The 57,671-nt window shown below is 36.4% G+C and carries 54 protein-coding genes and 3 riboswitches (2 of these 57 cut by a window edge); of the genes, 14 read left to right on the top strand and 40 right to left on the bottom strand.

Going from position 1 to position 57,671, the window contains the following annotated elements; all coding sequences use genetic code 11:
* The 10 genes from RUH74_RS09935 to RUH74_RS09980 form a co-directional block, all read right to left on the bottom strand.
* A protein-coding gene (locus RUH74_RS09935) for a CoA-disulfide reductase (protein WP_313800144.1) crosses the window boundary here: on the bottom strand, positions 1-1,195 show its 5' portion. It extends 137 nt beyond the left edge of the window; only the first 1,195 of its 1,332 coding nucleotides appear in the window; the start codon lies at positions 1,193-1,195; its stop codon lies off the left edge, out of view.
* 109 nt (positions 1,196-1,304) lie between these two features.
* The gene (locus RUH74_RS09940) at positions 1,305-1,589 is read right to left on the bottom strand and encodes a EutN/CcmL family microcompartment protein (protein ID WP_313800145.1); all 285 of its coding nucleotides are present in this window, start codon (positions 1,587-1,589) and stop codon (positions 1,305-1,307) included.
* Positions 1,590-1,604: 15 nt separating this feature from the next.
* A complete protein-coding gene (locus RUH74_RS09945; protein ID WP_313800146.1) occupies positions 1,605-2,270 on the bottom strand; it encodes a phosphate propanoyltransferase in 666 nt (221 codons plus the stop codon).
* A 22-nt stretch (positions 2,271-2,292) separates the two neighbouring features.
* The gene (locus RUH74_RS09950; RefSeq protein ID WP_053476390.1) at positions 2,293-2,568 is read right to left on the bottom strand and encodes a BMC domain-containing protein; all 276 of its coding nucleotides are present in this window, start codon (positions 2,566-2,568) and stop codon (positions 2,293-2,295) included.
* 49 nt (positions 2,569-2,617) lie between these two features.
* Positions 2,618-2,893: a BMC domain-containing protein gene (locus RUH74_RS09955; protein WP_313800147.1), complete on the bottom strand. Its 276-nt coding sequence runs from the start codon at positions 2,891-2,893 to the stop codon at positions 2,618-2,620.
* A 23-nt stretch (positions 2,894-2,916) separates the two neighbouring features.
* Positions 2,917-3,294 carry a BMC domain-containing protein gene (locus RUH74_RS09960; RefSeq protein WP_313800148.1) on the bottom strand — a complete coding sequence of 126 codons (378 nt, stop codon included), beginning with the start codon at positions 3,292-3,294 and terminating at the stop codon, positions 2,917-2,919.
* On the bottom strand, positions 3,291-3,581 hold the full coding sequence (locus RUH74_RS09965) for a BMC domain-containing protein (RefSeq protein WP_313800149.1): 291 nt from the start codon (positions 3,579-3,581) through the stop codon (positions 3,291-3,293). The genes RUH74_RS09960 and RUH74_RS09965 overlap by 4 nt, the downstream gene beginning before the upstream one ends.
* Before the next feature lie 14 nt (positions 3,582-3,595).
* On the bottom strand, positions 3,596-3,916 hold the full coding sequence (locus tag RUH74_RS09970; protein ID WP_396229970.1) for a BMC domain-containing protein: 321 nt from the start codon (positions 3,914-3,916) through the stop codon (positions 3,596-3,598).
* A 9-nt stretch (positions 3,917-3,925) separates the two neighbouring features.
* Complete coding sequence (locus RUH74_RS09975) at positions 3,926-5,500, bottom strand: aldehyde dehydrogenase family protein (protein ID WP_313800151.1); 1,575 nt, start codon at positions 5,498-5,500, stop codon at positions 3,926-3,928.
* Between the two features lie 17 nt (positions 5,501-5,517).
* Positions 5,518-6,306, bottom strand: a complete 789-nt coding sequence (locus RUH74_RS09980) for a class II aldolase/adducin family protein (protein WP_313800152.1) — start codon at positions 6,304-6,306, stop codon at positions 5,518-5,520.
* 340 nt (positions 6,307-6,646) lie between these two features.
* Here RUH74_RS09980 and RUH74_RS09985 point away from each other — a divergent pair, with 340 nt between their 5' ends.
* Positions 6,647-7,408 (top strand): DeoR/GlpR family DNA-binding transcription regulator, encoded by a 762-nt coding sequence (locus RUH74_RS09985; protein WP_313800153.1) that lies wholly within the window; start codon positions 6,647-6,649, stop codon positions 7,406-7,408.
* 55 nt (positions 7,409-7,463) lie between these two features.
* Here RUH74_RS09985 and mtnA read toward each other — a convergent pair whose 3' ends face one another.
* The 7 genes from mtnA to RUH74_RS10020 all read right to left on the bottom strand — a co-directional run bounded on the left by mtnA (position 7,464) and on the right by RUH74_RS10020 (position 16,802).
* Positions 7,464-8,534 carry an S-methyl-5-thioribose-1-phosphate isomerase gene (gene mtnA, locus RUH74_RS09990; protein ID WP_313800154.1) on the bottom strand — a complete coding sequence of 357 codons (1,071 nt, stop codon included), beginning with the start codon at positions 8,532-8,534 and terminating at the stop codon, positions 7,464-7,466.
* Between the two features lies 1 nt (position 8,535).
* The gene (mtnK, locus tag RUH74_RS09995; RefSeq protein ID WP_313800155.1) at positions 8,536-9,774 is read right to left on the bottom strand and encodes an S-methyl-5-thioribose kinase; all 1,239 of its coding nucleotides are present in this window, start codon (positions 9,772-9,774) and stop codon (positions 8,536-8,538) included.
* 16 nt (positions 9,775-9,790) lie between these two features.
* The gene (locus RUH74_RS10000) at positions 9,791-10,792 is read right to left on the bottom strand and encodes an ABC transporter permease (protein WP_313800156.1); all 1,002 of its coding nucleotides are present in this window, start codon (positions 10,790-10,792) and stop codon (positions 9,791-9,793) included.
* Positions 10,793-10,794: 2 nt separating this feature from the next.
* Entirely contained in the window at positions 10,795-12,291 is a 1,497-nt protein-coding gene (locus RUH74_RS10005; protein ID WP_396229979.1) for a sugar ABC transporter ATP-binding protein, read from the bottom strand.
* A 115-nt stretch (positions 12,292-12,406) separates the two neighbouring features.
* On the bottom strand, positions 12,407-13,519 hold the full coding sequence (locus RUH74_RS10010) for a sugar ABC transporter substrate-binding protein (protein ID WP_313800158.1): 1,113 nt from the start codon (positions 13,517-13,519) through the stop codon (positions 12,407-12,409).
* Positions 13,520-13,888: 369 nt separating this feature from the next.
* Complete coding sequence (locus tag RUH74_RS10015; RefSeq protein WP_313800159.1) at positions 13,889-15,013, bottom strand: sugar ABC transporter substrate-binding protein; 1,125 nt, start codon at positions 15,011-15,013, stop codon at positions 13,889-13,891.
* 82 nt (positions 15,014-15,095) lie between these two features.
* On the bottom strand, positions 15,096-16,802 hold the full coding sequence (locus tag RUH74_RS10020) for a methyl-accepting chemotaxis protein (RefSeq protein ID WP_313800160.1): 1,707 nt from the start codon (positions 16,800-16,802) through the stop codon (positions 15,096-15,098).
* 329 nt (positions 16,803-17,131) lie between these two features.
* On the opposite strand from RUH74_RS10020, the gene RUH74_RS10025 reads away from it, so the two are divergent.
* Entirely contained in the window at positions 17,132-17,728 is a 597-nt protein-coding gene (locus RUH74_RS10025) for a biotin transporter BioY (protein ID WP_313800161.1), read from the top strand.
* Between the two features lie 15 nt (positions 17,729-17,743).
* On the top strand, positions 17,744-18,724 hold the full coding sequence (bioB, locus tag RUH74_RS10030) for a biotin synthase BioB (RefSeq protein WP_313800162.1): 981 nt from the start codon (positions 17,744-17,746) through the stop codon (positions 18,722-18,724).
* Between the two features lie 89 nt (positions 18,725-18,813).
* Here the strand turns inward: bioB and RUH74_RS10035 are convergent, their stop codons facing one another.
* The gene (locus tag RUH74_RS10035; protein ID WP_313800163.1) at positions 18,814-20,094 is read right to left on the bottom strand and encodes an acetylornithine deacetylase; all 1,281 of its coding nucleotides are present in this window, start codon (positions 20,092-20,094) and stop codon (positions 18,814-18,816) included.
* Between the two features lie 97 nt (positions 20,095-20,191).
* Positions 20,192-20,292, bottom strand: a riboswitch (TPP riboswitch).
* A gap of 101 nt (positions 20,293-20,393) precedes the next feature.
* Positions 20,394-20,735, bottom strand: a complete 342-nt coding sequence (locus RUH74_RS10040) for a zinc ribbon domain-containing protein YjdM (RefSeq protein ID WP_313800164.1) — start codon at positions 20,733-20,735, stop codon at positions 20,394-20,396.
* 312 nt (positions 20,736-21,047) lie between these two features.
* Between RUH74_RS10040 and RUH74_RS10045 the strand changes: the two genes are divergently transcribed.
* A complete protein-coding gene (locus RUH74_RS10045; protein WP_313800165.1) occupies positions 21,048-21,767 on the top strand; it encodes a toast rack family protein in 720 nt (239 codons plus the stop codon).
* Positions 21,768-21,854: 87 nt separating this feature from the next.
* Entirely contained in the window at positions 21,855-22,157 is a 303-nt protein-coding gene (locus tag RUH74_RS10050) for a DUF5634 family protein (protein ID WP_313800166.1), read from the top strand.
* 96 nt (positions 22,158-22,253) lie between these two features.
* Here RUH74_RS10050 and RUH74_RS10055 read toward each other — a convergent pair whose 3' ends face one another.
* Positions 22,254-22,475, bottom strand: coding sequence for a DUF2187 family protein (locus tag RUH74_RS10055; protein WP_313800167.1), 222 nt, complete (start codon positions 22,473-22,475; stop codon positions 22,254-22,256).
* Between the two features lie 194 nt (positions 22,476-22,669).
* Positions 22,670-22,757: riboswitch (cyclic di-GMP riboswitch) on the top strand.
* 40 nt (positions 22,758-22,797) lie between these two features.
* On the opposite strand from RUH74_RS10055, the gene RUH74_RS10060 reads away from it, so the two are divergent.
* Complete coding sequence (locus tag RUH74_RS10060) at positions 22,798-23,625, top strand: endo alpha-1,4 polygalactosaminidase (protein ID WP_313800168.1); 828 nt, start codon at positions 22,798-22,800, stop codon at positions 23,623-23,625.
* A gap of 65 nt (positions 23,626-23,690) precedes the next feature.
* Here RUH74_RS10060 and RUH74_RS10065 read toward each other — a convergent pair whose 3' ends face one another.
* The 11 genes from RUH74_RS10065 to RUH74_RS10115 all read right to left on the bottom strand — a co-directional run bounded on the left by RUH74_RS10065 (position 23,691) and on the right by RUH74_RS10115 (position 37,222).
* Positions 23,691-24,371, bottom strand: coding sequence for a DUF4956 domain-containing protein (locus tag RUH74_RS10065; RefSeq protein ID WP_313800169.1), 681 nt, complete (start codon positions 24,369-24,371; stop codon positions 23,691-23,693).
* Positions 24,372-24,393: 22 nt separating this feature from the next.
* Positions 24,394-25,095, bottom strand: a complete 702-nt coding sequence (locus tag RUH74_RS10070) for a polyphosphate polymerase domain-containing protein (protein WP_313800170.1) — start codon at positions 25,093-25,095, stop codon at positions 24,394-24,396.
* Between the two features lie 19 nt (positions 25,096-25,114).
* Positions 25,115-26,803 (bottom strand): CotH kinase family protein, encoded by a 1,689-nt coding sequence (locus tag RUH74_RS10075; RefSeq protein ID WP_313800171.1) that lies wholly within the window; start codon positions 26,801-26,803, stop codon positions 25,115-25,117.
* Positions 26,804-26,842: 39 nt separating this feature from the next.
* Complete coding sequence (gene pelG, locus RUH74_RS10080; protein WP_313800172.1) at positions 26,843-28,243, bottom strand: exopolysaccharide Pel transporter PelG; 1,401 nt, start codon at positions 28,241-28,243, stop codon at positions 26,843-26,845.
* Complete coding sequence (pelF, locus tag RUH74_RS10085; RefSeq protein ID WP_313800173.1) at positions 28,231-29,658, bottom strand: GT4 family glycosyltransferase PelF; 1,428 nt, start codon at positions 29,656-29,658, stop codon at positions 28,231-28,233. Before pelF ends, pelG begins: the two co-directional genes overlap by 13 nt.
* Entirely contained in the window at positions 29,659-31,494 is a 1,836-nt protein-coding gene (locus RUH74_RS10090) for a DUF2194 domain-containing protein (RefSeq protein ID WP_313800174.1), read from the bottom strand.
* Positions 31,484-32,371 carry a hypothetical protein gene (locus RUH74_RS10095; RefSeq protein WP_313800175.1) on the bottom strand — a complete coding sequence of 296 codons (888 nt, stop codon included), beginning with the start codon at positions 32,369-32,371 and terminating at the stop codon, positions 31,484-31,486. Before RUH74_RS10095 ends, RUH74_RS10090 begins: the two co-directional genes overlap by 11 nt.
* Positions 32,364-34,553, bottom strand: a complete 2,190-nt coding sequence (locus tag RUH74_RS10100; protein ID WP_313800176.1) for an NAD-dependent epimerase/dehydratase family protein — start codon at positions 34,551-34,553, stop codon at positions 32,364-32,366. The genes RUH74_RS10095 and RUH74_RS10100 overlap by 8 nt, the downstream gene beginning before the upstream one ends.
* A gap of 259 nt (positions 34,554-34,812) precedes the next feature.
* The gene (locus tag RUH74_RS10105; protein WP_313800177.1) at positions 34,813-35,814 is read right to left on the bottom strand and encodes an LLM class flavin-dependent oxidoreductase; all 1,002 of its coding nucleotides are present in this window, start codon (positions 35,812-35,814) and stop codon (positions 34,813-34,815) included.
* A gap of 118 nt (positions 35,815-35,932) precedes the next feature.
* Complete coding sequence (locus tag RUH74_RS10110) at positions 35,933-36,502, bottom strand: TetR-like C-terminal domain-containing protein (protein WP_313800178.1); 570 nt, start codon at positions 36,500-36,502, stop codon at positions 35,933-35,935.
* A 3-nt stretch (positions 36,503-36,505) separates the two neighbouring features.
* A complete protein-coding gene (locus RUH74_RS10115) occupies positions 36,506-37,222 on the bottom strand; it encodes an MBL fold metallo-hydrolase (protein WP_313800179.1) in 717 nt (238 codons plus the stop codon).
* A 224-nt stretch (positions 37,223-37,446) separates the two neighbouring features.
* Here RUH74_RS10115 and RUH74_RS10120 point away from each other — a divergent pair, with 224 nt between their 5' ends.
* The gene (locus RUH74_RS10120; protein ID WP_313800180.1) at positions 37,447-38,217 is read left to right on the top strand and encodes a S1C family serine protease; all 771 of its coding nucleotides are present in this window, start codon (positions 37,447-37,449) and stop codon (positions 38,215-38,217) included.
* Positions 38,218-38,248: 31 nt separating this feature from the next.
* Here RUH74_RS10120 and RUH74_RS10125 read toward each other — a convergent pair whose 3' ends face one another.
* Positions 38,249-39,355, bottom strand: a complete 1,107-nt coding sequence (locus RUH74_RS10125) for an HD-GYP domain-containing protein (protein ID WP_313800181.1) — start codon at positions 39,353-39,355, stop codon at positions 38,249-38,251.
* 265 nt (positions 39,356-39,620) lie between these two features.
* Here RUH74_RS10125 and RUH74_RS10130 point away from each other — a divergent pair, with 265 nt between their 5' ends.
* From RUH74_RS10130 to RUH74_RS10145, 4 genes are all read left to right on the top strand, one after another.
* Positions 39,621-40,088 carry a globin domain-containing protein gene (locus RUH74_RS10130; protein ID WP_313800182.1) on the top strand — a complete coding sequence of 156 codons (468 nt, stop codon included), beginning with the start codon at positions 39,621-39,623 and terminating at the stop codon, positions 40,086-40,088.
* 118 nt (positions 40,089-40,206) lie between these two features.
* Positions 40,207-42,234 carry a bifunctional diguanylate cyclase/phosphodiesterase gene (locus RUH74_RS10135; protein WP_313800183.1) on the top strand — a complete coding sequence of 676 codons (2,028 nt, stop codon included), beginning with the start codon at positions 40,207-40,209 and terminating at the stop codon, positions 42,232-42,234.
* Between the two features lie 65 nt (positions 42,235-42,299).
* On the top strand, positions 42,300-42,524 hold the full coding sequence (locus tag RUH74_RS10140; RefSeq protein ID WP_313800184.1) for a hypothetical protein: 225 nt from the start codon (positions 42,300-42,302) through the stop codon (positions 42,522-42,524).
* An 89-nt stretch (positions 42,525-42,613) separates the two neighbouring features.
* Complete coding sequence (locus RUH74_RS10145; RefSeq protein WP_313800185.1) at positions 42,614-43,528, top strand: nuclease-related domain-containing protein; 915 nt, start codon at positions 42,614-42,616, stop codon at positions 43,526-43,528.
* 408 nt (positions 43,529-43,936) lie between these two features.
* Here the strand turns inward: RUH74_RS10145 and RUH74_RS10150 are convergent, their stop codons facing one another.
* Positions 43,937-44,911 carry a TRM11 family SAM-dependent methyltransferase gene (locus tag RUH74_RS10150; RefSeq protein WP_396229973.1) on the bottom strand — a complete coding sequence of 325 codons (975 nt, stop codon included), beginning with the start codon at positions 44,909-44,911 and terminating at the stop codon, positions 43,937-43,939.
* Between the two features lie 267 nt (positions 44,912-45,178).
* Between RUH74_RS10150 and rluF the strand changes: the two genes are divergently transcribed.
* Positions 45,179-45,886, top strand: coding sequence for a 23S rRNA pseudouridine(2604) synthase RluF (gene rluF, locus RUH74_RS10155; protein WP_396229974.1), 708 nt, complete (start codon positions 45,179-45,181; stop codon positions 45,884-45,886).
* 58 nt (positions 45,887-45,944) lie between these two features.
* Here rluF and RUH74_RS10160 read toward each other — a convergent pair whose 3' ends face one another.
* The 3 genes from RUH74_RS10160 to RUH74_RS10170 form a co-directional block, all read right to left on the bottom strand.
* Positions 45,945-46,763, bottom strand: a complete 819-nt coding sequence (locus RUH74_RS10160; protein ID WP_396229976.1) for a squalene/phytoene synthase family protein — start codon at positions 46,761-46,763, stop codon at positions 45,945-45,947.
* A gap of 114 nt (positions 46,764-46,877) precedes the next feature.
* Positions 46,878-47,636 carry a TerC family protein gene (locus tag RUH74_RS10165; protein ID WP_313800188.1) on the bottom strand — a complete coding sequence of 253 codons (759 nt, stop codon included), beginning with the start codon at positions 47,634-47,636 and terminating at the stop codon, positions 46,878-46,880.
* A gap of 266 nt (positions 47,637-47,902) precedes the next feature.
* The gene (locus RUH74_RS10170; protein ID WP_313800189.1) at positions 47,903-48,445 is read right to left on the bottom strand and encodes an NADPH-dependent FMN reductase; all 543 of its coding nucleotides are present in this window, start codon (positions 48,443-48,445) and stop codon (positions 47,903-47,905) included.
* Positions 48,446-48,631: 186 nt separating this feature from the next.
* Here RUH74_RS10170 and RUH74_RS10175 point away from each other — a divergent pair, with 186 nt between their 5' ends.
* Complete coding sequence (locus RUH74_RS10175; protein WP_313800190.1) at positions 48,632-48,841, top strand: methionine aminopeptidase; 210 nt, start codon at positions 48,632-48,634, stop codon at positions 48,839-48,841.
* A gap of 56 nt (positions 48,842-48,897) precedes the next feature.
* On the opposite strand, the gene RUH74_RS10180 is transcribed toward RUH74_RS10175, so the two are convergent.
* Together RUH74_RS10180 and RUH74_RS10185 are read right to left on the bottom strand one after the other, a co-directional pair.
* Positions 48,898-50,067, bottom strand: a complete 1,170-nt coding sequence (locus RUH74_RS10180; RefSeq protein WP_313800191.1) for a sensor domain-containing diguanylate cyclase — start codon at positions 50,065-50,067, stop codon at positions 48,898-48,900.
* An 81-nt stretch (positions 50,068-50,148) separates the two neighbouring features.
* Positions 50,149-50,233: riboswitch (cyclic di-GMP riboswitch) on the bottom strand.
* A gap of 217 nt (positions 50,234-50,450) precedes the next feature.
* Complete coding sequence (locus RUH74_RS10185) at positions 50,451-51,812, bottom strand: MATE family efflux transporter (protein ID WP_313800192.1); 1,362 nt, start codon at positions 51,810-51,812, stop codon at positions 50,451-50,453.
* A 236-nt stretch (positions 51,813-52,048) separates the two neighbouring features.
* Here RUH74_RS10185 and RUH74_RS10190 point away from each other — a divergent pair, with 236 nt between their 5' ends.
* Positions 52,049-54,088 carry a molybdopterin oxidoreductase family protein gene (locus RUH74_RS10190; RefSeq protein ID WP_313800193.1) on the top strand — a complete coding sequence of 680 codons (2,040 nt, stop codon included), beginning with the start codon at positions 52,049-52,051 and terminating at the stop codon, positions 54,086-54,088.
* Positions 54,089-54,184: 96 nt separating this feature from the next.
* On the opposite strand, the gene RUH74_RS10195 is transcribed toward RUH74_RS10190, so the two are convergent.
* Both RUH74_RS10195 and RUH74_RS10200 read right to left on the bottom strand, forming a co-directional pair.
* Positions 54,185-56,353: a sensor domain-containing protein gene (locus RUH74_RS10195; protein ID WP_313800194.1), complete on the bottom strand. Its 2,169-nt coding sequence runs from the start codon at positions 56,351-56,353 to the stop codon at positions 54,185-54,187.
* A gap of 304 nt (positions 56,354-56,657) precedes the next feature.
* On the bottom strand, positions 56,658-57,671 hold the 3' portion of the coding sequence (locus tag RUH74_RS10200) for a phenylacetate--CoA ligase family protein (protein WP_313800195.1). It continues 168 nt past the right edge of the window; 1,014 of the gene's 1,182 nt are visible here — the last part of the coding sequence; the start codon falls outside the window, past its right edge; its stop codon occupies positions 56,658-56,660.

The following is a 57,671-nucleotide window of genomic DNA, read 5'->3' on the forward strand; positions in this document are numbered from 1 at the left end:
AAACAGCTCCCTTATTCCCAATCGCTTGTGCTCCAAGAATCCTTCTTGATCTCTTTTCACAGATTAGCTTTATCCATATCGGGGTTTGATTTGGGTAGTAACCTGGATGGTCAGCACTTTTCACAAAAACAGTTGTATAATCTATCGCTAATTTCTTTGCTTCTTCTTCTGATAGACCCGTTCTGCCCATTTCTAGGTCACATACTTTGATCGCTGCACTGCCAAGTGTTCCTACATATTTGTTATGCTGGCCAGCTATATTAGAACCAGCGATCCGTCCACATTTATTGGCGTTAGTTCCCAGAGGAATATGTGTATTTTCCTCCATTACTTTATGATAAACCTGTGCACAATCCCCAGCAGAATACACATCTTGAATATTCGTTCTCATCTCTCTATCAATAATGACTGCACCATTTTCGCCTAAAGCGATGCCAGAACCCGCTAAAAACTTTGTTGCTGGCTTAACACCTATAGAAAGGAGGACTAGATCCGCCCGATATGTACCTTTATCTGTTTGTACTGCCTCAACTTGCTGCGAACCAATAAAGGCTTCTACCTTTTCAACGAGATTTAACTCAACCCCGTGGTTAACTAATTCCTCTTCGGCAAGGTCGGTCAATTCCTTATCGAAAGTTTTTAATATCCTGTCTGAAAGCTCAATTACTCTTACTCTTTTCCCCTGTCTAATCATCGCTTCAACTACTTCAATTCCGATATACCCGCCACCGACAATGACTACATCTTGAATCTCCGGCTGTTCTGTAATTTCCTTTAAGCGAATGCCATCTTCTAATGTTTTCAACCCGTATACATTCTTCATCCTGACACCTGGAAATGGCGGGACAATAGGGATTGTTCCAGTAGCAATCATCAGTTTGTCATAAGTATCAATAAAAAGCTTGTTGTTAACAAGATCCTTAATCATCACCTGTTTCTTTTCAGGAACTACCTTAACGACCTCGTGCTGCAGGAAAATCTCCATACCCATTTCCTCAAATTGTTCCTTTGTTCTGGCAATCATTTTTGTATAATCATCATTTTCTCCAGAGACATAGTATGGAAGTCCGCATGCTCCATATGATAAATGTCGGCCTTTTTCATAAACAACAATTTGCGCATCTTTCTGCATTCTTCTAAGTTTAGAGGCAGCAGACATACCAGCTGCTACCCCTCCGATAACTAATAACTTCATAAGCTCGCGTCTCCTAAGGTCAATTTGCACTCTCTACGTTTCCAAAATGAGCGATTTTTTCATCTCTTTGGTCCGTGTAGGCGAATCTAATAACTAGGACCTTGGTTTATTATTCATGTTTACGATCTACTTTACTCATAGGAATAGCCGGTTTCTCATCAATGAGTCCCACAACAAGAGCGTCAATTGGCGTTTCTTTAATTAAGGCATGTTGAGCAGCTTGTCCCCTAGCAACTAAAACAAGTTCTCCTTCTCCGGCTCCAAGTTCATCCGCTGCGACAAAGCAGTCTTCCTTACTGCCAAAGCAAGGCTGAATCACTAAAAGCTTGAATCCTTGCAAGCTATCATATTTTCTTGTAGAAACCACCCTGCTAATTACTTCGCCGATAATCATCCTTGTGAACCTCCATTAATCAGCTATTATTTTTAGCCACTCATTTCCTTTTAAATCAAAAGCATTTGCATCATCTGTATCGATATGCATGTCCAATGCATATCGATTATTCACTCTGATTGTGACCTGCCTCATTACCCCACCCTTAACTCCTTCGACAAGGACAGACACCTTTTGTTTATCCTTCACGCCATATTCGTCCGCATCTTTTGGGGTCATATGGATATGCCGGTCAGCAATAATGCATCCTTCTTGAAGGGAGATGGAACCTATTGGCCCAATTAGCGTAATAGCAGCAGAGTCTGCAATATTCCCAGAATTTCTTACAGGCGGGTTTACGCCTATTTTTCTTGCATCTGTACGTGATATTTCTACTTGGGTATGTTTTCTTAGTGGACCAAGCACCCGAACATTCTCGATTGTTCCTTTTGGTCCTTTTAAAGTTACTTTTTCATTACATGCATATTGTCCAGGCTGGGATATTTCTTTATATTTCGTTAGTTCATATCCTTTGCCAAATAATATCTGAACATGCTCTTGCTGAAGATGAAGATGTCTTGCCGAAATACTAACCGGCACATGAGTTTTACTTTCCCTTTTGATCAGTCGATGACTTTCAAGCTCTTTTACTACTAATCTAGTAATGTTTTCTATCAGCTCAGATTGGTTCGTGTTATTCAACGTTCTTCACCAGCTTACTTTCTTACTTTAAAAACGGAAGTAATTTTTCAACATCTGCATGTGGTCTTGGAATCACATGAACGGCTACGAGTTCGCCTACTCTTTGTGCTGCTTCAGCACCAACTTCAGTAGCTGCTTTAACTGCCCCAACTTCACCTTGTACGATTACAGACACTAATCCAGAACCAATTTTTTCACTGCCGACAATCTCAACATTCGCTGCTTTAAGCATCGCATCCGCCGCTTCAATTGCTGCTGTTAATCCTTTTGTTTCAATGATTCCTAAAGATTTGCTCATTTTAAATCCTCCTAAGGTTCGTTTTTTTTGTTTTCCATTTATTATGATCTTATTTTAAATTTGGAAGTAATTTGGAGACATCCCCATGCGGCCTTGGAATAACATGAACTGCAACAAGTTCTCCCACTCTTCCAGCTGCTTCTGCTCCAACCTCTGTTGCTGCTTTTACAGCACCGACATCACCTTGTATAATAACAGAAACTAACCCTGAACCAATTTTTTCACTGCCAACAATCTCTACATTTGCCGCCTTAAGCATCGCATCTGCAGCCTCAATTGCTGCTGTTAAACCTCTTGTTTCTATAATTCCTAAAGATCCATTCATGTTAAATCCTCCTAAACAATATTTTATTTTTCCTTCTTAGATGTCTTTTTTTTACCTTTTGAATTTTCTGTTTTCACAGACTCCAATTCAGAATCCTCCACTGCCACATTTGGTTGTGAAGAGACTATGTATTTCATAATTTCTGAATGGGGATTAGAAATGACAAGTGCCATTTTCAAAGGGTTATTCACTTTATTTTCTGCTGCTCGCTGAGCTGCTTGAACAGCAACATCCACATCAGAAAAACTTCCGCCAACAATTAAAGTAACCAGTCTTCCACCTAAGTAATTTTCACTAGCAAGCAATTCTACATCTGAAGACTTACACATCTGATCCAATAATTCCATTGCGACAGTAAAATACTGTGTTTCAACTACCCCTAATGCTTCGTAATTTTTCATTCCTTCTCACCCTTTTCTTCGGGATCAAGCAGTCTTTCAAGACCGGGGTAAGGCCTCGCAATTACCTTCATCGCAATTACTTCCCCATGTTGATGAGCTGTTTCCGCCCCAAGCTGCAATGCTTCCTTAACCGAGGCAAGATCTCCCTTGATAATGATCGTAATCATTCCTGAGCCGGTACGCTTCATATCGTGAAGTTCTACAAAAGCTGACTTAACCATTGCATCTATACAAGCTGTAGCAGTGACAAAGCCAATGACTTCGATTAGACCAAAAGATCGATACATTCCCCTGCACCTCTTTATTTGCGTTTTACTTTTCCAATTGTAAGCAGCTTCGCTATTTCTTCCATTGAAGAAGGGATAAGATGAGTGAGAATATCTCCATCACCGATATATTTTCTTGCTTCGTTTTCCGCGACTTCTAGGGCCACTTTTACTGCGGAGATTTCCCCGCTGAATTTCACCTGGACAACTACTGGTATAGAGGCTTGATCACCGTTTTTAGGATTATTTACATCAATACCTTCAATGGTTACATTTGCTGCTTTACAAGCTTTGTCCATTGAAGCAAGTGCGATGCTATAGCCTTGAACCTCTAAAAACCCAACTGCTTTTGACAATATGCTCACCTACCCTATGATTCGGAATCCACCTTCTGCTAATACACATCTTCTTTGTCTTGTAAATGTCTTTGCGGATGTAATTCCTTCACCCGTAGGACCCGCAATTGTCATGGTTGTATGTCCCTCACCACCGAATCCAACACCTGCCAAAGAAGAAGCATTCTTGACAAATATGGTCGTTTCAATTGCTCTGGCAAACTTAGTTAAATGATCTACATTCTTTGAGTGCATAATAGCTGTATGTCTATTGCCATGTTCAGCCAGAAGAGCCATTTCAATTGCTTCATCGAGATTCCTAACTCTGACGATCGGAAAGACTGGCATCATTTGTTCTAGCTGTACAAATGGATGATCAAAATCCACTTCACAAATTAAAAGCTTAGTATCTTCTTCACCAGCTACTCCTAATTGTCTAAGAAAAGAGACTGCATCCTTTCCTACCCATTCCTTCGAAACATGATATTCACGTTTATTATCAAGTGAACATCCACTTGCTTCTTGATGAACATTTTCTTCGAGTGCAAAACTCATTAATTTTGATAGTTGCTGTTGATCAAGCATGTATGCGCCTTCATTTAACATATGGAAAATTAAATCATCTGCTACGGAGTCAATAACAAACAATTCTTTTTCCGCTATACATAAAAGGTTATTATCAAAGGAGGCACCTTCGATAATACTCTTGGCAGCTTGTTTTAGGTCAGCTGTTTCATCCACAATGACTGGTGGATTTCCTGCCCCTGCTCCAATTGCCTTCTTCCCTGACTGTAATAAGGTCTTGACCATTCCAGGTCCGCCAGTACCAACTAGTAATTTGACTTTTGGACTTTCTATGATTCTATTAAGTGTTTCTAAAGTTGGGGCTTTCACCATCGATACAAGGTTTTCTGGACCTCCAGAATCTTTTATTGCTCGATTAATAAGGTTCACTACAAACGCACAGGATGCTTTAGATGAGGGATGAACGTTAAAAACAACTGCATTGCCGGCTGCCAATAAACTTATAGAATTATTAACAATTGTTTCAGTTGGATTCGTTACTGGTGTTACTGCACCTACTAAGCCAAATGGCGCCTGTTCTACAATGGTTAAGCCCTCATCTCCTGAAAATGCAGCTGTCGTTATGTCTTCTGTGCCTGGTGTCTTGCTGGCAACAAGTTCATGCTTTGCAATTTTATCTTCGTAACGACCCAGCTTTGTTTCTTCAAAAACCATCTTGGCTAATTTTTCTTTATTTTCAATAACTGCTTCTCGAATCGCAGCGATTATTTTTTCTCTATCCTTTAGTTGAAACTGCTTTACATAATTCACTTGGGCAATGTAACCTGCTTCAATAGCATCTTCTATACGGTCAAAAACACCATTGTCACCTAATGCACGTACTTGATGTTTTGGTTCTGCCAGATTTTGCTCTTGTGATAATGGCAGAACTCTCTTCATCTGGATTGGTTTCGGTGTTTTCGTATTGTCATTGGAATGAAGTTCTGGATGTCCTGGATTCTGTTCGGAAATAGATTCAATATTTTGCAGAACTGATTGGATAATTTTCTGAATATCCTGCTCCGACATATGTACTCCCATAGTTCCTCCTCCTCATACTATTTCATATAATTGTTTAGGATCTCTTCAGTTACCTTTCGTACAATACTCTCTATCACTGCATCTTTACTGTTTTCTAGCTTAGATTTTTCCATTTCTAATTCACATTGTGGTACACCGCCAGTTTTTATCCCCATTGATTCCCGAATGTTAATTAAATCTGAAATTTGCGAACAGCTTAGTTCGTTCGCTTTATTAATAATATTATTTGAATACATAAGCATTAGCGCATAGTGCTCAAGAGATTCCATTCGGTAATATGCTTGTATTAAATCTGATCCCCAAGTAAGCGCTCCGTGATTGGCTAATAGCACCGCATTATAATCTTTGCAATAAGGTGCAATGGAATCTGGAACTTCTTGTGTCCCCGGAGTTGCGTACGGAGCAACCGGAACCGTTCCTAGAAGTACAACAGCTTCCGGTGATACTGGTTTATCAAGATTAATCCCAGCAATTGCAAACGATGTTGCTACTGGTGGATGAGCATGGACAACCGCATTCACTTCTGGATTTTCATTGTAAACTCTTAAGTGCATTTTTACTTCCGAAGAAGGCTTCATTTTCCCAGATATCACTTTACCTGAAAGGTCCATCTTCACCATCATATCTGGTGTCATAAACCCTTTACTAACCCCTGTAGGAGTAGTCCAAATTGTGTTTGGACCTACCTTAATAGAAATATTCCCATCATTAGCCGCTACAAAATTCTTATTATATATTCTTCTGCCAATCTCACAAATTAGCTTTTTCGCTTCAAAATCAGAATAGTATTTTTGTTTCTCTATCATTAATTACAACTCCTTAATCTTACATACAGTCTATTTCATCATTCCCCTAATCCGTTTAGGTTCGTTTATGAGCTCTTGAAACAGTCATATTTATGTTCTTTTACTACTTATAATTTTCTTACTAATTTGTGGTTTTGTCAAATATTATTTTGGTTTTATAGTTATTTCTTGTTGTATTTTATTGCAGTTTTACAAAAAACCAACTCACACATGTAATAAATGCTTTTTTTCATACATATTCATCTAAAAATAATCCTTTATTTTCTTGGAGTGAATGTATTTAATCCCACATAATATGGTATAATTTTTTCAACAAACAAATAAAATTAAGGAGAAAATCATGCTTCCAATCGCACGTAAGAAAAAAATAAAAGAAATCATTCTTGAAAAAAAGAGCGTGACTGTTGCTGATCTTACAAGCCAGTTTAATGTGACTGAAGAGACGATTCGCAGGGACTTGAAGCAGCTTGAGGAGGAAGGTGTTTTAAACCGAACGTATGGCGGAGCATACATATCTGAAGGCGTTCAAAACGATGTCAATGTTAATTTGAGAGAACATATACATGTGGAAGGAAAAAAGAAAATTGCCGCGAAATGTATTTCTGCTATCAAAAATGGCGACTCGATATTCTTAGATGCTTCCACCACTTCCTTAGTCATTGCTAGCATGCTCGAAGACAAAAAATTAACAGTTGTGACAAATTCCCTCAAAGTGATCAACACGCTTGTTGAAAAACCGAATATTAATATCGTTGTCATTGGAGGAACTTTATCTCCTACTTCGCTATCAAATACAGGAAGAAGCTCAGAATATACGTTAAATCATTACTTCTTTGATACGGCGTTCATTTCGTGCCGCTCAGTTAGTATGCAGCATGGCATTACAGATTCAAACGAGCAACAAGCAGGGATCCGGAAACTAGCTGCTGAACATGCAAATAACGTTTACCTTATTGCTGATTACACAAAATTTGATAAAACATCCTTTGCAAGAATTTGTGATTTTGATAAAATTCATCATGTAGTAGTAGACAAAACACTTTCGTCAGAATGGAAACAATTTTTAAAAGAACAAAACGTTACTCTTCATGAATGTAAGTAAACTAAATAAAAATAATTTAAAAGGGCCGAGGTAATTACCTCAGCCCTTTCACTTTTCACTTATTGTTTTTGAACATTTTTGGAAGAGATTCATTAAATGGCGCATAGGCAATGCCGTTTTCAGTAATGATCCCTGTTATTAAAGAATGATCTGTCACATCAAAACACGGATTATATGTCTTTACATCTTTTGGCGCCATTGGTTTTTTATACCATTTACTCGTAATTTCTTCGGATGGTCTTAATTCGATGTCAATATCGTCGCCAGTTTTACATGCTAAGTCTATCGTGGAGAGCGGCGCACACACATAAAAAGGAATATTATAGTGTTTAGCTAAAATAGCCACCCCAGAAGTTCCAATTTTATTCGCAGTATCTCCATTCTCAGCTACCCGATCACAGCCAACAAGAACTGCTTGGATTTTTCCTTCCTTCATAACGATAGACGACATATTATCACAAATCAACGTCACATCTACTCCTGCTTGCTGCAGTTCCCAAGCAGTTAGGCGTGCACCTTGAAGTAAGGGCCTTGTTTCATCCGCATATACTTTAAAATCATAACCCTTTTCTTGCCCTAAATAAATCGGAGCTAACGCGGTACCATATTTAGCTGTTGCAATTGTCCCCGCGTTACAGTGAGTTAGAATGCCCCATCCCGGCTCCAATAATGAAAGTGCATATTGCCCGATTGATTCGCAAATTTCCTCATCTTCTGCCCGGATTAATTCTGCCTCTTCCTTTAGTGCTGCCTTTACTTCAGCAACTGTTTTTCCTTCCTCTTTTTTAAATCGATCATCCATTCGATTTAACGCCCAGAAAAGGTTAACAGCGGTAGGTCTTGAGGAAGCCAAGTATTCTTTTACCTTAGTAAAGTCACTATAAAGCTCCTCATACGTATTTGCAGTTGACTTCTTCGTACCTAGGTAAACACCATATCCTGCAGCAATCCCAATCGCAGGAGCCCCTCTCACCTTTAACTGATAGATTGCATCCCAAACATCTTCCATTTCCTTCAATTCTAGAAAGACCGTTTCATTCGGTAGTACTGTTTGGTCTAAAAGAATTAATGTACTGTTTTCATCATCCAATTTAACTGATTGTATTACTTCTACTGGATTTCCCATCCTATTCTGCCTCCTTTAGAAGCTGTTCTTCTGCTGATTGAATGACATCAATAAAGTCAGCACCTGTTGTCATATTTTCTCTATTAAGTATAAATGTTTTTCCGATTGTTAAACAAATTTTCTCAGCACGTACACGGGCTTCTCGGTTTGAAATAGACGTAATATCTTTTACATGGGCTAAACCTATAATTCTTCTAATAAGCTCATGCCCAGCAACAGCTGCTGTGTCTCTAATTACCGTGCTTAGATAATAATCTTTGAATCCTGTATATTTCGCAACAGAGTCTTTTACATGAATATCCCATGTTCTTAAAAATTTCTCGTTGAATAAATCGATTACATCCTTGATTGTATTCCCTAGATAATCAAGATAATCTTTTCGTTTTATTTCATCTTCTATTGTAAAGGTTGCATTCGCATATGCAAATATTAAATTAGCTATAACATTTCCGATATCATAGCCTGCCGGTCCATAAAATGCAAACTCCGGATCAAAAACTTTTGTAGAGTCTTCTTTAATAAAAATAGAGCCTGTATGCAAATCTCCGTGGATAAGGGATTGCGCATTTGTCATAAATTCAAATTTTAACTTTGCTGTCTCCAATAACAACGTTTTATCGTTCCATATCGTTTTTTCCACAAACTCCCTTGTTCCTGGAAAGACATCATTACGCGGACAGTCATAAAACGGCTCAGAATAAACAAGATCCTCAGAAATTTCACAAAGCTCTGGGTTAATAAAGCTTTTCACTAATGCCTTCTTTTCCTTATGTTCCATGACGACATCAGAAGTTAATAATAAAGTATTTACTAGAAATGTTGAAATATGTTCTGCAAAAAGCGGAAATTTTTTGTGCTCAATTAATGCCGCCCGCATCATTTCATGATCAGATAAATCTTCCATTACACAGCAATTCATAATTGGATCATATTTATAAACTTCCGGTACATAGCCTGGAGCTAATTTATATTGCAATTGTAAGATTTCACTTTCAATTCTATTCCGATCAGGAGATAATTTAAATTCATCAGAAATACGCGCAACTGGACCAGCTTGCTTAATGATTACAGACTGGTTTGTTTTTGAATCAACTACTTTAAAGACATAGTTTAAGTTCCCATCCCCAATTTCCTTACATTGAAGCTCTGCATCCGCATCAAAGAGATCAAGGTTAGCCTTTGCATAATCGATCGCATCTTCTTCAGTCATCGTAAAATATTCCTTCGTAAAATCCTTCATTATAAATCCCTCCACCTTATTTTTGTCGATAATAAGTCAATGCCAGTGCAAGAGCTAAGACAGTTCCCTTAACAATATCCATGGCATAATACGGTACGGACATCATAACTAATCCATTCGATAAGATACCGATTAAAACGGCTCCAACAAAGGTTCCAAATGCATTTGGCTTTCCAGCACCTAAAACTGATAGACCAATAAATGCTGCAGCTACTGCATCCATTAAATAAGGAGCCCCAGAATTAATCTCTGCTGTCATTACACGGGAGGCAAGAACAATTCCTCCAATTGCCGCGAAGGTTGCAGACAAAAGGTAAGCCAGTACTTTGTATTTATTAACAGGGATACCTGATAGTCTGGCAGCTTCCTTATTTCCACCAATTACGTACATGTAACGGCCATGCTTCGTATAATTCAGGAAAATATGAACAAGAGCGACTACTACAACCATAATGATAATAATCCACGGCACTTGACCAATTTTTGCAAAGAATGGCGGAATCACACCGGTTGAGAAGCTTCCATCAGGCATAATCATGTTTTGTGACACAGTTGCCCCTTTTGTGTATGTAAGCGCAATCCCTTGTATAATAAACATTGTTGCAAGTGTCATTAGCATGTCTGGAATTTTCACTTTAACAATCATAAAAGAGTTAAATGCACCAACTAAGAGCGCCGCTCCAATTGCTGCTAAAATGGCTATGAAAATATTTTGAGAAAACCACACAAACATAGAAACAACAACTGCATTTGAAAGAGATACAGTAGAACCAACAGATAAGTCAAAGCCATCTACTGAAAGAGAAATAGTAATTCCTATAGCTATAATGGTTACAATGGAAATAGACCTTAATATGTTGACTATATTTGCCCCTTGAATAAAACTTGGATTAGCGATTGCAAAGATGGCAATCAAAACAAAGATTGTAATTATCGTTCCATATTTATATAGGAACTCAAATAGTTCAAACCCTTTTTTAGCGGGCTTTGTGTTCGGAACAGGATTTGCCGTATTCATCCTCATTTACCTCCTGTTGAATAGAATAATAATTCTTCTTCATTTGTTGTTTTTGTATCAAGTTCTTTCGCTACTTCCCCGTCATACACAACGTATACACGGTCTGTAATCCCAAGAATTTCAGAAAGCTCACAAGACGCGTAAATGACTGACTTCCCACGTTTAGCTAAACCCGAAATCAGTTCAAAAATATCCTTCTTAGCTCCTACATCTACACCCTTTGTAGGCTCGTCAAAAATGTACACCTCCGCATCAGATATCAGCCATTTCCCTATAGCTACCTTTTGCTGATTTCCTCCCGAAAGGTTTTGCACCTTAGCTTCCTCTGAAGGTGTTTTTATCCCTAAATCCTGTATCATTTCCTTCGAGATTCGCTTTTCGCCCTTCACATCAACGAAGCTCAAGATCTTTGAGAACTTACCAAGGCTTGCTGATGTTAGATTTGTAGAAACAGATTCTTGAACAAGAATCCCTTCCTTTCTTCTCTCTTCTGGAACAAGTGCGATCCCTTTTCTTACGGCATCACTTGGATCCTTAATTTTTACACTTTTCCCTTTAATTTTGATATCTCCTTTTGTTACCTTAGAAGCACCAAATAAAGCTTTACAAATTTCCGTTTTGCCAGCTCCTACTAAACCAGCAATTCCAACGATTTCCCCTTCATTCACATGCATGCTAAAATTTTTAACTAAACCCGTATCATGAAGTCCTTCAACAGAAAGGAGAGTTTCTCCGATTTCAACGTCGTACTTAGGAAACTGCTCTTCCAGCTTTTCTCCAAGCATGTACTCAACAATTCTATTTTGAGTAGTGTCAGCAATATTTTCTTTTATGACAAATTCGCCATTTTTCATAACGGTAATCTCTTCACAAATTTCGAATAGCTCTGGCAATCGATGAGAAATAAAGATTATGCCTACGTCTTCTTTCACAAGCTCACGAACGATTCTAAATAGCTCCTTCGTTTCGGAATGACTAAGAGGTGCAGTAGGTTCATCCAAAATCAAATAATTACATTGCTTTGAGATAGATCTTGCAATAAGGACCATTTGCTTTTGGGCTAATGTTAATTCACTCACAAGTGTTTTCGAAGATATATCTACATTCATTCGAGAAAGAATTTCTGTTGCTCTTCTATGAATCAGATTCCATTTTACAAACTGTTTTTTTCCCATATCATTAACAGTTTCATTTAACATAATATTTTCTCCAACCGTTAAATAGGGAATTAATGCTGTATCCACCTCTTGATAAACTATCTGTATCCCATTATCCTGGGCGTCCTTTGGGGTACGTATGTCAACTTTCTTTCCGCCTATGTATATATCACCTGTATAATGTCCATAGGCACCAGAAAGGACCTTCATTAGTGTAGATTTACCTGCCCCATTTGCACCAATTAAGGCATGAGTCATTCCCGTTTTAGTAGAAAAATAGACTTCATTAAGCGCTTTTACTCCCGGGAATTCTATGGAAATATTTTTCATTTCTAATAACATCGACACACTCATAAGCCTCCTTCTATTTCAATCAATTTTCCCAACAATTTAAGGCCTATAATGGTTTTGAAACCTTATACCAGCTAATATCTCTGATATAAGGTTTCAAATTTAATTATTTATAGTATTCTTTTAACGTCTTCATCCACTCTTCTTCAAATGCAGTTGAAACTCCCCAGCCCTCAACAACTTCAGCAAGATTAACCATGTTAACAGGCGAGCTTGATTTTTGCAGTGCTTCTTGTGAAATTAATGATGCCTCTAAATCGAATGTCGCAGGAGTTTCTTCACCAGCAATTTTCTTAGCAAGAATTCTCATGTTAACAGAACCAATTAGTTTAGGATCAACAGCTGCTGTATATTTCCACGGACTATTTTCTTCTTGCATAATTTGAAGGTCAGCATTGGATACATCAATACCATAAAGAGCAATTTCATCTCTGCCAGCCTCTTTAATCGCGCGAGCTGCACCGATAGCAAAAGCATCCCATGTGGCGAATATTGCATCAATTTCGCCTTTCTTATGTTTATTTAACATTGCAGCTACCGCATTTTGTGTTTGAACAGATGTGTCTGCTGCAGCTACACCAAATCGCTCAATTTCCTTAATACCAGGATTGCTTTTAAGTTTTTCCTGATAAACTGCATTACGTCTAACCATCGGCGGAAAACCGTCTACCCATAAATAGACAATATTTGCTTCTCCATTTGTATCCTTAATTAATTGATCTAATGATAATGTTGCCAACGCTTCATCATCCTGTGAAGTAAGTGTCACACCATTGATCGAAGCAATATCTCCATTGGAATCAAAAGTTACTACACTCTTTCCAGCATCTACAATTTTCTTCACGTCTTCCACTGTAGCTGCATCATCCCCATGGGAGATAATAAATCCATCAAAATCCTCTTGCAAGGCTTGAGCAATCGCATCATGGAATTTAGCAGTATCTCCATTAGCTGTAAAAACATCTACTTTAAAACCAAGCGCTTCTCCCTCTTCTTTCGCACCAGCTAAGAATTGAGCAGTGTGATCGTCTCCACCAATTTTTCTAACTACTTTTATCTTCACTTCTTTGCCATCTTTAAATCGATCAGGCACATTTTCGAGTGAAACATTCTTATTTCCTTCTTTAGGCTTAGAACTTTCTTCACCCGAAGAACAGCCTGTTAACAGAAGGGAAACAGCTAACAATAGGACTAATGCACTTTTCAAAAACTTTTTCATTCTATAATTCTCCTTCTTTGTTAGTATGTCCATCCTACCTATTTTCAGATAGAATAATAGACGGACAGAAATTGTGTAGCGCTTTCATTTCTAAATTAACTAAATTTTATCATGTGTACAAATCTTATACAATATTTATTTTGAATTATTCATAGTTTTTTTGGTTTTATACGCAATTCTTGTTTTAAAATCTATGATAACACCCATACATTTTATTTATTTAATGTTAATTCTATTTAATAATCAATATAATACTTCTATTATTGGTCATTATTGGTATTAAAACAACAAAAGTCTATTTAAAACCAACATTTATTTTCTTGCATAAAAACAACCGATATTCCAGAAAGAATACCGGTTAATCTTTTCTTATTCATTTTTCATTTTTAGAGCTTTCATCCAGTCCTCTTCCAATTCAGTTGACAATCCCCAGCCAGGTAGCACTTCGCCTAAATTATCCATCGTTACATTTTTCTTAGAAGCTTGAAGTTCGTCTTGAGCAATCAAATAAGCTTCTAAATTGTAATATTTTGGTGTTTCTTCACCAGCTATTTTTTTTGCAACTAATCGCATGTTTAATGCACCAATTAGTTTTGGGTCTACTGCAGCTGTATATTTCCATGGGCTGCCATTTTCTTTCATCAATTCTAGATCAGTATTTGATACATCTATTCCATAAATTTTCACTTCATCTCTGCCTGCTTCTTTTATCGCTTCTACTGCACCAATCGCAAATGCATCCCATGTAGCAAAAATCGCATCAAGCTCCCCTTTAGGGTGTTTCTTAAGCATTTCAGCAACAGCTGCTTTTGTTTCCCCTGAAGTATCTGCAGAAGCAACACCAAATCTTTCAATCTCTTTAATTCCAGGGTTATTCTTCAACTTCTCCGTATAAACAGCATTTCGTCTAACCATTGGCGGGAATCCATCCACCCATAAATACGCAATATTTGCTTGACCATCATGATCCTCGATTAATTGCTCCATTGCAAATGTAGCTAATACCTCATCGTTCTGAGATGTAAGTGTAACACCTTCTATTTTTTCTAAATCAACATTTGAATCAAATGTAACAACACTCTTTCCTTTTTCCACCAATTGTCTTACACTTTCTATTGTTTCTGGATCATCACCATGGGAAATAATAAACCCATCATATCCTTCATCTAAAGCTTTTTTAATCTCGTTATGAAACTTTTGGCTATCCCCATCTGCAGAAAAAACATCCACCGTCAACCCCATTGCTTCGCCCTCTTCTTTAGCCCCTGCAAGAAATTGCTTTGTATGGTCGTCCCCGCCTATTTTACGAATAACTTTGATTTTAATTTTCTCCCCGCTTTTAAACTTTTCGGGAATATTTTCAAGTGACCCCGCATGATCTTGGTTACTCGCTTCTTTCGTAACTATTTTGTTATTGTTGTTGGAACAACCAGCTAAAAGCATGATTAATGCAATAAAACTTATGGTTATAAACCTTATTCTGCACTTCTTCATCTTTTCTTATCTCCCTTTTCAACCAATAATAATACCTAGCATTTGTACTGAAGTGGCTTACTATTTTTTCAACTTCGATTTCTTACTGGATTTTAAACTGCTTAACCAAACTCTCTAATTGAGCAGAAAGTACCTTAAGTGATTCAGCGCTCTCTGATATCGTTTCCATAGAGGCGACTTGTTGTTCGGCTGAAGCTGATGCTTGCTGAACTCCAGCAGCAGATTCTTCAGTTACTGCCGAGATTTCTTCACTGAACGCGCTTAATTGTTCACTACCTTGTTGAATCTGGTCTAAGTTGGCAGCTACTTGGTCAATTTTTTCTACCATTAGTAAAACTAAATTAGTAATCGCATGGAATGTCTCACCAGTTGTTTTTATTTGCTCATTTCCAATCTCTGACTGTAATACACCATTTTGTAATGTTTCAACAACTTGTTTGGAATCACTTTGGATATCTTGAGTTATATGTGTAATGTCTTGAACGGAGTTCGAAACTTGTTCTGCCAGCTTTCTTACTTCATCTGCTACAACTGCAAAACCTTTCCCATACTCACCTGCTCTTGCAGCCTCAATTGCTGCATTGAGAGCAAGTAGATTCGTTTGGGCAGCGACATCTTGTATAACATGGACTAACTGGTAAATATTTTCATTTTTCAAATCTAAATTCACTACTTTTTCCATTGATTCAGTTACAATCTGACTAATCGTCTCAATTTGATGAACAGATTGATTCATTAATTTTGTTCCTTCTTGTGCTTTTTCTAGCACTTCATTTGAAGCCTGTTTCAAGTTCTTTCCTGCTAAATCAGCTTGCTTGATCTGAACATTTACGTCCTCTACAGCTTGTGCAGATTCAGATGCAGAATTTGCTTGCTCTTCAGCTCCGTATGCTAATTCATGCATCGTAGTCGCAATTTGTTCACTGCCCTGTTTTACTTCCAATGAAGAAACTGTTAGCTCATCACTCTGTTTATTTACTTGTCCTGAAACATTAACAACCTCAGTGACAATTGTATGTAAGCTACCTTTCATTTCATTTACGGATTTTGCTAGTACACCAATCTCATCTTTGCTTTTGATTTCAATTGATGGAATTGTCAAGTTTCCTTTTGATATCTCATTGATTCTATTTGTCACTAATCCTAGTGGTTTCGCGATCATTCTAGTGATAAATAGTGCAGCTGCTATTCCTAATATAAGCGAGATTACGACCGAACTTATAATCGTTATAACCGTTTGTTCAGATACCTTTATAGAGTCTTCCCCAGCCTGTTCCGCACCTGTTTTATTAATCAAAACCAAGTGGTCCAAATTTTGCTTCATTGAATCAAATGCTTTCGCGCTTTTCTTAAAATATAGATAGGCAAATTCTGATTTTCCCTTATCACTCAGCTTTATTGTCTCCTCATTTACATTTAAGAAGAATGCCCATTTATATTTCAATTCTTCAAAATTCTTTTTCGTTTCCTTTGAATCTATAAGCTTTTCATAGGAAGCCATTGTTTTCTCTGCTTCATCTATGAACATCGTTCTTTCTTTTTTTAACATCTCTTTTTCTTGCATATCATCGGACTGAATATACCGTAATGAAAGTGTAATAACATGCTCGGTCTGGTAGCCAATCGAGTTAATCAGCTCAACCGAAGGCATCCATTCATTGACAATAGAAGTTGTTTTGTCTTGCATATGATTGATCCTATTTATTGATACAAGAGCAAAGACTACGAATAATAATAAGACAATCCCAAAACCAGTCATTATTTTTTTACCAACACTTAAAAGATGCATAAATACTTCTCCTCCCACAAGAAACCACATGAGTACAAATGAAAATAATGTTTAATACCTACAAATATAACATAATTTAGTTAAAAACACATACTTTTTTGAATAATATTGTTTCTTTTCACCTAGATAATCTAGTGCTTTCCTATGAAGGTGGTTCAATTGATTTATTCCAAGCGGGGTCTAATTATTCAATGAATGCTCCGAATTATATGCAGATTCGTCATTCTGATCAAAACAATCTTATATATGTTAACCTTTTTATTATTTAGTTGACATTAAGAATGTAAATCTATTACTCTTTTTTTATATTCTTCTTTTGGAGGTAGTCTATGAAAAAAAATTTAAATGCATTTGAATTAACAATCGCGGGGATGTTTGTCGCAATGATGTGTATTGGAGCCAATATTACATCGATTGTTCCGTTTATGGTCGTTGGCGGAGTGCCAATAACGCTTCAGACATTCTTTGCCATTTTAGCTGGAGCCATTCTTGGGAGCCGTTTAGGTGCAATCTCCATGTTAGTCTATGCTTTTATCGGATTAGCAGGTGCACCTGTTTTTGCTAGATTCGGCGGCGGGATCGGTCATATTATAAGTCCAACTTTTGGATTTATAGTTTCATTTATTTTTACTGCTTATATAACTGGGAAAATAATTGAAAGGAATAGAAGTGTTCCATTTTACTTAACAGCTGCTTTAGTTGGGATGACAGTTAATTATTTGTTTGGAACTAATTGGATGTATTTTGCTTATAAATTATGGGCTGCTGCGCCTGATGGCTTCACCTATCAAATGGCATGGCTATGGATGATTCCCCCTCTGCCAAAGGATATTGTTCTAGCTATATGTGCCGGTTTAATGGCCTATCAATTAGAAGGCCGTGTGCTATCACGTAGTCAAATCAGGAAGCTGCAGCGAACAAATTAGAATGGAGGAGTAAAAATGAGAAATTGGGATGATCTTGCTATAAGTGTGCTGCAAGGATATGAGTTAACAGATTTGGAAGCTTTAGAAATATTAAAATGCCCTGATGATGAGCTTTTATCTCTCCTGCAAAGTGCGTATAAAATTCGCAAGCACTATTATGGAAAAAAGGTAAAGCTTAATATGATAATTAATACAAAATCTGGTCTTTGCCCGGAAAATTGCGGGTATTGCTCACAATCAAGTATCTCAAACGCACCGATTGAAAAATATCGAATGATGGATAAAGCATCCATTATCAAAGGTGCACGCCAGGCTCACGAATTAAATGTAGGTACCTATTGTATTGTAGCTAGTGGTAGAGGTCCTTCTAATAAAGAAATTGATGAAGTAGCTTCGGCAGTTAAAAAAATAAAAGAGCAGTTTAATTTGAAAGTTTGCGCATGCTTAGGTTTGTTAAAACCAGAGCATGCAGCAAAATTAAAAGAAGCGGGGGTTGATCGGTATAACCATAATATCAATACCTCAGCAAATCATCACGAGAATATTACTACCTCCCATACGTATCAAGATCGTGTGAATACAGTTGAATTAATCAAGCAAGCCGGCATATCCCCATGTTCTGGTGTTATCATCGGGATGAAGGAAACGAAAAATGATGTGATAACAATGGCGAGAAGCTTAAAAACCCTGGATGCTGATTCCATTCCTGTAAACTTCCTACATGCGATCGATGGAACCCCGCTTGAAGGAACAAATGAATTAAATCCAAGGTACTGTTTAAAGGTTCTTTGCTTAATGCGCTTTATTAATCCAACAAAAGAAATTCGAATCTCAGGCGGTCGCGAGGTTAATTTACGAAGCTTACAGCCCCTTGGGCTATACCCAGCAAATTCCATCTTTGTTGGTGACTATCTTACTACATCTGGCCAAGAAGAAACTGCCGATCATCAGATGTTAACAGACCTTGGTTTTGAAATTGATTATTGTCCTGCATAAATAGCTGGTATTTATTACACTTGAACGAATTCGATAAGCAGATGAAAAGATATGAACTACTTTTCGTTTGCTTATATTAATTTTTGACTTTATCTTATTTTTTTCTTATGTGTCCATTCATAGATAAAGGATAAAATCACTTTTGTATAATCGATTAATTGCTGGATTGAGACTTGTTCATTAACGGCATGAGCGTAATAAAGACTGCCCGGGCCATAAATGGCTGCCGGAATACCTGCCTCTCCAAACCAGCCTCCATCTGTAACAGAGGGGGAAACGCTTATAACCGCTGTTTCGTTTAGAACCTTTTCATGGGTATGGATTAACGTTCGTACAGCTGGACCTTCAGGATCTACTTCTAGAGAAGGAAATATCTCTCCGCGGTCTTCAATCATTGATGTGCCTCCCCATTTAAAGGAAGGTGGATTTTCTCTTAACCATGGATCTGCATTGGCCAAGTAATGAATATGTTCCTCAATTTCTTTAGTTACTGACTCATATGTTTCATTCGGATAGAAGTGAACAGTAATCCATAAACGGCATTCATCTGCTACAAATGCCGCATGTCTCCCCCCCTCAATAACCGCAGGATTAATTGTATTTGTTCCAGGCTTATATCCTGGATAACTTTTCATTACGGCCCAATGTCTCTCTAGTTCTTGCAGCCCTTGTATAATTTTTGTCATTTTTTCGATGGCGCTTGCACCAAAAAGTTGTCCGCCAGCATGAATCATATCTCTTCGTGTTGCATCATGGAAGGTCTCATTACTTTTAACTGTAATCCATCCTGTTATTACTCCCCCCTGTCCTTGGATTTGTAAATCACTTGAATCAACAACGAGTGCAAAGTCTGCAGTGTATCCACGCTTGCAGCATTGCATTGTACCTGCTTCCCCCACTTCTTCCCCTATGACCGATTGAAAAATTAAATCACCTGGCAGCTGGATGTTTGCCTCATGTAGCAGCTGTATAGCAAATAAAGCGCCTGCCAGTCCGCTTTTCATATCAGCTGCCCCTCTTCCTATAACCACATCATCTCGAACAATTGGATCAAACGGATCTGTGAGCCAATCTTCATTCTTATTTACTTCAGCTACGTCTATATGGCCATTGATTATTAAACTATTAAAATCGGATGATTGCATTCCTTTAAGTATTCCTACTACATTCGGATCTCCTGGATATACATCCCATTTATCAATCAAAAACCCGCTGTTTTCTAAAAAATGGGCAATAAAATTTTGAGCTTCTTCTGTGTTTCTTGCAGGTGGGGCAGGTGTTTTAAATTGAAGCAGCGTTTTTAATAATTGAATAAGCTCCTCTTTTCGCTCATCGATTTGGTTCAATAACTCGTCCAGTTGGTTCTTCATTTTATCGATCCTCCTAAAATAATAAAAGCCACTTCTACAATAAGAAGCGGCTTAATGAAACAACAAATATATGAAAATACCATAAAAACGTAGATTCATACTTTATCAGCCACTTTCCTTCGCTAGCATTACCTAGTGCAGGTTCAAGGGTTAAGAACGCATCTTTCTCAGCTTTTTAAAGCACCCCTAGTGTGATATATCACTTTTTGGTTCTAAAATTTCTAATTTAACCTCTTTTTTTCTGGAAATCGGGTATGTATGACTGGCATTTATTTTGTCTATCCAGCCATCTACATTCATTATACTTTTTTAACAAACTCTGATTTTAACTTCATTGCACCAAATCCGTCGATTTTACAATCAATATCATGATCTCCGTCAACTAATCGTATATTTTTTACCTTTGTGCCAATTTTTAAAATCGATGAGCTTCCTTTTACTTTAAGGTCCTTAATAATCGTTACTGTATCTCCATCAGCGAGAACATTTCCATTCACATCCTTAAAGGTCATTTGTTCTTCTGTATTCTCATGGCCACTTTCACAGCTCCACTCATGAGCACATTCAGGGCAAACGAGAAAACTCCCATCCTCATATGTATATTCCGAATGACATTTTGGACAATTTGGTAAATGAATCATTATTTGTAACTCCTTATCTCAATTAATACTTTTAAATCCACTTTCAATTATATTTCTACTTTTTATTAAGCTGTAAAATTATTATGTACCTCCCTCTATCTTACCGGAAGATCCATTTTAATAATAGAGATGTTTTATCTTGTTTTAACAGATTTTAAACGATCATTGGTAGATTGAAGCGAATATTAATATAAAAGCTCCTGAATGACTAAGTCTCTAGTCCTAGTGGAAAATCATGCCAGAGCCTTTTCAATCCTACTGCGATTTTATTTATTATGAAGATATTGGAATTAAATAGAGGAGGACTCAATAATGAAAAGCTTATTTTTTACAGGATCTCTACTTGTCAGTTCATTCGTATTAGCCGGGTGCAATTCAAGTGTGACTATGGAAGGGGATCCTTCAAGAGTTTTAATCGAAAAGGACAATGCTGAAAAATTAGATGTAATTTTAAATATTGCTGCTGGAGAGCTGCTTGTATCTGAAGGTGCAAAAGAGTGGGTTGAAGGAGAACTTCAATATTCCACAGATAAATTGAAGCCTGAAATATCCTATAATCAGACTGGGAAAAAGGGCATGGTCTTAATTGAACATACGAATAAAAAGTTTACTTCACTTAAAGGAATAAATATTAAAAGCATCTGGGACCTTCAGCTTTCTAAGCATGTTCCCATTGATTTAGAAGTAAATACAGGTGCATCCAAAACACAGCTTGACCTACAAGGAATACAATTGAGCAGCTTAAAAATAAATGTTGGGGTTGGCAGTACAACCATTGATCTTGCAGGTAATTGGAAGCAGGATTTCGATGTTCAATTATCTACAGGGGTTGGAAAATCGACAATCATTTTACCTAAAAATGTTGGCGTTAAAATCGTATCCTCCAAAGGGATTGGCCATTCTAGCTTTAAAGGCTTCATTTCAATGGGAAATGATGTATACGTGAATGAGGCATACGAAAATGCCAAAGTAACTATCACAGTGAACGCTGATCTAGGCATTGGCGAGGCAGATTTCATCCTTGAAAAGTAATATTTCCCATACTGAAGCGCATGTTTATTAATAAAAAAGAAAGGCATATTAAAAATAGAGTTTAACTAGTAAGAAAGGAGTCATATGATGGAAAATCTATCCCGAGAACAGCTTATTAATAACTTGCAAACATCATTTGAGTTATATATCAATCAATATGGGATCGATGATATCGGTATTTTCGAAGAAGAAGGCCAGGATGATCTTTATTATATGGGCTATACGATAAAAAAAGATGGAAAAACCTATCACATTCATAGGCCATTTAGAAAAAATAATAATGGCGGACTTTCACCTATAGAAAATGAGTGGACGATTGAATCGGATGAACCGGAAAAAACAGACCTTAAAGGGTACCATAGTTTAGACAGTGCATTTAGAGAAATTTAATATCCCCTATCTTCCAAGCAAAAATAATGTTATGACACTTAACATTATTTTTGCTTATTTATTACTTTTATAAATTTCACATGCAGAAAATGAAAACTACAATAATTTATAGTTCTTATGATTGACAACCGTTTTTATCGGTTCATCAGTTTTTACATTCATCCCAATTTCCACAATAACAGAGTTATCCAGAAGTGCGATGATTTTTCCTTTTTTCCCTTTTGCCTCTCCTTTATTTATTTGAATCATGTCTCCTATATTTACCTTTTTCTGGTTCTTTATTTTTTCTTCTTGATTTTTATTGTTTTCTACTGCCACCTATATCCCTCATTTTTTTTAAATTTATTAGGAAATCTTGACGACGCTTTTTTAGTATGACCATTTTCCAGTATCGATACAACTATAAATCCCATGCTGTTTCCTATTACCGCTCACGTTCACCATTTTGTAAAGTGCCTCGCTTATGGAAGGCACAAAATCTTTCTTTTATATAATAGACTTTTGTACTATAATAAAAGCAATAGCAAATCAATTGAAAAATTGAGACGCAAAACCACAGGTCTAAGGTAATTTCTTTACTATGATGGCTGGGCTGCCGTATTTACTCTTACATAAGATAAATCGTAAAGGAGCATTACGTATGCTTAAAAAAACTATTCTCGCACTTCAATTTATTTTCCCCCTATTATTAACTCAATGCTTCCCAGCTATGGGACAAGCACCAAACCCTTTATTGGATGTCAAGGATTATCAAATTTATTATGAGCATGTGAATGATGAAAAGGCTAAGCAGCTTGGCACTTTTGATATGGTTGTGATCGAACCTCACGAAATTACCAAAGAACGAGTAAGTAAAATTAAAGAAGGCGGTGCTATTGCACTCGGCTATATCAGTATTATGGAATTGCAGGATTGGGATGAAGAGTTTGTTGCAAAGATCCAAGAAGATGACTATTTAAAGGTTAATGGCGAAAAAGTATATGTAGAAGATTGGGATACATATTTAATGGATATTACCAATAAGCATTATCAGCAGTTATTGCTCGATGAAATAGAAGAAGAAATTATTCAGAAGCAATTTAATGGGATTATTCTTGATACTGTTGGAGATATTGATGATTTTTACAGCAATGATAAGGAACTGGCCACTCATTTACGAAATGGGTATGTAGAGGTTCTAAAAGCGATCACTGAAAAGCATGAAGATCTGCTTTTACTGCAGAATTGGGGATTTGAAACGTTAAAAACTTCATCAAAGGATTATGTTGATGCAATTATGTGGGAAGGTTTTAACAAAGAGCGTTTAACTAATAGCAGATGGGGACAGAATTGGATTAACTATTTCCAAACGCTTCAAAAAGAAAATAACATTGCTGTTTTTACTGTCGCACCTAATAAAAGCAGTGTAATTTACAGTAATAAGCAAGGCTTTGTTTCATATGAGAATAATAGCAGTATTTATAATTAACCATAATTAAAGGCCAGCTTCTTAAGAAGCTGACCTTTTTTCGTATAAAGCATTTCATGTAAAGATTAAGAAGCATAATCCCCGCTATATTGAACAAGGGATACATCCTTAACTCCATCAAGATTAGATAACTTGTGCACAAATGCAGTATTATCTACTTTAAGCTTGATTTTTAACGTAAGCTCAGTCCAATTATTACGAACAATTTTCGATTTCAGATCATAATTGTACTTAACAAGCTGGGCTTTGATTTCTTCATATGCCTTTTCGTCATAATGAATAACTAATAAATACGTTTCGTCCTTCCATTTCTTTTTTGAAAGGGAAAAGACAGCAATCGAGATAAAAATAGATCCAAATATCGCTACCGGATACACATTTGCTCCAATCGCAATTCCTGCTGTAATCGCCCAGAATAAAAACACGATATCGAGCGGGTCCTTCAGGGCCGTACGAAAACGCACAATACTTAATGCACCTACCATCCCCAAAGATAAAACAATATTCGTGCTAATTGTCATAATAACAAGAGAAGTAATCATTGTCATTAATACGAGTGTTACATTGAAGTTATGACTGTATACAACACTGCGAAACGTTTTCTTATAAACATAGTATATAAATAAACCTACTATAAATGAGGCAAGTGTTCCAAAGAATATTTCCAAAATGGATACACTAGTAAATGTATCTGAATTTAAAATACTTTTTTTAATAATGTCATCAAAATTAAGCCGATCACTCATATCTATGTGTCCTCTCTCTACTCTATTGCTTATGATAGGTCATGCCTGCTTCTCGGCAAATAACATACTTTGAAATGGCCGAGCGCCGGTTGCTATCGAGCTGAAGAATATCTCGAATATAGTCTGGCAGATAGGAATTAAATTTTACTTCCATAATCATTAAAGGCTCATTTAGCGCTTCAATTGTAACAATGTCTTTTTCAAAGATATCGATCGAATTAATACCCGCACTTAAAAACTTATCAAAGGTAATTCTCACATCCTCAATATCTTCTTTATATGCCTCTCTAACATAATCGACAATGATTTTTGGCGACATATGCTGCGTCCTCATAAATAAGTAAAAATCTTTTGCAACACTGTTATTTTTATTAAGTAAAAAATCATAATCCCATATTAATAACCGCTCGTATTCGTCTCTTGAGATAGGTATGGATTCTTTATTGATCATCTCTCCAAACCGATTCTTTTTTTCAAGTTTGATCATACGATCACTTTGATTATAAATACGGACCCGAAACTTTTTCCTCTTGTAGATGCCATAATTTTTCTCATACAAGTCACTATCATACACATTATCAAAATAAAGACTGCGAATATGGTAACCCTCTTCATTAACCATATTCTCGTCTTTTTTCAGCACTATCTGTAACTTCTTTCTTAAGAGTTCATACTCTCTGACATTTATATAGAACTTCAATTCATGCCGTAACTTTTTCATCATTTACTTCCCTTTAGTATCATTAATTAACGATTATTTTTTTTACCCCAAAATACTTTGTTCCATCCTCATCCTCGTATAGATCAAAGGCAGTTTGTCCATTTCCCTTTGAGTCTTTTGCAATTACCCGCCAATAATAAGTTCCTTTTGCTAATTGATAAGTAAACTCTGTTTCTATCATATCTTTTTGTTCATGAACAATATGTGTAAATGACGGATCTGTACTAATTTGAATCGTATAGAATAGATCGTCGCCTTGAATATCATAGGATGGATCCCATGAAAATACATGCTGATTTTTCTCATTTTCGTAATCATCCAAGAAAAATGGCATTGGTTTCTCAAGATTTTTGTAATAAGTCTCCTTATTAATCAATGATTCATTAACAATTCCATAATATACATCATCATATTCATCTACTTCTACATCTAAAAAATCTTTATCAGGCGACTTTTTCACGAATTGACTCACGGTTGGATAGTATTCATCCAATAAATTCTTTGTGTTTTCTGGGTTAATAATGGATGTTAGTTCTTCCATTTTCTTCGATAGTGCTTCTACATTTTCCGGATCCTTAAAGAATCGTTTATGAAGGACTGCTCCCCAATAATTTGATAAACCATCCTGCCAATCAGCCAATTCTGAATGCTGTTCAACTGTAGGTGATGACCTCCAAGCTCCATCATAATCCCATGGAAGGAAGTACCACTTTTCTGAATTAGATGGACCATACAAATAAAAGTTCTGTGTTGTTACATCGCTATTTCCCATAAGTATGTTTGTTGCTACCCATGTTAAATAATTTTCTTTATCAAAATGTCTTTCCACTACCTCATTAATATTTAATGAATAATTATTTACATCATCTAACATAGAAAGTAATTTACGGTGGTCATTGCTCCCTTTGCTTTCTAAAATCTCTTCAAATTTCTCTTTATTAAATCCTGAATCTGTTTCTAGTTTTAATTGGTCAGGATAACGGAAAAATTCAAAATTCGTAGCTTTATAAAGATTTCCATTCGAATCGAGCCCATGTGCTGCAAGAAAACGCTCATTCGCCTGTTCAATCTGTGTGTATAACCCATAGTCCACAAATGTTCCATTCGAATCTTTATTCGTTAAATCCTTTACATATAAATGAACAAACTGTGTACGCATACTCGTTAAACCAGGAATTTTCGTAAAATAATCAAACGAAAGCTTATTGCGAACTCTTGTCGCATCATATGGATGTTTATTTAAATTTAAAGTTTTTTGTCCTCTCCAAAGACCGGCGCTATCAAACAATTTTATTTTGAACGATTTTTGGGCAGCGACCCGTGTTGATTTTCCACGTAACTGAATGGAAGCATTCATTTCTGTTTCATCGAAACCGAAGAATCCCTCTTTGGTCCCTTTCTCTGTCCCCTCCTGAATCATGATGTCTAATTTAGGAGAAGCTGTATCGCTATTATGGATACTGTACCAATTATTTAACTCATAAAAAGAAGCTTCATTTTCGCTTCCAATGGTAATGTAAAAAGTAACCACAGAATCTTTTTTTTCAAATTCATATAGCCTACTGTCTTCACCGAACACTTTATCCTCATTATCTGCCTGTATCGCAGGGGTCATTTTTTTTTCATCATTAATAGCCGATTCATCATTCGCACATCCTGAGATCATTAGCATGAGAGTGATTAGAGTGAACCATGCAATATATTTTTTCATCCTTCTATATCCTCCAACCCACAACTCCTATATTCCAAATTAGAATTGTTTTATTTTTTTCTTAGGGATAAGCGGCTGTGAGCAAAACGTGTAATAGTCAATTCTATTCAAGTATTTGGTCAATTTCCATAATCCAAATAATAAGCTAAAAAATGCAGTAATAAATACCGCAAAACCGTATTTTCCATCGTGTAAGAATAGCAAAGTAACTGCCATACTCCCTATCGTATAAATCATCGTAGTCCAACTTGCTCCTCTTTGGTCATCGTAATATAGGAGTAAAAGGACAACAGTATACATAATGATAAAAAAGAGGAAGCCTAAGACGAATATGATAAATATTTGAATTTGGTTGTAGGTCATTCCTAATAGCGGAAGAAATTTCAGCCCTAATGCAATGGAGCATACTGCTACAAACAATTGAATTTCTGCGATAAATGAAAGTTCTAGTGAAAGAACCTTAAACATATCTCTTTTCGCAGATAGAATATCTTTCAACGGAAATGAATTTAATATTCGATTATAATACGTTTTATATGCCGTATAAAAATTTGTTTCAACTGAAACCACAAATAGTACCATTGCAGGCAGGACACTTAAATAAGCAAAGAATACTGGCACATCATAAAAAGGAGCAATCACAAATGTATCTTCAACGATATGCTGGTGTTCCCCCTGCCAGACAATAAAATTGTGCCCATAAAGCCCTAATGTATAGAAAAATCCGCAGATAAACAGCAATGGATGCATCTTCATATAAGATAAGAAAAGAAAATACTTGAAATTATTCACCTTGAAGAAATTACGTATATATTTTGTAAACTTGATCAGCATGAAAAAAAAGCCAATATCTAAGCAAATCATCATCGCTGTTGCACTATAGATCTGAAGAAATTTAATACAAATAACAAATGCCAAACCAGAAATAAGCACACCAACAAAAAAACTTTTAACAATTTTCATATAGTCCTTCAATGCAGAGACATACATACATTGAATCCAAACGATGATCAACTCTACAAACAGAATATAGGAAACCAATTTAAACGTAAGATCCAGCGGGGAAAAGGAAAAAAATATAAATGCACACACACCGCCAATAGAAATACATATTGCTATAACCCCATACATTGAAGATAATATATTCTCATATTTTTCAAGAAATAGCTGATCTGCTACATATCTTGATACGATTAGATTAAACCCGCCTGTGATAATTTGGGAAAAGATTAAGGCATATTGGGTTGCTGCCAAAAACAATTCCCTTTCAGCATACGGCGTTTTCACAGAAATTAGCAGCTGCTGTGCAACAGTCATGAGTAAAATACATAATGCAAGCGGGCCAACTGTAACAATTGCCGAATAGCTGTATGCACGTACATTCGCCAAAAGCCCTCGTTCATTGAACATTTTTTTTAATTGAAAACCTATCCCTGCCATTTGCTGTCCACCATACCTGTGTAGAGTTGTTTGTATTGATCAATAAAACTTTTTTTCGTATAAAATTTAGCGGCTCTTTCTCGTCCAATATTCCCCATGATCACCCTTTTATGATCATCTTTACATAATTGAATTATAGCCCTCGCCATTTCAACATATTGCATGACCGGAACAATGATCCCTGCTTGTCCTAAATCATCCCGCTCACCCATCAATATCCCTTTGCAATTGCCCACATCCGTTGCAACAAATGGTTTCCCGCAAGCCATTCCTTCTAACAGGACGAGTGGCTGGCCTTCACTAATACTTGATAGGACAAGAACATCCATTTGATTAATATACTCACGGACATTCACCTCACCCGTAAATATAACATCTTCAATTTGCAAGTTTTCCACTAATTGTATACATTCCTCATAGTATTCCTCATCCTCATCGGTTGGGCCCATAATGAAAAATTTAGCGTCAGACAATTCTTGTTTTACGATAGCAAAACTTTGTATCATTGTCTTAATATCCTTGATTGGCACAACCCGTACAATTGCACCAATATTTACTCCGATCTTATTTTCTGCAGCCCTAGTTGGAAGCTGCCGATAATCTTCGAAATTCACCCCGTTTGGAATGATGGATATTTTGCTTGAAGGACAACCAAGCTCCTCTTGTATTTCCATATTCTTTTGAAATAATGTGATCACTTTATCGGCTGAATCATAGGCACATGTTGACATATTGTAGAAATATTGAATCCACAGATCTTTAAAATATCCCTTTACCCATTGGGCTTTTATGATTTCTTCTTCTCTTTCTCTTGTATAGATTCCATGTTCAGTTAATAAAAAAGGCTTTTGATAGATATACTTTCCTAAGCTGCCAAGCACGCCGGCATAGCCAGTTGAAACACTATGATAGAGATCTGCATGCGGAAGAGGGTGCTTTATGCAAATAAACAATGGCAAAACCATCGATCGCATCGACCAAAACATATCTGTAAAAGGGACTTGGTCATATTTTTCTATGCAAATTTCATGAACAATATCAAAGAAATCCTTGCTCTTTAAAAAATTGACTGCTGAATCAATTCTTTCCCCTGAAAACATTGACAACAACGTTTCCCAATCAGGCTGTCTGCTATCTAATAATGATTTAAGCGCTTTTTTCTCTTTAACTGTTAATTTATAATCACGACCCCATTTATCTTCTTTCTCAATGAAATCATCTAAGAATACCTCCTCCACAATTTGGACATTAGAAGGAATCTGATACTTGAACCTTCCTTTTGATTTTTTTTCGGCGCCGATCGAATAAATAATAAACTCATGCTCTAGCATATTCGTTATAATCGTTTGAATCCAACTTGAAACTCCTCCAGTTACATATGGATACGAGCCTTCCGCAATGATACATATTTTCATTTACTCAACCAACCCTAACTCAATCTTTGCTTTTTTCGCTTTTACAAAATATACATTTTCATCAATTTTTTGTACCTCACAACTTTCTAGCTTCCCTATTTTTTTCTTCGTTCGCAGGATAAAATGCATTTCACCAGAAAATTTATCGATATGGACAATCAATCTATCTTTCTTCTCTTCTATATATACATCAGCTTGTAAATAGTTGGTAAGCTGTTTTCCTGCATTTCTTGCCGTGGTACTCCTTAGCCAGGAATAATCCCTATGGACTTCACGCATGAAGCGATTATATTCCTTCTCTAGCTTACTCCACTTTTTCTTCGATGAACGCCCATCATCTAAAATATCATCAGGATGGATAAAGTGAGAAAAAACACCAAGTGATGTCACAGCATTTGCCATTGCCCACTTCTTCTGCACCGTGTATTCATAGCCAGATGTGATCCTTGGAAAATGGATATAGCCCTCACCTTGGTCAAATTCGTGAACAGTTGTATATTCAACGCTATCCGGAATATACATAGATGATAGAACATTTATCGATGGAATGGCATTTTTCAGTGCTGCTACTCCAACTTGGTCCATTCGATTCGATGGGGGCACATAGGTCTTAATCTCATAATTAGGAAATAACTCCCTCACATAATTTTCTACAGTATTCAAAGATGCCTCCATGTCCGCCTGATTTTTCCAAGGATGATAGCCTAGGTCTTCAACAGCTTTCGCGTTCACTGTTAATGATTGATGGTTATAGCCATGTATGCCGATTTCTCCTCCCATTTTAAGCAACTCTCGTCCGTATTGGACAAAAGTATTCCGATTATACATTTCTTTTTTAAAAGGAGGGGTAACTTCATCATTATATGATTGAATCACCAAACCCGTATATTTCACATCATATTTAGCAGCAATTTTTTGCATTTCTGGCCACCAAATGTCCTGATAAAAACTTGGTGTATCCCTACGGTATTCTTCATAAATGATTTTGTTCTTCCCTTCTGGGATGGGTGCTGGGAAATCATCGATATATACGACCTTCATGTCCATAATTGGATACATAAAATCCTCATTCATTAAGCTAATTGCGCCTGTTATCACACCTCTATTTTCTGTTGCCTCAAGCATCGTCCCATTAAAGACCATAAATTTTCCTTTTTTATAGGCTGTGTCCCATAACAACGGTATATGATCAATAGATTCAGCATAAATGGTAGACTTTTCATCCAGCCCAACGGACAATGATGAGTTTTCTGGGATCTCCCCATTCTTTAAAGTCAATTGATTTTGTTTAATTAAAACATTTGATGTAAGTTTCATCCCATTAGGTGTTACAAACTCTCCGATCTCATAAATACCTAATTTTCGATATAGGTTTTGTAAGGAGCTTTTAATTTCGGGGCGAATAGCAAAGAATACATTTCCGCCTTCAGCCGCGTATTCTTCTATCATCGGTATATTCGGCAGTGCACTTACTTCTTCAAATGTAATCACAACATTTTTATATTGAGCTAGTGAATGAGGCATATTTGAAAGAGTAACTGCCTTTGTTTTTTTCTTCATGTAAGCAAGTGTTTGTGCAATATTATCCTTCAACTGAATACTCGATGAATTCTCTTCATTAAAGAGAATTAAATACTCTTCTTGATTTAATCCTTGCAATGTCTCACCTGACAGCCTTTTAATGCTTGTTTCATCATCTTTCACACCGATAACTGCCTTATTCGGCAGATATTTAAGTATATAAGTTGAGTTAAATATACCTAGAAACAATCCAATAATTAATACAAACAAGATAACAAGGTATATTGATTTTCCTAGTTTAAATTTATAATCCATTTGTCCCACCATGTAACCAAAATCGTATTTTGTTTAGTCCTTGAGGAGTAAGTCTAACAGGCGACTGTCTAAGCAATTGTAAAACCTCATGAAATTTTATTTGATTTTTAATCGTGTAATAGAATTTCATTGTCATAAAATAGGCTTCCTCTTCATTTCCACAATGATGTAAAAAGAGCTGGCAGTATTTTTCAGCTGTTTCAAGTTCTCCTAATTGAAGGTCACAATTAATTTTTTCAATATAAAACTCGTTTCCTTTTGGATTTATCTCAAGAATATTTTCCATGATTCTTGAATATCGATAAGAATATTGTTTTACAGTTCGATGATCCAAGAATCCCGTATTTAAATAATTTTTAATGACTTGTCCAAAAGAAATTAAAAGCTTTAAGTCATTTGGATTTTCTTCTATTTGATATTCCATTTCCCCAATCGAATTTAACAGCTTTCCCTTTATGTCCTGGATCGCAGTAGCCGCATAATGAGATGTTTCAGTATCGTCATTTTTGAGTGCTGTTTGCAAGATTTCAATTCGATTAAAAGTTTCATTTTTTAATAGATCCATTAGCATTTTCCGTTTTGTTTGATTATCATTTAAAAGTAATGCATCCTTCATCGGAACGATACTAGTCTCTTTTTCGACATCAACATTTTGTAAAATGACCGACTGTTCTTGTTCCTTTTTTATTAACCCATCTGGTATGGCTTGTTCTTCATTCTTCAATTTATGGAACATAAAATACAAAATGAAAAAACCGACAAAGGGACAGAAAAAAACAATCATCGACTTAACTGTAATATTCCTTTTGCTTTTGCGATATTCAATAATCATATAGATAACCGCAATTAAGTAATAAACTAACAATGCACTAAGCATAAACTTCTTCCTCTTTAAAATGTGTTTGATCAATAAATTTATTAAAACGGTTAATCACTGCTTGCGCATTGTCTTTATTCGTATTAGAAAGAAGAATCCAGTAGATGCCATTCTCGTCCATCCCAATATAATCCGTATCTCTTAGAGAGGAAGAGATTCGATGGATCACACTCTCCATATTCCCTGGGGGATCAATTCTCAATAAATAATATGGAATATTCAGCTGTTCTTGTGCTTTTTGCTTACTTTTAACTGCTCTATGAAAATATTCTGGTTTTAATATGTTTGTCCCTTTTATATAACGTTCATGATGTGTTGCATTGACAAAATCGTATGCCCTGGCAACAGATGCAGTAATTAAATTGGTCACAACATAAAATAGGTTTTCATGATATAAGGTTAGATGATCAAAATTCATTTCATTTGTACAAATAACAGCAACCGCACGATCTTCTTTCCATATAGGCGCAATCATCATTGGAAAATTCGTATCTAAATTTCGATTAATAAACACTTTATTATCTTCAATTGCTCTTGCAAATGGACTTTTTGGGGTAACCTCTATAGAAGTTGGAAATTGAGAATGCTCGATATTAGACTTTGAGACTAGTCGTAAATATCGATTTCCTTGACCAACTAAATAGATAGCTGCTTCATTTGTTTTCATAATTTGTTCCAGTACGCTAATAACACCATTGAACACATCATCAGGTTCAAGACTATCAATTTTTTTAATAATAGAATAAATTTCACCCACACTATCTTCAGAATAGAGAATCTGAGTTTGTAATTCTTCCTTCACTTTACGGGTTTCCATATAAATATTATCTAGCAATTGATACTTGTCTTGAAATAACTTCAATTCATTCTTTGCTGTTTCCTCTCTTACATGTTTTCGATCAATTACGTATCCAATAAGAAGAGCCACAAATAAATAAACGGCAAATTGGATTAAAGTTGTGTGATCAGTAAACAACGAAACAACTTCTCTTCCATTTCCCAACCCCTGCCAGCTATATAACAGAACCGCTAGCCCACACCCAATTAATGCCTGCACTTTTCCAAAAATAATGCCTGCTGAAAGAATATATAAAAGTAATAAATCAATATTAAATAATACATCCCCAATTTTCATGTGGAGTGCAGCAGTGATAATGAATAAAAGTAAATTTTCAATGTAGGGCAAATATGTTTTCTTATTAACGTTAACACTAGCAGCTCCTAGTACATTTCCTATATCCAGACGCGCTTTTTCTTTGTCCTGTGTAGTTTCCTCAGCAGCAAACCATTCGAAGGTTCGCTTTAATCCCTCTTCTAGCGAGTACTTTGGAGTCCAATCTACTTCTTTTTTTACTTTTTGATTGTCAAGTCTCGAAAATTGTATATCTCCCACTCTCGCAGGCTTATAAACAATTTCTGGTAGGTCATCCATCTCTTTAAAATACTCAACAAGCTGATTGATGCTCGTTTCAGTGTTTGTAGACAGATTCATTACCCCCGAAACATCACTTAAAACCGAACGAAAAATAGCTTCTGCAACGTCTTCCACATATATAAAATCCCTTGTCTGTGTGCCATCTCCGTAAATCACCAGTGCCTCATTATTCAATATTTTAGTTGTAAATATTGAAATTACGCCGCCTTCACCCTCATTCGCCTGTTTTGGACCGTATACATTAGAAAAACGAAAACAAGTTGTGTCTAGGTGATACAATTCATTCCATTTTTTACAATAGTACTCTCCTAGTTTTTTGTTGATTCCATAAGGTGAGAAAGGTTCACACGATGATTCCTCGTTTAGTGGGATATCTTCATTTTTCCCATAGACTGCAGCAGATGAAGCAAAAATAAACTTTGATACTTTATATTTACTTGCAAGCTGCAATATATTAAGTAGCCCCAATACATTCACCTTTGAATCTGCAGCTGGATTTTGTATGGATTTTTCAACATCAACCTGTGCAGCCAAATGTATTACAACATCAAATTTATTAGTCCTAAATACTTGTTCACACTGCTCATCCTCAATGTTAAGCAAATAGGATGGATGACGGAATTGAATATTGCTCTTTTTCCCAGAAGAAAGATTATCAAGAATATGTACTTCATGCCCTTCCCGATAAAACTTCTCTGAAACAAAAGAGCCTATAAAACCGTATCCTCCTGTAATTAACACCTTCATAGCATACCCCTTTTAGACTATTTCTTTAATCCTATATTACGACAAACAAAAAAAAGACTTTCATATGTTATTTAGTTATTTTACAATACAGTAGTCATTAATTACTATAATACTTATTTACACTGTAACAATTTCATAAATAATCCAAAATATAGTTTAACAACCACTTCTGAACAATTTCTGAACAGAGTCATTATTCTCACCCCATAAAAATAGACGAAAGTCCTATACGGCCTCGTCTACTTTCATTTTCATAAATTTATTTCCCGTCGATTACTTCTTTTAAAATTTCATAGGAACGCTTTTGTTTATCCGGATCAAAAATATAAGAGACAGCCATGATTTCATCTACGTTATATTGATCTTGAAAGCCGATAAGCTGCTCCCGAACAGAGTGCTTGCTTCCTAATAATGTCACACTAGACATGGCTGATGCCATTTCTTTCTCAGGCTGGCTCCAGATCTGATCCATGTTCTTGACTGGCGGACTTAATGGTGTTCTCGAACCGCGGACAACATTCAGGAAAAATTGCTGCATCGTCGTTGATTCGAAGTTTGCCTCCTCATCACTCTCCGCTGCAATCACATTTAAGCATACCATCATATATGGGGAAGCTAAGTATTCTGATGGCTGGAACCGTTCACGATAAATTGCGATTGCTTCCCTCATGTATCTTGGTGCAAAATGAGAAGCAAATACATACGGCAAGCCTAATTTAGCAGCTAAATATGCAGAATCCGTTGATGAGCCGAGAATGTATATTGGTAGGTTTGTTCCCACCCCTGGATATGCTCGAACATACCCCTGCCCCTCTTCTGGTCCAAAATACGTAAGTAATGTTTTCACATCTTCAGGGAATGTGTAGACTGAATCATTTTTTGAGCGTCTGAGTGCACTTGCCGTCATCATATCCTTACCTGGCGCACGGCCTAAACCTAAATCTAGCCTGTTCGGGTAAATAGTTGCCATCGTCCCGAATTGTTCAGCGACAACTAAAGGAGAATGGTTAGGCAGCATGATCCCGCCAGAACCAATACGAATTTGTTTAGTATATTCTAAAACGTGTTTAATTAAAATAGATGTAGCTGAGCTCACAAGAGTCGGAGAATTATGATGTTCCGCGATCCAATAGCGGGAATAGCCCATTTCTTCAGTTGCTTGTGCTAAATCAACTAACGCATCAATCGCATCTTTTGCACTCTGTCCTTGGCGGATCGGCGCAAGATTTAAGACTGATACTGGAATTTGTATATTTGTCATTTTCAAATTCCCCTTCCTTATTGAAGATTCAATTACTATAGTAGCAATTGGAACACAAGAAACAAACTTATTTGCCTCAATCATATTAAGCTGCTAAATTTCATTCTTCATTTGACGTTTAGATACATTTATTTTTTATTCCCATTAAAAACGTATCAATAAGGAAATGGAAGCTTTCATTTATGTCTATTTCCATCGCAAAACCGCCTTTTTGTACGATGGAAGCAAAACCATGTAAAATACTGCGCAGTCCTCTTGTCGCATGAACAGCATTTTCTCCATCAATTCCGTATTGCTGCAAAACCTGAATAACCACATTCACTATCTTATCTGATGCAAGCTTTATATCTGTATCTCCCATATCAATTGTATAAAAAGTCGCTTCATATAGTCCTGGTTTCCTGCGTGCAAATGCGAGGTAGGCTTCACCCATTGAGCGGACAGCATCATCTAAAGCTTTTCCTGCTGCAGCAAGCGCCAAACATTTCTCTAGTTCTTTAATCCCATATAAAGCTAATTCCTTACGGAGACCTGGTAAACCTTCAACATGATTATATAAGGACGGTGGCCGAATATTTAACTTTCTTGATAAGGTTCCCAATGTCACTGCTTCAATCCCATCTGCATCTGCAATGTCGGCTGCTGCCTTTACAATTGTTTTCAAATCAAGTCCTACTCTTGGTGACATCGTTTATCTCCCTTTCCCTAAATTGTATTCTGCCCGTTTAATAGCTAACTCTATTTGTTCATTAGGATTTATTATCATTTTTCCATGGCCAACCGCTAATAAAGTTGGTGAATAGTCCTGAATTTTTAATGCACTCTTTGCCGACATTTCCTTACTCCAAGTTCCGAAAGCTGGAAAAGGAAATAATGGCTGTACTTGCCCAGCTACCGCCATTCCACCTCTAGTCTGGAATGCATCACCAGCAATCAGCGTCTGATTTCGTGTATCAAGAAATGAAAAAGAACCTGGTGTATGTCCTGGTGTAGCTATTGACAAAAGGGAGCCAATCCGATCTCCTTCATGGAGCAGAATATTTGCTCGTGTCTTTAAAGATTTTGGTACGCCACCTTTGATCGGTGTTTGAACTTCTCCTTCACCTAAGCTTCGATCCCCTTCCATTAGACGGGCATCTCTTTCTGAAATCATTACATCCACATGTGGCAATGCAGCTTTCAAATGATCTAATGATCCAACATGGTCATCATGCGCATGTGTTAAAACAATTCGAGTAATTGGTTTTCCAATTTTCTTTGCTGCTTCTAAAATCCCTTTTGCGCTGAATGGCAATGCTGCATCAATAAGAGTTAGAGAATTCTCTTCCTCAACTAAATAGCAATTTACAGGAAAAAAATGAGCCAAAAAAGTCAGCTGATAAATGGTTTCTGTTTTTGTCATTTTCATAAATATATATTCTCCTATCCCAAAACTAATGGTATTAGTTTTATAATAACTAATACCATTAGTTTTGGCAATCGGTATTTTACATTTTTAAAAAAACATTTTCCCCTGCTATTCAACTAAACCTTGCCTTTTTATTCGCAAAAATGTTCTGGCAATTGTATAGTAGATTTAATTCAAGTCCTCAATCGGAAATTCTATAAATACATAATGAAAGGGTTATAAGAATGAATCATTATGATACGGATAAAAATGAAGAACAATTCGAAGAACCGTCATTAGAAGATTTTTTACCAAATGAAGAGGATAAGTGGTTGCTAGAAAAGCAGAAAAGGAGAACTACCATTGTAAAGAGGATTATTACAATCTGTGTGGCGATTACCTTGCTAGTCAGTTTGCTTCAAATTTGGCCACAAGTATTTAATCTATCATCAATCAATTTTTTGCACAAGTCAGCTGAGCTTTCCAAACTGGAGGAAATCCAAAAATATAAAGAAGCTGTTGTTACCGTTTCCGACCAAACTTCCAAAGGAACTGGATTTAGTATCACTAATAATGGATTAATCATTACAAATCACCATGTGGTTGAAAACATGTTTCCTATAACGGTTACCTTCCCTAACGGAGAAATATTCCGAGCGACCACTTTACAATCTTATCCTAACCTCGATCTTGCCTTTTTGCATATCGAAGGAGAAAACTTACCCGCTCTATCATTAAGTGAATCTGATTCTTGGAATGTCTCTGATGAAATTTATGTAATTGGAAACCCGCTTTTACATAATCAAATTGTTATGGATGGTGAAATACTCGAGGGATCTGATAAAAATAAGGTGCTGCTGCTTTCAGCACCGATTTATAAAGGAAACAGCGGTAGCCCAGTCATTAATGCAGATGGAAATGTAATTGGTGTTGTTTACGCGTTATCCACGAAAGATCAGACAGGGCTTGCCATCCCGATAGAAAAAGTGTTAGAGCATTTACCTGATGAATATTAGGGACAGAGGGACAGGTCCCTCGTCCCTTAATTTACAACAAAGCATCAGCCTCAACAATTTCCACCGTTAAATATTCCTTCAAAGATAAATCTATTTCATATGGGGAGATACCTTGGCCATCCTCATCAGTTAAAATTCTTATTTCCGGTCTGCCAACCGCATTGAAATTGTATTTAGATACGATGCCTGTTCTTCCATCATTTAACTTCACAGTTAGCCCAGGAGGATAGATGGCGATACAATTTTTAAAAAATTGTATTTGGTTACTTTCAAATTGTGTTCCACTACCGCTATAAAGAATTTCAAGCCCTTGGTGAGGAAGCATCGCCGGACGATATTCACGATGACTCGTAACCGCATCAAATACGTCAGCTACACTCAATATTTTTGCGTATTTATGAATTTCGTGATTCTGTAATCCTCTCGGATAACCTGTTCCATCTATTCTTTCATGATGTTGGAGTGCACAATGTGCAACAGTTAGAGGGATTTCGTGGATTCTCTTGAGGTGATCGAATCCTAATTCACAATGTGATTGCATTTGCACATATTCTTCTTCTGTTAATTTTCCAGGTTTGTTTAGAATTTCCTTAGGAATATAAATTTTTCCAATATCATGTAACATTGCACCTAGGCCGATCTCTTCGATATTCTTAAGTGGCAGACCATTCTCAATGGCCAGCTGACAAGCATAGATCGACACGTTCAAACTATGCGTATATACATGATTCTCATATACTTTTGTCGTTGCTAACAAATTTAATGCCTTTCTGTTTTCAGTTAAACTACTGAGAATATCTTTATAAATCTTTTGCATACTGCGAATCGCTCTGCCTGACTTAGCCATTTGCTCCAATTTTGATTTAGATGGATTTAATCCTGCGATTTCATCCAGTCCTTCTGTTATGACGTTCATTGCTTCAACACGTAATTCCTCAGGAATAGAATCCACTATTTCTATTCCATCAGACATCTCATCCTCAACATATACTGTAAATACATTGAAGTTCATTAATTTTCTTATCAGGCTTTCAGTTAAATACGTGCCCTTCTTCAAAAGAACTCTACCATTTTCCTGATAAATCGATTTACCCAACCTTGTCCCCGTTTTACATCCATCCAATTTAATTAAACGCATGATTCCTTCTCCAGTTTCCCCAAAAAATATAATCAAGTTACTTATTTCCTATTAAATATTCCTATTACATTCACATAGGTACATGATACTATACCATTCGAATTATTTGTATAAAAATACGTTATCATTTCAAATTTTCTTTACTCGAATGCTTCATTTCATATTGGTTAAAATAACACAATGTTACATCTTGGAGGAGGAATACAATGAGTAATTTGTTAAAGCAAAAAAATGAATGGTAAGAAGTCTTAAGGATCATTAGCAAATGGATCCGAAAAAATTGGAGATTGTAAAATCAACCTTGCCATTCTTGAAAGAACACGGGGAAACCATTACAAGGCATTTTTATCAACGGTTGTTCAAAAATCATCCTGAATTGCTTAATGTCTTTAACCAAACACATCAAAGGACTGGACATCAACCAAAAGCATTAGCAGATGCAGTCTATGCAGCGGCAGCAAATATTGAGGATATGAGTAAAATCATGCCAGCGCTTGAGAGAATTGGAGAAAAGCATCGAAGTCTGCAAATAAAACCTGAACAATATCCAATTGTTGGCGAAAATCTGCTTGGGGCAATTAAAGAAATATTAGGAGATGGGGCAACAGAAGAAGATTTGAAAAAGGTAATAAGTCCTATTCTATACTCTTACGTGATAGGAATAGGTGGCCAAGGGATCTGTCCCCCACTTAGCGGGCAAGCTGCCTGCTTTTTCCTTTGTACCCGCAAATAATTTGAAAATAATGATTAATATCATTTCTATTGACCTTATAGTGTTATCCTTCTAAAATCATGAGTAGTCTAATAGTCATATTTTCCAAATTACATAGTTTCTAGAAAGAGGGTTTAACGTGTTTTCACCGCCTCCAATCAATACTGGCATTGAAGTTAGTGGGGATTACTCACTTCCAATTATTTTCTTATCTATTATTATCGCAAGTCTTGCATCATTTACAGCCCTTTCTTTGAATGAACGAATCCTAAAAAATAGCTTTTTCCACCGTAACATTTGGCTAATATTGGCATCCATTGCGATGGGGTTTGGCATATGGTCCATGCACTTTATAGGTATGAGTGCACTTTCACTTCCTTTTATGATGCATTATGATTATCTGCTAACATGTTTATCTACTATTCCTTCTATTATTGCTTCTTTTTTAGCTTTTTACATCGTGAATCAAAAAAAGCGATCATTTGCTTCCTACTTATTAGCAGGAATTTTCATGGGAATTGGCATCTCCGCCATGCACTATACTGGAATGGCTTCTATGGTTATGGATGCCTATTATGTATATAATCCATGGATATTTACCTCTTCTATTTTGATAGCAATCAGTGTTTCGTTTACTGCTATTTATATATTTTCTCGCCAACAAAGGTACGCGAAAAACAGTTATGTTAAAACCTTAACATCAGTGATATTGGGACTGGCTGTTGCAAGTATGCATTACACAGGTATGGCAGGAACGACCTTTTATCTGCCACATCAGCATGTTGTGACACCAGAACATCATATGAATATGACATTATTAATTACAGGGGTCACAATTGGTATTACTTTATTATTATGTCTATTGCAATTATCGAGCTTAGTTGATCGCTATGTTGATTTTCGGGTGAGTCATATTGATATCTTAACTAAACTGCCAAACAGACGAAGTTTTGAGAAAGCTTTAAACAATGGTGGTTTCTATCGAAGTTTAGCCGTATGGAATCTCCATAATCTTGAAAAACTGAATAATGATCATGGATATCATTTTGGTGACGAAGTGATTCGATATGTTGCAAATGACTTACGTCAATTAAACCTCCCATTAAGCGACCTTTATCGAATTGATGGAAATCGTCTAGCACTGCTTTTACAGGGAAAGGATCGGCAAGCGGAGCTTCAGAAAGCAATGAAATTTCTTTCTGCAAAATGGACTCAGCCGGCTGTAATCCAAGAGAAGGAAATTTTGTTACAAGGTGTCTGCGCCATTTCATCTATAGATGATCATCAAAGTCCAAAAAGGTTATATTCAGAAAGTCTTGCTGTTTTGTCCAGTCTGCATATTCAGTATCAGAACGAAGTAATCTGTTTCGACCCTCTTATTCATACGTATTCATTTGAACAGGAGATCTTAAATAGCATTGATCAAGCGATGAAAAATGATGATCTTTTTCTAGTCTATCAACCAAAAGTTAATGCTGGCACACATAAAATTGTCGGACTGGAAGCGTTGATCAGGTGGAATCACCCTGAACATGGACTTCTCTCCCCAGGCGTTTTTATTCCAATTTTGGAACAAAGCCACCAGATAAGCGACGTTACAAACTGGGTAATCAATAAAGTGTGTCATCAAATTAAAAATTGGGAGGAGCAGAATCTACCTATTTACCAAATAGCAATTAATATTCCTGGTGAGTATGTTACCTCACCAACACTATTAATAACTTTAAAGAAGGCTTTAAATAAATACACTGTTGATCCTCGTTTTTTAGAACTAGAAATAACTGAAACGAGCGTAATGGAATCGGCAGAGTCTTCCATGCGAGCGATTAGTACCTTTAGAGAAGCAGGATTTTCTGTAGCACTCGATGATTTCGGTACTGGTATTTCCTCACTCTCCAATTTAAGACAAATGCCTATATCAACCCTTAAAATCGATAAGTCTTTTGTGGACGAAGTCCCCAAATCAGAAAAAGACTCAGCCATTTTAGAAGCAATTATCGCACTTGGACATTCACTTAATTTAAATGTCGTTATCGAAGGAGTAGAAACCAAAAATCAAGTAGACTTTTTATCCTCTACTGGATCCCTTCTCTCATTACAAGGCTATTATTTTGCCAAGCCAATGGTTCCTGAAGAATTGATGGAATGGATTAAAGGCAATAGTTAATTGGTGGATAAAAGCAAAAATTACGGGTATACTAGGTTGGAAATATTTAGCAAGGAGGTGCTTGCGTGTTAGAACTAACTAATCATATGGAGTTCGAAATGAAAAGCTGCTTCACTCCAAATTTAAACAATTCACATACATTAACAGTATTGAATGTAACGCCATCAAGTGTCATCATCCAGATGAACAACCCTAATTGCAGAGGCGTCTTTCCATTGGATAGCTTTCAGTATTGGATTAAAAAGGGGTCACTCGTTCATATTAACGATATAGATAAGAAGACTTCGTGAAAAACATCCTTTACTGAGGATGTTTTTTTGCTCTTGTAAACAGTAAGCAATTTTCATAAAATTAAGGTAAAACTAATAGGAGCTGGGACATGATTATTAAAGAACGCTGTAGACCAGTAGAATTGGAGATAATGAAATATTTAAATGTTAGAGGAAAGTTAACTGAAACAGAGGCGAAAAATTATTCCGTGCTTATTAAAGGTTATGAAGGAGAAATAAAGTTTGACAAGTGGGTAGAACATCTATTATGTGATTGTCTTATTTTAAATGATTTACTGCTTGAATATGATCATAATGTATTTCAAATAGATACATTACTAATCACTTATGAAACCATTTATTTGATCAATGTTAAGAACTATGAAGGTGACTTTTATTTTGAATCAGGGAAATGGTTTACTCTGTATCGATCAGAAATAAAAGATCCGCTGCTTCAGCTAAAGCGAAGTGATTACTTATTACAGCAACTAATCCGAAGCCTAGGATTTCCTCACTATTCTATCGAAGCGCTCCTTGTATTCATTAACCCCCATTTTCACCTTTACCAATCCTCAATGAACCTGCCGATTATTTTTCCATCACAGCTAGAACGTTTTAAGCATAAATTAGAAAAGCAGAAGGCAAAATTAAATAATAGACACTCCAAAATAGCAAAACTATTAATCTCTCTTCATAAGCCTAAATCTATTTATACTCATATTCCTGATTATGATTATGACCAACTACAAAAGGGAATTGTCTGTTCGTCATGCCATTTTCTTAATCTTAATTTGAACATAGATAAGCTGATATGCAAGGAATGTGGAGCCGTTGAGGCAGTTGACTTAGCCGTACTGCGCAGTGTTGAAGAGTTTAAGCTTCTTTTCCCCGAAATGAAGGTCACAACACATATAATTCATGAATGGTGTGCAGTGATTAAATCGAAGAAAACGATTCGGAGGATTCTAAAAACAAACTTTAATCCTATCGGTTATGGCAGTTCGTCTTATTATGTAAATAAGTAATAGGTTTAAAAGAAAAATGATTATATACTGTTTACATATTTGCGGGCATATGAAAATGTGTGCATGTGACCGTCAAAGGCTTTTCCTGCTATCACAGGCCTGCTTGTTACCGCGCACTCCCTTTTTCCTGCTGGTACGGGCACATGTACACACTGCTTGTTACCGCGCACTCCCTTTTTCCTGCTGGTACGGGCACATGTACACACTGCTTGTTACCGCGCTCTTCCTTTTTCCTGCTGGTACGGGCACATGTACGCACTGCTTGTTACCGCGCTCTTCTTTTTTCCTGCTGGTGCGGGCACATGTACATACTGCTTGTTACCGCGCTCTCCTTTATCATCCTTGCACGGACACATGTACTCCTTTTTTGACTACATACACCCTTTCTGTAAACCATCTATTACTCTATTACTTACAAACTAGAATTTGCCTAGAAAACACACCTTTGCTCGCTACACAGCGGTCTTGAATATCAAAGCCTGCTTCCATGATCATTTCATCAATTGTCTCAATCGTAATAATGACTGCCTTCTTGGCAATGCGGCGCGCATGTTTCAGAATGTTAAATTGTTCTTCAGGTGTAGCATGGGTATACAAATTGTATGGGAGATCAATAATCGCCACATCATATTGTTCAGTTACATCTGATATAGGCCCCATCCCGACTTCTCCTTGATAGCCAAAAAAAGCAATATTCTCCCTTGATCCTGATGCAACAAGCGGATTAATGTCACGCCCGACAATATTAATGCCCATGGAAAGCGCCTCTACTAAAACCGTTCCAATCCCACAGCAAGGATCAATGGCTTTCACTCCCTCTGTTTTAGGTACAGCAATATTGGCCACAGCCCTGGCAACCCGTGTACTAAGGGCAGTTGAGAAAGTTTGCGGCTTCTTCATATGCTGGAGCCATAATGCTTGATTTTTTCGTAAGTTTCCAAAGTACCATCGTCCACCTAGGGTTACAATTCCAAACAAATGATCCGGTTGACGTACATCTGCTTCTCCCTTGATTTCCCAGCCAATTTCACGTTCAATTAATCGACGCTGATCATATTCAATTTTTTGATCTGCCTCTAAATCATTAATTTTAATAAAAATTACTTTGAAGGTTGACTCTTTCATGTCGATGTGTCCAACTTGTTCAACGATTTCCGGCAAGCCGTCTCCGTCATATATCACTTCAATCCGCTCTTTAATAAATGGACTCCGACTTGGATCGATTTTTATCGCACTTTTTAAAATATTGATGTCTGTCTGTTCTCCAAAAAGGGAGCGCATTTCTAAATGAGCAAGCGATTGTTCTTCCTTTTGGCATGCAAATGTATAAATAAATTCATGACTTTCTTTTCTTATAAACAAATAATTACCATCCTTTATCATTTCTAAAATTATTCTTCCTATCAAACCATATCTGTTATGTGGGAGAAAAGCAATTAAAACCGTTAGTGAATTAAAAGAACAAAACTAATGTAGATTTCAACAGCCTGCTATCCCCTATTAGGATAAAGGGGGAGTAAAAACAACTTTCCTAACTTTTCTAGTCATGATACACTTGAATCCTTCTGATTAATTTACTATTAAATCTTGATATTAATAATTTTTTCGTGGTATTCTTTTAAAAAATTGACTTCTTAAGGATTGGTTATCATGCGTATTAATAAGTATATTAGTGAATCTGGATATGCCTCAAGACGAGGGGCAGATAAATTAATTAGCGAAGGAAGAGTCACAATCAATGGAAAAGTGGCAAAGGTAGGCAGTCAGGTTGAACCTGGTGATGATGTTCTCGTGAGTGGGCACCCGATTCGGATGGCTAGAAATTATGTGTATATCGCCTTAAATAAGCCTGTTGGCATTACGAGCACAACTGAAAAAAATGTAAAAGGAAATATTATTGACTTAGTTAATCATCCGCTAAGGATTTTTAATATTGGAAGACTAGATAAGGACTCGGATGGTCTTATTCTTTTAACAAATGACGGAGATATTGTTAACGAAATTTTGCGTTCAGAGAATAAACATGAAAAAGAATATATTGTTTCAGTAGATAAGCCAATTACTCCTGAATTCTTGAAAAAAATGGCTGAAGGAGTAAAAATACTTGGGACAAAGACGCTTCCTTGCGAAGTGAGACAATTATCAAAATATGATTTTCAAATCATTTTGACACAAGGGCTAAATCGCCAAATACGACGTATGTGCGCCGAACTTGGATATGATGTATTTCGTTTGCAGCGCACACGTATTATGAATATTCATTTAGGTAACCTGCCAGTTGGACAATGGCGCGATTTAACCAAAAAAGAACGAACAGCCCTTTTTAATGAACTGAACTACCAGCCTAAAGAGTGGTAAAATTAAACAAGCGCATGGCTCCAAGACCAGTATGGAAAAAGGAGACCAGGCGCTTGTTTTATTTCCCAACTACACGGCTTACTAACTCGGTTACATCAGATCTACTCATTTTTTCCTTCCCAGATGTTAACGCATCAAGCGTACCATGCGCCAATGCTAATGGAATTTTGCAAAAATGGAGAATCGTATCCGTCTTAATATCTTTCACATATTCATCAGCTAATGCAAGATTTTTGCGGGCATACGATAACATATCTTCAAATTCCCAACCTACAGGAAAGAAGTTAACCCCTCTGCACGCATCTTCCTTATGATTACGGAGAATATTCACTGACTGTAATCCACGTCCAAATGCAATTGCTAGTTCCTTGTCCGTTTCTGTCCCGTCATACCATTTCCAAATATCTGTTAGCATCACACCTACTAGCCCAGCAACATAGAAAGTATATTCATCCAAATCATTTTCATCTTTAATGTCCCAATTTTTTCTTGCCCATTTGGCCATTCCTTTCGCCATAATAGATGTAGCTTCGAGGATTTTCTCTTTGATCATTTGCGGGCACACCTTAATCCAGTCATTTAGTCGAATCGTGACTTCAGGCAAGATAGAGAAGTATGGCTGATAAATATCCAATAACTCATTGTCATTAAAAGGTTTTCTTAAGAGGCTACCGACATTTTCCAAAAGATCGCTCTTATTCATTGACTCAAGCGCAGGATGATCTTCAATCTCATCAATTGCTCTCATACATAAGTAGGCAGAGGTTACTGCTTCTCTTAAACCAGGGGTTAAAAGACTAATGGGTATAAAAAAAGTCCGGCTTGTCTCCTTTAACATCTCTATCGCATCATTATGTAAATTAGTCTGTTCACTCACCGTATGCTGCCTCCCTTTTTCTTATATGTTGATTGTAATATTCCTTTGTTTAGAGTGCAAATATAAGAAGCTATTCACATAAAGTGAACAGCTTTTATACACATGTTCTCATATTTAAGCGATTTTATCTTGTCCATCATGACTCTTTTTGAAGTAATGGACCGCAAACGTTACAATAAAAGCTAAAATGATAATCCCGAAAAATACGAGGTGGTCTATTTCAATACCAAATACACTTAAGAACATTTTAATGGCAATAATGGCAATCAATATAAAGGCTGTGTTTTCAAGCTCAGGAATTTTTTCAATGAGGATAAGAAACCCTTTCGCAACTGTCCGCATCATTAAAATTCCTAGCATCCCGCCAATAAGTAAAATCCAAACCTTTTCTGATACAGCAAATGCTGCTAAAATACTGTCGACAGAAAATGCTAAGTCCATAATCTCGACTGATATAACGGTTGCCCAAAAAACACCAAAGGTTCGGATGAGCCAGCTCTCCTTTTTCATTCCTTCTGCTTCATCGTCCCCTTCACCAAGCCAGAAATGTTTAATTACGAGCCATGCTAAATAGCCAGCGCCAATCACCTTAATCCACCAAAATTTAATTAATATCATCCCAAGACCTATAAACAGAAAACGAAAGAAATATGCACCAAACAAGCCATATGTTAATGCCTTCTTCTGCTGTTTTTTAGGCAAATGCTTTACCATTACAGCCAGTACTAAAGCATTATCAGCAGACAGCAAGCCTTCTAAAATTACTAATGTGCCGATATATCCCCATGATACTGGATCTGTCAACACCTCTCCCCACATTTCCCAATCGAAAAACGAGGCATATGTGTCTAACAGATGATTCAAGATTTCCAATGTAAAGACCCCTTTAAAAATAAAATGTTTGCATTTATTTATCACTAAAAAAGGATAGCTAAAGCTATCAATTAGTGTCATGCACACCGCAAAATTTATACATTTGAACAGTCCTATACCAGAATAGGGCTATTTACTTTTAAAATTATACTAAAATACCAATTAAATAGCCACAGGTTTTCCTTAAGCATTTGATAACAATCAAAATAAAAAGCAACTGAATGGACTCCCTTCCAGTTGCTTTCTTATCCATTTTGTAATGGCTCTTATCTTTTAATTGCTAAACCTTTGTGCATCACAACTAACTCATCTGCAAGTGCATCCATTCGGGATAAAACACCCTCATCAACAATTTCATTATCTCCATTGAAATGTTCACTGTTTGCATACACATAGCTTGGTGCGACAAATGAACGCAAATACCCAGCAATTGGTTTCATCTGATTTTCAACTACGAGATAATGCTGATACGTCCCTCCATTCGCTACAAACCCCATCACTTTATGACGAAAAGCAGCTGGATGAACAATATCAAATACATTCTTTAAAGGCGCTGGAAATGATCCGTTAAAAATAGGAAATCCAATTAAATAAAAATCTGCGTCAGAAACCGCTTTAATCATTTTCTTCGTGTCTTCGTTATATTGATCTGGATTTCTGCCATCACAAAATTCTATTTGAAAGTCCCTTAAATCAAGCAGTTCTATTTCGATTTCTGGATATTTTTCCTTCACCTTTTTTAAGACAGCATCAACTAAAATGGCTGTCTTTGCCCCTAAAATAGTTCCTGATATTCCGAGTAATTTCATTCGATGTTTCCCCTTCCATTGATGTTCATTCATATATTGGGTTTTGATTATTTCCAACTTGAGAATGATAGTTACTTTTGTTGTTTATATCATACACTTTTTCCGGCTAAATGAGAATGAAAAGACACCAAGTATAAAAACCGCCATTTTTATTAAAACTAATAAAAAAAGCTTGGGGTGAATAATATGGGGTTGTTGAATTCGTTTAACGAGTGGAGGACGAATCGATACGAAAAGCATCTATCAAATATGAAGGATGAGAATAAATGTCCTGAATGCTACGGTCGAGGATTTTCCATTTACCCTGGAAATGAATATGCCTACCACGCAAATTTATACGATTGTCCCGGCTGTAACGGAGGCGGCACATACTCTGACTGGGAGGACTATCAATAAAAGAAATGCGGGCACTGCAAGAGATCCTTTTTTCAGTGCCTGCATTTCCGCTTTTCTTAAGCCGTTACCATTTGGTTCCCACCCTGTTTTTTAGCTTTATATTGGGCTTGGTCAGCCGATTTTTTTAACGAATCAACGCTTGAACCGTGTTCTGGATAAACGGCAACACCTGTACTGATCGAAACAGTTATTTTATTTTCTCCTATTTTGATAGGGTGCTTTACTAAATAATCAGATAATTTTTCATAGATTGTTTCGACTATGTTATTTAAACAAGAATTTATTATTATCATAAATTCATCACCTGCATACCGATAACCTACGATATTTTCATTACAAATGCTTTTAATGCCATCGCCTAATACTTTTAAATATAAGTCTCCAATATCATGCCCAAAATTATCATTAACTTTCTTTAATCTGTCTGAGTCAATCATCATTAAGATTATTTTTTTGTCCTCGTCGCCGATTAAGTTTGAAAGATCATTATGGAATGCGCGATGATTCTTCAAACCCGTTAATTCATCAGTCTGTGACATTAAATAGATTTTTTCATATAGTCTTGCCGTCTCAATGGAATGAATGACTTGATTTCCAATAATCTGCAGTAATTCTTCATGTTCTTTTCGATAAGCAAAATCAGAAACACTTTGTGCAGAGATTACCGCTTTTACTTGATCATCAATAATAACCGGTACAAAAATACCAGATTTTGTATTGGTTACACCGAAAGTCGCGTCCGTTTGATCATGACTTACCTTTTTCGGATGAACGATTTCTTTCGTTCGAATCGCCCTTGAAGTAAAGTTGTTTCCAATTTTAACGTATTGTTTCGGATATAAGATTCCTTTTTCTATCATAAAAATAAAATCGATAAGTGGATTTCCTTCTGTGTATAAAGCGATAAAAAACGAATCAGTCGGCATAACTTGAGAGACCATTTCATATGCCTTTTTGAGAAGAATTTCCTCATTTAATGTCTTGCTGCATACCTGGGCAAAATCATGTAAAATTTTATAATGCTCGTTCAGCCAGCTCATATTTTCCATCTGCACATTTACTTTTTGCAATTGTGATAATAAGGACTCAACCGCTTCTTTGTCTTCATTGTCTCCGATTGTATTTACAATATCTGAACAAACATCTTTTGTAATTATGTTTCTTTCAGTCCCTACTTTCTTCAGGAGATTTGTAACAATTCGAAGAACCTTATGAATTCCTTCCATATCCATACACTTCCAAAGTATTATTTTTTCACAAAAAATAGATTAATCGCATCCCGATTAACCTACTCATTTATAGTTATAGTCGGCAGCTGGCTGGCATAATCGAATGATTTTAGCCCCTTTAGCTTTGCGTCTTCATTTTTCAATGAATTTGCCTTTTCTCCTATTAAGTTAGAATTCTGAAAAGTCGCAATATATATTTATACTATATAGTTCTTATTTACTATAGTCAATTGCTTTTGATAAAAATCATAGAAAAAAGGAGTAATCATTCATACTTACTTTATGCCTCATGTATATATTTTATCATATAGTCTTTCATATTTTATACTGGAATGCATAATTGGGAAATATAAACACATTTACTTTTCCCTTTAAACCCATTAGCCTACTTGTTCTATTATAAACTTCTTCTTTTGAATATAAATAAGCCTTAGTGACAAACATACACCTGCAGCAAGCAAGCCAATCGTTAAGCCAATCCAATATCCAGTTGCTCCAAGATTTGTTTGATGTGCGAGGAGATAACCAACTGGGAGACAGATTAACCAATATGCAATTAATGTAATGACAAACGATATATTTACATCTTTATATCCTCTCAGAGCCGCTTGTGCTGTCGCTTGTATGGCATCAGATATTTGGAAAAATAGTGCATAAATTAGAAAATGAGCAGTGAGTGAAATAACTGCTGTTTCATTAGAATAGAAACCTGCAACCTGATAACGAAATAATACGACTAGTAAGCCTGTTACTAACGCAATAATAATAGATAAATAGATGCCCAACCAGCTATATGCCCTCGCATCTTTATATCTTCCTGCTCCAACCTCAAATCCGACAAGAACAGTTTGAGCCATCGAAATGCTCATCGGTATCATATATAAAAAAGAAACGATATTAAGAGCCGATTGATAGGCTGCGATTGTTGTCACATTAAATTTACTTAATAGAATCGTTACCACGGCAAACATACTTGTTTCAAAGAATATAGAAAGCCCCATCGGTACACCAATTTTTAGAATCTCTTTACATTTATCAAGTGAGAACCCTTTAACATTTGCGAATACTTTAAAGGATGAGAATGGCTTTTGCGTTTTAATAACGAAGATAACCATTCCCAAAATAAACCAATATGTTACCGCAGTTGCATAGCCTCCTCCTGCTCCACCAAGTTCCGGAAAACCAAATCGGCCAAAAACGAGTACATAATTAAAAAATAAGTTTATCGGGAGAGCCGAGAGTAAAATTACCATTACTACACGCGTTTTTCCTAATGCATAAATAAAAGATCTTAATACATTAAATGCAAATAATGGAATGATACCAAAACTAAGCCCGATCAAATAATCATGTGCTGTGTTTTGAACATCACTCGGGAGATTCATTTTCGTTAATAAAGGATTTAACAGAAAAAAGCCAATAATAATCACAGAAACGGCAATTATAATCGCTAAAAATAATCCATTTTTAACGATTGATGTAACTTCTCCTGTCTTCTTTTCCCCATAGCTTTGTGCCACAATGGGTGATACTGCAAGAAGAATTCCGCTTAGCCCTGTAAATACTGGATTCCAAATGGATGAGCCAATTGCAACTCCTGCTAGATCCGAAGAATGATACTTTCCTGACATAATCGTATTAAAAAATACCATTGAAAACATGCCAAGCTGTGTGATTAATATAGGAATCAATAAGATGAATATTTGCTTAATTTTTTCTTGTATAGTATTCGTTTCGGTCATGATTGAAATCTCCTTGAATATCATATTATCCCATAATAGCAGACTCATATATGTACATAAATAGAATTCTTGTTTTTTATCATCTTTTTATTGATAGACGAATTAATCTATTTTATGATAAAAGCAATTAATATTTCGATAATAAAAATATTTTAGAACTCGTTATGTATATCGTTTGCAGTTGTTATTCGACTAAACGAACCGTCAATTAAATACACGTAAAAAGGAGATTACCAATGACTACTTTTGTAAACCAGAAAGATGGAATTTTCCCATCTGTTTGCCCGCTTGATTGCCCTGATCAATGCGGATTGCTGCTTCATAAGAAAGATGGGAAAATTATTAAGGTGGAGGGAGACCCAAACCATCCGGTAACACAAGGAAATATCTGCAATAAGGTTCGGAATATGAAGGAAAGAATATACGATAAAAACCGTCTAAAGTTCCCAATGAAACGAATTGGGGCAAAAGGGGAAGGAAAATTTGAACAAATTAGCTGGGAAGAAGCCATTGATACGATCACTTCACACTGGAAAAAGCTAATCCAAACCGATGGACCGGAAAGTATTCTTCCTTATAGCTTTTATGGAAATATGGGAAATCTCACTGCAGAAGGGATGGATCGCCGATTCTTCAACAGGTTAGGAGCCTCACAGCTAAATCGGACGATTTGCCAGTCTGCTGGTACGACAGGCTATAAATATACGATGGGCGGAAATATCGGCATAGACCCAGAGGATACCATTCATTCAAAGCTAATTATCTTTTGGGGAATTAACGCAGTGAGTACAAACATGCATCAAATTACACTTGCCCAAAAAGCGCGTAAAAACGGAGCAAAAGTGATTGTTATTGATGTTCATAAAAATCAAACTGGCAGAATGGCAGATTGGTTTATTCCCATTTTACCAGGTACTGATGGCGCTCTAGCACTAGGATTAATGCATATTTTATTTGCAGATAATCTAATTGATGAGGATTTTTTACAAAAGTATACAGTAGGACATCACGAACTTCGGGAACATGTGAAGAAGTATGACCCTTTGTCTGTATCGAAAATCACAGGTATATCTGTTGATGATATTTACAAGCTGGCAAGAATGTATGGAGAAACGTCCCCATCTTATATTAGAATTGGAAATGGGCTTCAGCATCATGATAATGGCGGGATGTCTACTCGGACGATCGCTTGTCTTCCAGCCTTAACTGGCCAGTGGCTTGTTAAAGGCGGTGGTGCCATCAAATCGAATTCTGGCTTTTTAGCTTTTAATGAAGAAAGCCTCCAAAGACCTGAGCTATTAAAAAACAAGCAAACTCGTGTAATTAATATGAATGAAATTGGCAAAAAGCTGCTTGAACTAGAACCGCCAATAAAGTCGATGTATGTTTATAGCTGCAACCCTGCAGTTGTCGCACCTGAAGGGAATAAGGTTCGGCAAGGCTTAGGGCGAGAGGATTTATTTCTTGTCGTACATGATTTATTTATGACAGAAACTGCTAAATATGCAGATATTTTGTTGCCTTCGACATCTTCATTTGAGAATACCGATTTTTATGGTTCCTACTGGCATCATTATACGCAAATTCAACAGCCTATCATTGAACCCTATGGAGAATCCAAATCAAATGTTGAGGTCTTCCGTTTATTAGCAAAAGGTATGGGATTCACTGAGGATGCTTTCACAGAATCAGAACCTGAAATGATTTCTCGTGCACTTGATCATCCTGCGAATCCTTATATTGCCGGCATCAATTATGAAGCTTTAGTTGAAAAGCAATACGTGAAGGCGAATGTGAAACCGCTATTACCTGGAAAGCTTCCGACGCCAAGTGGAAAAATCGAGTTATTTTCAGAGAAAATGAAACAGGACGGTTTCTCTCCATTACCAACATATATACCAATTGTTGAGGATGGCGATTTTCCTTATTTGTTCGTTCCAGCACCTAATCATAATTTTTTAAACTCAACATTCTCAAACATAGAAAAGCATCAAACGCTAGAAAAAGAGCCGCGGATTCATATGAATGTTAATGATGCAGAAGCAGCGGGAATTGAGAACGGAGAAACTGTACGTGTTTGGAATCAGCGCGGGGAATGTGAATTGAAGGTTGCTGTTGGCGACAATGTTCTTCCAGGAGTTATCGTTTCACAAGGATTATGGGCAAATATTCCTGGAACAAAACAGCTTGTCAATACACTTACACCAGATCGATTGTCCGATATGGGCGGTGGTGCAACCTTCTTCTCTGGACGAGTGGCGGTAAGTAAGCTATAAAAGGTAGATTGATAAACTAAATATACATTTTCTGCTTGAAAGTAAAAGTGCTTAGTATGCATCCAAAAAGGTTGAAATACTAAGCACTTTTTTATTTTAATGAATTAACGTGCGATAAATCGTTTCAAATTCTTGCTTTGGAAGCGGTTTGCTTATGTAGTACCCTTGAATTTCATCACAGCCAATTTCTTCTAAAATGTCTATTACTTCCTTCGTTTCAATCCCTTCTGCAACAACCTTTAAATTCAGTTCATGCGCCAGAAAAGTAATCGCCTTCACGATCGCAATATCTTCCCGGTTTTTTGATACTTCGTGGATAAAACTACGATCAATTTTGAGTGAGTGTATAGGAAATTTTCTTAAGTAGTTTAAGGAAGAGTATCCTTTTCCAAAATCATCAATTGCAACAACAATCCCCATTTTTCTTAGCTTCTCTAAGCATTCAATACATTCATCTATATTGTCAATAAAGCTATTCTCTGTAATTTCTAACTCTAGCAAATGTGGGTCTAAACCTGTTCTTTCTAATACATCCTCTACAACTTGCTGAAAGTTTGGCAGTCGGAAATGTAATGGCGAAATATTCACTGCCACTCTTAAAGGCGAGGAAAAGCAAGAATGGTTCCATTCTTTGTTTTGCACACATGCTTGTTCTAACACCCAATTATCAATTTTAATTATCATCCCTGTATCTTCAGCAATTGGGATAAATTTATCCGGCGGGATATTTCCAAACATCGGACTTTTCCAGCGCAATAAAGCTTCCATCCCATTGATCTTTCTTGTCATTAAATCCAATTTCGGTTGAAAATATAATTCAAGTTCATTGTTATCTATAGCTTTACGAAGATGATTTTCAATTAAGATGGCTTCTTCATTCGCTTGGTTCATTTCCTGTTCATAAATACAAAAATGATTACGCCCTCTTAGCTTTGCCGCATACATGGCAATATCGGCTTTTTTCAATAAGGTATCGCTATCTTCTCCATGCTCAGGATAGAAGCTTATTCCCATACTGCATGTAGTAATAATTTCATTTCTATCTAGTTGAATAGACTTGTCAAAAATAGATAAAATCTCCTCAGCATATTTACGAGCCAAATCGGTACTAGTCAATTCTGGATAAATGATAATAAATTCATCCCCGGCAAGCCGGTAAATTTCCGCATTTGATTTTATGGCATTTTTCAATTTTTTAGATACCGCTTTTATTAATTGGTCGCCAACCGAATGCCCTAAAGAATCATTTATTTGTTTAAACCGATCTAAATCTAGAAAAAAAACAGCTATTTTTTCATTTTTATTATATGATTCTGTCATTAAGTGATTTAAATCATCACAAAATTTTCTTCGATTTGGTAGACTAGTCAATATGTCATGAAATGCCATAAACTCTACTTCTTCTTGAATATGATGAAGCTCTGTGATGTCATTGGTACAGCCGATAATTTCCACTACCTTTCCATCCCGATAAATAGGGGATAAATAGGTTAAAAGCTGTCGATCCTTGTAAGCATAATTATAAGTAATCGGCTGTCCAAGAAAGGCTTGTTCATATTTACTAATTAACATATTTGCTATTTCTAATGGGTACACATCATGAGGTCGTTTATTGCGCATTTTTTCCTTATCTAATCCTAATTGAGAAGCTAGCTTCCCTTCATTTAAAATGTAGACAAATTTCTCATCATGATCTTTGGCTACTTTGAAAATTAAGTTATTCATGGAATTAACAACATGGGTGAAATCATTTTGCAATGCTTCGACAAGTCTTTCTTGAGCAAGCTTTCCTTCCGATATATCTGTTCTTATCGCAATATGCATAACTGGTTTGTTCTTATGATCCTTCAATGGAACAATCGTTGTTTTTACCCAATAAAAGGTTCCGTCCTTCGCCTTATTTTTTACTTCTCCCTCCCATATTTCTCCTTTATTAATCGTCTGCCACATACTTCTGAAAAAAACTTTCTCATGGTGGCCTGAATTGAGAATTCGATGATTTTGACCGATTAGCTCTTCCATGGAGTACTTTGATAGTTCGCAAAACTTTTTATTTGCATAGATTATTTTCCCGCTCGTATCTGTAACGGCAACGATTGCAGAAGCATCTAGCGCATACCGCAAATTTGCATAATCCTCCAAAAAAGAACTTATTTTCTGAATATCCTTTTCCATTTGAAGCAAATTAAAATAATTCGAACGGGTATTTCTAAATAACTCCTGTAAGGAATCAATCCATGGCTGTACTTGATTCTGATCGAACATATACTCACTCCCTTACCAAAAACCAAAAACTGCTTAACTTATTTTTATGCACTGCCATTATTATACTAGTTCTTTTTTATCATAAATTGTCAATTAGTACAATATTATGTCGATTTTACACTATTCCCATTGTGTGAATAAAAAAAGCGGAATGATAAGGGGATACGATGTGTATCAGCTAGAAATATGAATAATTTGTAATATTTTCACCCCTATATACTATAATGCTAATTATTTTTGAATGCTAATTCCTAATGTATAATTATTCATCAATGCAATAAAAAATAGAGAGCATGGCTGCTCTCTATTTTTTTAAGATATTTTTCATTTCATAGGACCGCTGATCAATTAATCGGTGTTCATTTCTATTAATTTGACCTTTATTAATTTTTTTAAGAATAGGTGATACACGTAAGACATCTTGTAGCTTTTCCCCTAGATCCAATTTCAATTCTTCATCAGACTCTATAAATAACTCGAATATGTCCTGATTATTTTCCCTTTTAATGATTCCTTGGAAGGTACTGTAACCCGCTTGTTCTAGTACGGAAGCCAGTTGTTTTTCCCTCACGAACATGCCCTTTACTTTCACTCCATCACTAATTCTGCCGAGTACACCTGCAATTCTCTTCCCTTCGTAGCCCTCAACCCATCTTGAAAGGTCTCCAGTTCCGAATCGAATAAGCGGATAGCTTTTATCAAAAAGTGTAACAACCACTTCTCCCTCACTGGATAAAAGCTCATCACCTGACAGAGGATCACAAATTTGGACAATAGCCGAACTTGTTAGTTTTAACCCCGGGCCGAGTTTGTCCTCATATGCTAGACAGCCGCAATCTGCCGTTCCATAGCCTTCGAATACTGCTATCGCTTTTTCCTCGCATCTTTTCCGCATCTCTGTTGTTAGCATCTCGGCGATGAAAAATGCCCTTTTCAGGTGAATATCTTTTCCAAACATCCACCCCTTCTCTTCTATTGCGTCAATCAATATTGAAAAGAAGCTTGGAGTACCTACATATCCAGTAACCTGTAAATCTTTCATTATTTGAATTTGAAGTTCTCGGTTACCAGTTCCTGCTGGAATAACTGTTGCTCCTAATTCTCTAAGTGCGGAGTCAAACATAAATCCTGCAGGTGAAAGATGATATGAAAAAGTGTTTTGGACAATATCCGTTTCATTAAAGCCTGCAGTATGCAGCGCCTCAGAAAAACGCCAAAAATCTTTTTCATGTGTTTGCGGATCATAAATGGGTCCTGGAGACATAAAAACTCTTGCCATGTCTGAATTACGTATGGTTGTAAAAAGACCAAATGGTGC

Source organism: Cytobacillus sp., from assembly GCF_032154635.1.
Lineage (GTDB): Bacteria > Bacillota > Bacilli > Bacillales > Cytobacillaceae > Cytobacillus.

Coding starts and splice junctions, on each gene's coding strand:
- RUH74_RS09940 (WP_313800145.1), bottom strand. CDS start 1,589: ATGATTATCGGCGAAGTAATTAGCAGGGTGGTTTCTACAAGAAAATAT.
- RUH74_RS09950 (WP_053476390.1), bottom strand. CDS start 2,568: ATGAGCAAATCTTTAGGAATCATTGAAACAAAAGGATTAACAGCAGCA.
- RUH74_RS09955 (WP_313800147.1), bottom strand. CDS start 2,893: ATGAATGGATCTTTAGGAATTATAGAAACAAGAGGTTTAACAGCAGCA.
- RUH74_RS09960 (WP_313800148.1), bottom strand. CDS start 3,294: ATGAAAAATTACGAAGCATTAGGGGTAGTTGAAACACAGTATTTTACT.
- RUH74_RS09965 (WP_313800149.1), bottom strand. CDS start 3,581: ATGTATCGATCTTTTGGTCTAATCGAAGTCATTGGCTTTGTCACTGCT.
- RUH74_RS09975 (WP_313800151.1), bottom strand. CDS start 5,500: ATGGGAGTACATATGTCGGAGCAGGATATTCAGAAAATTATCCAATCA.
- RUH74_RS09980 (WP_313800152.1), bottom strand. CDS start 6,306: ATGATAGAGAAACAAAAATACTATTCTGATTTTGAAGCGAAAAAGCTA.
- RUH74_RS09985 (WP_313800153.1), top strand. CDS start 6,647: ATGCTTCCAATCGCACGTAAGAAAAAAATAAAAGAAATCATTCTTGAA.
- mtnA (WP_313800154.1), bottom strand. CDS start 8,534: ATGGGAAATCCAGTAGAAGTAATACAATCAGTTAAATTGGATGATGAA.
- mtnK (WP_313800155.1), bottom strand. CDS start 9,774: ATGAAGGATTTTACGAAGGAATATTTTACGATGACTGAAGAAGATGCG.
- RUH74_RS10000 (WP_313800156.1), bottom strand. CDS start 10,792: ATGAATACGGCAAATCCTGTTCCGAACACAAAGCCCGCTAAAAAAGGG.
- RUH74_RS10005 (WP_396229979.1), bottom strand. CDS start 12,291: ATGTTATTAGAAATGAAAAATATTTCCATAGAATTCCCGGGAGTAAAA.
- RUH74_RS10010 (WP_313800158.1), bottom strand. CDS start 13,519: ATGAAAAAGTTTTTGAAAAGTGCATTAGTCCTATTGTTAGCTGTTTCC.
- RUH74_RS10015 (WP_313800159.1), bottom strand. CDS start 15,013: ATGAAGAAGTGCAGAATAAGGTTTATAACCATAAGTTTTATTGCATTA.
- RUH74_RS10020 (WP_313800160.1), bottom strand. CDS start 16,802: ATGCATCTTTTAAGTGTTGGTAAAAAAATAATGACTGGTTTTGGGATT.
- RUH74_RS10025 (WP_313800161.1), top strand. CDS start 17,132: ATGAAAAAAAATTTAAATGCATTTGAATTAACAATCGCGGGGATGTTT.
- bioB (WP_313800162.1), top strand. CDS start 17,744: ATGAGAAATTGGGATGATCTTGCTATAAGTGTGCTGCAAGGATATGAG.
- RUH74_RS10035 (WP_313800163.1), bottom strand. CDS start 20,094: ATGAAGAACCAACTGGACGAGTTATTGAACCAAATCGATGAGCGAAAA.
- RUH74_RS10040 (WP_313800164.1), bottom strand. CDS start 20,735: ATGATTCATTTACCAAATTGTCCAAAATGTCATTCGGAATATACATAT.
- RUH74_RS10045 (WP_313800165.1), top strand. CDS start 21,048: ATGAAAAGCTTATTTTTTACAGGATCTCTACTTGTCAGTTCATTCGTA.
- RUH74_RS10050 (WP_313800166.1), top strand. CDS start 21,855: ATGGAAAATCTATCCCGAGAACAGCTTATTAATAACTTGCAAACATCA.
- RUH74_RS10060 (WP_313800168.1), top strand. CDS start 22,798: ATGCTTAAAAAAACTATTCTCGCACTTCAATTTATTTTCCCCCTATTA.
- RUH74_RS10065 (WP_313800169.1), bottom strand. CDS start 24,371: ATGAGTGATCGGCTTAATTTTGATGACATTATTAAAAAAAGTATTTTA.
- RUH74_RS10070 (WP_313800170.1), bottom strand. CDS start 25,095: ATGATGAAAAAGTTACGGCATGAATTGAAGTTCTATATAAATGTCAGA.
- RUH74_RS10075 (WP_313800171.1), bottom strand. CDS start 26,803: ATGAAAAAATATATTGCATGGTTCACTCTAATCACTCTCATGCTAATG.
- pelG (WP_313800172.1), bottom strand. CDS start 28,243: ATGGCAGGGATAGGTTTTCAATTAAAAAAAATGTTCAATGAACGAGGG.
- pelF (WP_313800173.1), bottom strand. CDS start 29,658: ATGAAAATATGTATCATTGCGGAAGGCTCGTATCCATATGTAACTGGA.
- RUH74_RS10090 (WP_313800174.1), bottom strand. CDS start 31,494: ATGGATTATAAATTTAAACTAGGAAAATCAATATACCTTGTTATCTTG.
- RUH74_RS10095 (WP_313800175.1), bottom strand. CDS start 32,371: ATGCTTAGTGCATTGTTAGTTTATTACTTAATTGCGGTTATCTATATG.
- RUH74_RS10100 (WP_313800176.1), bottom strand. CDS start 34,553: ATGAAGGTGTTAATTACAGGAGGATACGGTTTTATAGGCTCTTTTGTT.
- RUH74_RS10105 (WP_313800177.1), bottom strand. CDS start 35,814: ATGACAAATATACAAATTCCAGTATCAGTCTTAAATCTTGCGCCGATC.
- RUH74_RS10110 (WP_313800178.1), bottom strand. CDS start 36,502: ATGTCACCAAGAGTAGGACTTGATTTGAAAACAATTGTAAAGGCAGCA.
- RUH74_RS10115 (WP_313800179.1), bottom strand. CDS start 37,222: ATGAAAATGACAAAAACAGAAACCATTTATCAGCTGACTTTTTTGGCT.
- RUH74_RS10120 (WP_313800180.1), top strand. CDS start 37,447: ATGAATCATTATGATACGGATAAAAATGAAGAACAATTCGAAGAACCG.
- RUH74_RS10125 (WP_313800181.1), bottom strand. CDS start 39,355: ATGCGTTTAATTAAATTGGATGGATGTAAAACGGGGACAAGGTTGGGT.
- RUH74_RS10130 (WP_313800182.1), top strand. CDS start 39,621: ATGGATCCGAAAAAATTGGAGATTGTAAAATCAACCTTGCCATTCTTG.
- RUH74_RS10145 (WP_313800185.1), top strand. CDS start 42,614: ATGATTATTAAAGAACGCTGTAGACCAGTAGAATTGGAGATAATGAAA.
- RUH74_RS10150 (WP_396229973.1), bottom strand. CDS start 44,911: ATGATAAAGGATGGTAATTATTTGTTTATAAGAAAAGAAAGTCATGAA.
- rluF (WP_396229974.1), top strand. CDS start 45,179: ATGCGTATTAATAAGTATATTAGTGAATCTGGATATGCCTCAAGACGA.
- RUH74_RS10170 (WP_313800189.1), bottom strand. CDS start 48,445: ATGAAATTACTCGGAATATCAGGAACTATTTTAGGGGCAAAGACAGCC.
- RUH74_RS10175 (WP_313800190.1), top strand. CDS start 48,632: ATGGGGTTGTTGAATTCGTTTAACGAGTGGAGGACGAATCGATACGAA.
- RUH74_RS10180 (WP_313800191.1), bottom strand. CDS start 50,067: ATGGAAGGAATTCATAAGGTTCTTCGAATTGTTACAAATCTCCTGAAG.
- RUH74_RS10185 (WP_313800192.1), bottom strand. CDS start 51,812: ATGACCGAAACGAATACTATACAAGAAAAAATTAAGCAAATATTCATC.
- RUH74_RS10190 (WP_313800193.1), top strand. CDS start 52,049: ATGACTACTTTTGTAAACCAGAAAGATGGAATTTTCCCATCTGTTTGC.
- RUH74_RS10195 (WP_313800194.1), bottom strand. CDS start 56,353: ATGTTCGATCAGAATCAAGTACAGCCATGGATTGATTCCTTACAGGAG.